Genomic DNA, 43,282 nt, shown 5'->3' with positions numbered 1-43,282 from the left:
TCGTAGACCGCCTTGCGCTCGAAAGAGGTTCCTGCGCAGTCCTCTGGGGTCATGATCTCCACCGTGTTCATCTGGCCGGTGTTGACGGCCACGGTGACCTGCTCCGGCGTCGGCTTCAGGCGCGCCAGCATGTGACGCGTCTCGTCGCTCAGCCACTCGGCGGGCGCGCCTTCTTCGACCGGTGCGAACGAGATCGAGCCGCCGACCTGGATGATCATGTCGGGCACCGCCTGCTTCAGGCGCGATAGCAGCTCGTTGAAGCGGTCGAGGTTCTTGCAGCCCGAACCATCGTCCTCGCGGGCATGGAAATGGAGCACGGTGGCGCCGGCGTTGTAGCAGTCCACCGCCTTTTGCACCTGCTCCTCGATCGTGACCGGGATGTCAGACGGAAAGTCGCCCGGCTCCCATTGCGGGCCGTACGGAGCAGCGGTGATGACAAGTTTTTCCTGGTTTTCGGGCAGCAGGGCCCCGTCGAGGAAATGCATGGTGTTCTCCTTTGTAGGTGCGGAGTCTGCGAAGGCAGATCGTGTCCGCGCTTGCAGATATGATGCGGCTCGCCGCCTCGGCAGAATTGATCCGTTGTCGCGTAGAATTGATAAGTAGTAACAGGCCAAAACTTTCGAAAATGCCCACCGACCAGAGGCCCCACCTCATCCGAAGCGCCAGCCACGAACACGGCCAGGAGCTTCGCGGGCTCGCTCTTGCTCGCATTGCGGCTCACAGGATGGCGTGAGCCAGGTTCCTCGAAGAACGCCTCCCCGACTTTGTAGATGCGTTCCGGCTCGTCGTTCACCTTGCTGGCGATGTTGCCAGCGACAACATATGCGTTAATGAACGCCGACTTGGCGTGGCTATGCGGCAATGAAGCGGCTCCTGGCGGATAGACGACTTCCACGGCAACGAGCGACTGGGAGCGTTAGAAACCTTGGGGTTCGGCTTCAGCAATTCGCCCCAGCCGCTCAGGAAACTCAGCCACTTCAGCGGGTAGCTCCTTCATACGCAGCCTGAAGGCTGTGAGTCGTTCCTTTAAGTCACAGTTGATGACGACACATCGAACCTGCGCCAGTAGGTGGGCTCCCCACGGCGACCATCGCATCTGTTGCCGTATGCACATGCGTTGGTTAAGAATCTGATTGACCGCCGACTCAGCCATAGCTGTTGAGATCGGTCGGCCGTCGCGATGCCGCTTTCCATAGAAGATCGTCGAGCCGCCGTTGGCTTCAACATAGGCAAAGAGCTCGCGCGTCCGGAAATCTAGCTGCGAAAGACTTTCGGAGAACTTTGGCGCCTCCGGCAAAACGATACGGAAAATCAGCAAGATTTCCCGCAGTCGACTCTCAGTCTTCTGGATGTTAGCGTGCCAAGAAGCACCATGGACTTCGGGCTGTGGACACGACAGATTGTGGCCACGCTCATCGATGAGAAATTTGGTGTGAATCCGCAGGCCGTCGAGCGCTGGCAGCGTGAATCGTTTCCGGGCATTGCGGCTGCGGCCAAGCAAAGCGGTGCGGACATCTACTTCTGGGACGAATCAGGATTTCGAGCCGACGCGGTGCATGGCAAGACCTGGGCGGTCAAAGGCGAGACACCGGTGATTGAGCGCCCCGGGCAGCGCCAATCGATTTCCGCCGCGTCCGCGGTGAACGCCAAAGGTGCCTTCTGGTTTGCGACCTACAAAGGGGCCTTGAGCGCGGAGCTATTCATCGAATTGCTCAAGAAGATGATGAAGGGCCGCAACCGCCCAGTGCATCTGATCGTTGACGGACTGCCAGCACACAAGAAGGCCAATGTGCGCGAGTACATCGAATCGACCAAGGGAAAGCTCACGATGCATGTGCTGCCGGGTTACGCGCCCGACCCGAATCCCGACGAGTTCGTGTGGAGTCATCTCAAGCGAACTGGTGTGGCGCGCAATCCGTTGCGAGCGGGCGAGAAACTGGAAATCCGCGTTGAGCAGCATCTGCACGACGTGAAGAAGAACCGCCGGCTTGTGCGCTCATTCTTCGACGCCCCATCTGTCGCCTATATTTCGGACCGCTGAGTAGAAGGCACCCATCAAGCGGTCGATCGCCGTCACGAGGACGCCGCTTTCAGCACGCAACGATCCGACTCGCTCGCCCATCGCTTGCTTGGGAACTGCTGCTATGAAAGGCGGACAGAACACGCAACGAATCCCCTGGAACTCGAAAGGCGGGATCAGGGGTGGTAGCCGAGGCCCCGGGATGCGAATTGGCCCTGATCAAAGGCACAACGACAGTTGTGCTCAAGCCGGCGAGAAATTCGCTCTGAACGTCAACGAGGAAAGGCGCGGGGCTGTGTCGTCCTTGTTCGCATAGACGTCGAATCGCGCCATCAGAACATCCGATGCTTAGCAAGTGGCAGCCCATGCTGCTCGACGAACTCATTTTGCGACGCGATGAAATCTGCGTTCTCCGCTGCCCAACGGTTACCTCGCTCGACGCGGATCGCTTCGCGCATTGCCATCTCGAACACACGCGAGAAGTTCAATTCGAGGGCTTTGCCTTCTTCATTTAGGTCAGCGGGCAAAGTCACGTTCGCCGCTTTGCGCGGCCTAGCTTCTGTTGTTCGGCCCATAATCGCCTCCCTGCTGGCTATTATGCGCATAATAGCGCTGGGACAAGCGCCAACGAGGCTACCGGGCCATGGGATATCGGATGGCGGGAGGTGCGGAATCAGTATGACCGCTTCCACGCCACGGCGCCACGCGACGCAACTAGCTAAGCATTCTGGTCCCACGCCACATCCTCGCCAATCTTGGCCGCATGGGCCGCTGCCTGTTCGAGCCAAGGCGCATGCGCCTTGGGAACGACCAGCATCGTCAAACCCAGTCCGTCCAATAAACGCAGGGCATTCTCGAGATTGACCCCCTTGCCGTTCTCGAGCTTGGACAGCATGCCGATGGAGACACCGGAATGCCTGGCCGCCTGGTCAATAGGCATTCCTTTCCCTGCCCGGCTTGCTCGAATCCGGTCGCCCAGTTGGTGAATGGTGCGAATCGTCGCGCGCGACGGTGGAGTCGGATCAGGTAGTGACCGTGGCATGGGGGGCGTTTGTGCAGAAGGAAAGCCAGCGAGGAGGCGGTTTTCCATGTTGTTTCATAAACGTGAAATTATACTCTCCCAATGGCGGCCGGGATGCCGGCAAAGATCCGCGCCTGCTAAAAAGCACTTCGCAGAGGCCCGTAGCGGAGGGATGGCCATGGCCAAGTCACGCGGGGCACCGAAAAGGATCGCCAAGGAGATCACCCTGCGGCAGTTTCGCTACTTCGCCGCGGCCGGCTTCGGCGTGCTGACCGATATGGTGTACCGGCCGTGGTCGCTGGAGGGCAAGCAGATCGAGGCCAGGACCATCGCCGCGGCGGTGCCGGACATGGAGGTCGGCATGCTGTGGCAGGCCGGCCCCAAGCTCGACAAGCCGGCCGACGCGCTGCGCGAGTTCCTGATCCACGCTTGCGGAAGTCGAGCACGCAGCGGCAGCCTTGTCGCGCCGCTTCTGCAGCAGGATGTCGAGTTCGGCGCCATGTCCGTCGACCGCTCGCCATAGGGCGTAGGGCTCACCGCGCAGCTTCACGAACATCTCGTCCAGATGCCAACTGCTGCCTGGCTTGCGCCGTGCGACCTTGGCGCGATGCGCGAAGCCGGCGCCGAACTTTTCGCACCAACGGCGAATGGTTTCGTAGGTCACGACGACACCGCGCTCGAACAGCAACTCTTCGATGTCGCGCAGACTCAGGTTGAAGCGAAAATACCAGCGCACCGCGCAGCTGATGATCGCCGCCGGAAACCGGTGGCCATGAAGAGCGATTTCTTCTTCATCGTCTCATCTTACCCGACCGCTTCGCCAACTTGACAACGCCATTAATCGGTCTCAGTACACAATAGACCCCTTTCCTGACGGATTTGCCCCCCCGCTTTTGGCTCACTCCCAGTACCTCACCAACACGAACGTCCACTTCAGCCTTGATGGGCAGGGTGTCGGCTTTATGGTTTTGAGTCTTTTTGCAAGAGCTTCTCATGCAACTCGACGGTCAGCGTTTCGACACGCACAGTTAATTTTTGGGTAAGTTCGGTCAGTTCCGTATTCCGCTGCAGCAACTCCAGCAGTTGTGCCGCGTTCTGCGCGGCAATTGCCTGCCGCTGCTCGTTAGCGATAGCAAGGGCCTCCCTGTGTTGCGCGTCAGCCTCGGCGTGGGCGTTGTCTCGCGCTGCCTGTCGCGTCTGAGCAAGCAAAATGAGCGGCGCGGCATAGGCCGCTTGGAGACTGAATGCCAGATTAAGGAGAATGAATGGGTAAACGTCGAACCTGGTGAAACCGAGGGCGTTCACCCCAATCCAGATGGCGACGATTACCGTCTGTGCCCCTAAAAAAATGGGCGTCCCAAAAAAACGCGCGAAGGCTTCGGCCTTGAGCGCGAACCTGTCGTTGCCGAACGCCGGGGCAAGATGCGCGTGAGGCCGGTGGAAGCGAAAGTGATCAACGTTCGGAACGTCGAACGGAGCGGCATGGAAGCCGGAGTTCGGTGTTTTCATACATTCCCCAAGTAAGTAATCGTTCGAGACCAGTCCGCAGCGACGTCTGCGGCACTATACCGAGGAAGAGACACTCAATGAACAACGGAAGCCTATCGTCAGCCCATTCCTCACCGAGGCAACGCGGCGTGGGAACGAACAGAGTGTGCGAAACAGCCCCAGACGATTTCACCAATCCGTTGCATCCACCGGTTGAATCCACGGCGGTCAGCGGTCATTCACGTACCCCAAACGGGCACTCCAACTTGAAGGCTGGCTGCAACGAGGTAGTAAAAATCGCCGCGTTGAAGTACGCAAGAGAGTGGCTCTGGCGGCGGGCCCTGCGGGCGCGCGTGCAGCCACCAGCAGGCCGCCCCTTATAGCGTTTACGCCCATCAGGGGCCAGGGGGCACGAGTTGGCAGCAGACGGTTCGACCAGGCTCAACGGCCCAGGCTTGCGCATCCATGTAGCGCTCAGCCCCGACTGGTACAGCGCAGCCGCGCTTGCAGATCATCCATTTCTTCCAACAGGTCGGCCACCATAGCAGCCAGTTCCGGTATGGCGTCAAAGTCACGCTCCAACTGACGCATGCGCCGCGCCCGTCGAAGGCTGGCGCTGGAAAACCGCCAGACGCCAGCGACGCTTACCGCATGGGGAAATAAGCCCTCATTTACATGCTGCATGAGCCACTCTGACTCTACCTTGCAGGCTGCCGCCACTTGCTCCAGAGTCAGCCAAGCTTCATCCAACAGGCAGCCGATCAGAACGTCATCATCAGACATGGGTCAGGCTCTCCTATCCGGGCGCGGATTAAAAATCATTTCCCGCGCCATGGTTTCATAGAACTCCCGCGCTTTGGGGGTGTTTGCCGGCGGCAACACCACCTGGATGTCCAGCAGCAGATCGCCCGGTGGATTAGCGGGAATGCCCTTGCCGCGCACACGTAGCTCGCTGCCGCTCTGGGCGCCAGAGGGAATGCGCACCTTCAGTTCGCCCCCAGGTAAATTGATCGGCACCACCGCCCCCAGCGCCGCCTCCCATGGCGCCACCGGCAGGGTGAGGTGTAGATTGCGCCCCTTCACTTTCAGTCGGTCGTGCGGATTGAAATGCACCTCCAGAAAAAGATCCCCCGCCGGCCCGCCGCCCATCCCCGGCGCCCCCTGCCCGGCCAGACGGATGAGCTGACCTTCGCGCACGCCTTTGGGAATTTTCACACTGAGGGTCCGGCTCCTCAACTGCACCACGCCTTGGGCGTCCATGCTTGGCAAGCGCAGCGAAAGTTGGCGGGTGGTGCCGGTAAAGGCGTCTTCCAGGTCCAGCAGCACCTTGGCGTGGTGATCCACACCGCGTGACTGGAAGCTGCCACCGTGTGCATGGGAGCCGCGGTGTCTGCCCCCCACATGGCCAAACAGCTCGGCGAAGAAGTCGCTGAAATCGGCCTCTTCCTGGGGCGAGAAACCCCGACTGGAAAACTCGAAGCCGGTGTCCCAGTCCGGCGGCGGACGGAACTCCTGGCCGGGCTGATAGCCTCGCCCCAATTGATCGTACGCGGCGCGCTTGTCCGGGTCGGAGAGCACGGCGTAGGCCTCGTTGAGCTGCCTCATGCGCAGTTCGGCATCGGACTCCTTGGAAACGTCCGGATGGAACTTGCGCGCGAGCTTGCGGAACGCTTTCTTGATGTCCTCCGCCGTGGCATCGCGCGCCACCCTCAACGTCTTGTAGTAGTCATGGAACTCCATGCGTGTTCCCCTTTTCCGATCTCGAGGGCCTGCCCTTCTTCTCCGAAGAATGATGTCGAATACCAGTCAAATCAAGACCTTGAAATCCGCAGGCGAAGCCGTACCATTGCAACCGGGGGCGTCCGAATATGGCGCCCACGCGAAAGCGAATGGAGGCAAACATGATGTATCGATCGTTGTTTCCCCGTGACATATTCTCAGAGCTGGAACGCCTACAGCGCGAGTGGCAGCAGCCATTCGAGCTGTCTCCCAGCATTCGCGGTCGGGTCAGTTTTCCGGCCATGAATGTAGGCGGCACACCCCACTCGGTGGAAATCTACGCCTTTGCCCCTGGCGTCGATCCGGCCAGCATCGACGTGCAGCTGGTGCAGAGCGTGCTGACCATTGTCGGCGAACGCAAGCCCGATCTTCCCGACAAGGACGAGCAAACCTCCGTGCATATCGATGAACGCTTCGCCGGCCGCTTCCGCCGTGTGGTGAGCCTACCAAGCGACGTGAATCCCAAGGCGGTGGAGGCCAGGTACCGCGACGGCGTGCTGCACATCAGCATCCAGCGCCTCGAGGCCGCGCAGCCGCGCCAAATCAGCATCCAGTGAGCGAGGAGGATCTGGCCATGAGCGAAAATACTGCTGTCACCAAGCAAGCCGAAACTGCCAGCCCTGAAGCAGCCCTGATGCCGCCGGTGAATGTGTACGAGGACGCCGCAGGCATTACCCTATACGCCGATCTGCCCGGTGTGCCCAAGGACAAGCTGGCCGTGCAGGTGCAAGGCGGTATCCTGACAATCAAGGGCGAAGTCGTCCTCGATCTGCCGGAGGGCATGGAAGCCAGTTACACGGAGGTTTCCCTGCCCCGTTACCGGCGCGTGTTCACGCTATCCAAGGAACTAGATGCCGAAAAGGTTGTCGCCGAGTTCAACCACGGCGTGCTCAAGCTACGCATCCCGAAAGCCGAACACACACAACCGAGCCGCATTGAGGTCAAGGTGGCGTGATGTAAGCCGAGCGGGCAGTGGGCATCACCCAATACTGCCCACACGTAGGAGGGCTGAAATGAAACTGGAATCGTTGAAAGAGAGTTCCGGTATTCGCCCCTTTGAACAGCGAGGGGCCAACGATGCGACTGATCGAACCGGATGAACAACAGGACTTTCTTGCGACCTTGCAGCGTAATGATCTGGCAGCAGATGATTTCGAACTCGTGGAGACGGATACGACTGACCCAAAAGGCGACGAGAACATCGGTTTACAGGGCTACGTCACGGTAACCAGACTATCGACACAAGTTACAAGGGAATACCCAATCGGCGATGAAACCGATTGGGTTCAGCATTTCAGGAAAGATCTCGAAGCCGGCATCTTCGATAAGTCGGGATGAGATCCTGCATGCTATTGGGGCGGCGGGTGAAAGATGACTACCTGCCCGATTGGACGCCTGGAAACAGGCATGTCCGGACGATGCGCATGTATCTGGAGTAACAGATTCTCCTGCGAGATCCCTGTGGTCGGGTTCAAACGGTTGCTGCCGGTAGTGCCATTCAGATGGCTTCTTTGTTGCGGTGAAGGACGGCGTAGCCGGGATAAGAATCCACCCTTCTGCGTCACTCTGCTGCAAAGCGGCGGACGAACCATTGTTTCATATCCGCTTCCGCTCGTGCACGGCATGACGGTGGGCGAGCTGGCGCGGCTGTTCAACGATCGGCTAGGTATCGGCGCTGACTTGGTCGTGGTGCCGATGGCGCAATATCGACGGGCGATGCGGTATGGCGACACCGGGCTCGGCTGGGTGCCAATATCGCCCAACCTGCGGGACGCTGAGGCCCTGTCGCTGTATGCGGACGTGGGGCTGGTGGAAGGGGCCGAGGTCAGTGTCGGCCGCGGCACGGCCATGCCGTTCCGCGTGGTCGGTGCGCCCTCGATTGACGCTCAGGCGTTTGCGCGCGAGCTGAACGCGTTGGACACCGGCGCCATCTTCCGGCCGACGCGCTTCGTGCCAGCCGAGGGGCAGCATCGCGGCACGCTGTGCGCCGGCGTATCGATCCAGCGGAGCGATATCGGTCATCCACGGTTAGTACGGCGGCGCGCGGCTGCAACGTATCCGGGGCGCCCGCCTGCCAGGCGAGAGCCTGGGCCAGTGGCACGATCTGGTATCAGGTCTTCTCGAAGACGCGCAGATGCGCACGTAAGGTTTCGGTGCGCACCGTCATCGCATCCACGGCCTGTGCGGCGAACCGATGGTAGACGAGGACCGGTACGCTGCGCCCGGCAGGCTGCGCCGCGGCCTGCCTCGCGCACAACAGCGCCAGCAACAGGGCCGTGACCTGGGTGAAAGACGTTCTCATAGGCGTGCGGGGGGCTTTATCCATAGGAACATAGTGGACGGCGGTCCACCCCGGGGCGCTGACGGCCCTGTGTCTGTTGGACTACTATTACAGGCACAGTGCCTGATTCGGCGCGCAGCCTGGACTGCGCCGCCGCCGGCGCGGCAGAATCTGCTGTCATCTGAGGGCATCAGCAAGAGTCGGCTCGCAGAGGGCGCGCAGTTACGCGGGGAATCGGGTCGCCATGCACATCGGGTTTCGCAATTTCGACCTCGGCTTGCTGCCAGTTGCGGCCGGCACGCTGGGAACTGGCTTGCTGCTCTTTGCCTTCGGTGCAGCGGTGGCCGCGAGGCTCGCCTGGGCGGCTGGTGCGCTGGTCGTCACCGGCGCGCTGATCGTCGCCATCGTGCAGTCGCTGCGCCGAAAGGAAGCGGGCGTCGATGTCCTGGCGCTGCTGGCGATCGGACTGGCGCTGGCGCTTGGTGAACTCCTCGCGGCTGCCGTGTTGGCCCTGATGATCGAGAGTGGCCGGGCGATTGAGAACTATGCGCAGGCCCGCTCCGAGCGGGAAATGTCCGCCCTGCTCAGCCGCGCCCCGCACTCCGCCAACCGCTTCGAGGACGGCGAATGGCGCGCGGTTTCTCTCGATGTTGTCAATCCGGGGGACCGACTGTTGGTCCGACATGGCGAAGTGGTGCCCGTGGACGGCGCACTGCTGGGCCAGGCGACGCTGGACGAATCTGCCCTCACTGGCGAGTCGCTGCCACGGCCGCGCCTCGCCGGCGAGACCGTGCGCAGCAGTGTGCTGAACGCGGGCGCCCCATTCGAGATAGTGGCAGCGACCACCGCGGCGGACAGCACCTTCGCCGGCATCGCCAGGCTGGTGCGCACCGCCCGCGCGGAGCGCCCGCCCGCGGCGCGGCTGGCCGACCGATATGCACTGTGGCTGGTGCCAGTCACCCTGCTAGTCGCCGGGCTTGCCTGGCTTGCCAGCGGTGAGCTCGCACGGGCGCTGGCGGTGCTGGTGGTCGCCACTCCCTGTCCGCTGATCCTGGCTGTGCCGGTGGCGATCGTGTCCGGGGTGTCGCGTTGCGCCGGGCGCGGCGTGCTAGTCAAGGGCGGCGGCGCGCTTGAGAGGCTGTCGCAGGCGAGCATCCTCTTCTTCGACAAGACCGGGACGCTGACGGGTGGCAGGGCCCGCCTCGCCGCCATCGAAAGCGCGCCCGGATGGCCAGCGCCCGACGTGCTGCGCGTCGCCGCCTCACTGGCGCAGGCCTCCGGCCATGTCGTCGCCGAGGCCATCACGACCGCGGCGCGCGAGCGAGGCTTGGTCCTGGACCTGCCGTCGGGCATGACCGAGACCGCCGGTGCTGGTGTTGCCGGGCGGGTCGGCGAGCACGCGGTGGCAGTGGGATCGCCCGCCTTTGCCGGCGGCAGAGATGCCGGGCCGCCCTGGTGCCAGGCCATGCTGCAACGCGCGGCCTACGAAGGCGCTTCGGTCTCGCTGGTCACGGTCGATGGCGTGCTGGTCGGGGCACTGCAGTTCGTGGACCTGATTCGCATGGACACCCCGCGCGCGTTGCGCTTGCTGCGCAAGGCGGGCATACGGCGGCTGGCCATGCTTACGGGAGACCGGCCCGATGTCGCCGAGACGATAGGCGCGATGCTTGGCGTGAACGAGGTCCATGCCAACTTCACCCCCTCGCAGAAGCTTGCCGCGATCGAGGCGGCGCGCCACGACGGCACCGTCCTAATGGTGGGCGACGGCGTGAACGATGCACCGGCGCTGGCCGCCGCGGACGTCGGCGTGGCCATGGGCGCACGCGGCGCCGCGGCATCGTCGGAAGCCGCGGATATCGTGCTGCTGGTGGACCGGCTTGACCGGCTAGTGGACGCGGTGCGCATTGCCCGCCGGTCGCGCCGGCTGGCCGTGCAAAGCGCCATGGCCGGCATGGGCCTGTCGTTCGTGGCGATGGCGGTCGCCGCGTTCGGCTACCTGCCGCCACTGGCCGGCGCCTTGCTGCAGGAGGTGATCGATGTGCTGGTCATCGCCAATGCGCTGCGCGCCCTGCGTGCCGACCCGTCGGTGCCTGCAGAGCGCCTGTCCACGGCCGACGCTGAGCGCCTGAACCAGGAGCACGCGGCGCTGGCGCCGCTGATGGAGCAGATCCGCAGCCTCGCGGACAGGTTGCCAGCCATGCCTGGTCACGCCGCTGGCATGGAACTGCGCCGCTTGTGCGCTTCCCTCAGCGGGACGCTTTTGCCCCACGAACAGCACGATGACGCGCTGCTCTATCCGCAACTCGCCCGGCTGGTCGGCGGCGATGATCCGCTGGCGGCGATGAGCGCGATGCACCGCGAACTCTTTCGCGTCATCCTGCTCCTGCAGCACATGGTAGACGATTCGCCGCCGGACGGGCCGGACGCATGCCGCATCAGGGAGTACCAGCGGCTGCTCTACGGGCTCGACGCCGTGTTGCGGCTGCACTGCGCACAAGAAGACGAGCTCTTCCATGCGCTGCGCGAAGATGCGCCGACGGAGTGACCGCCCGACGACGTGCGGCGTGCGCCATCTGCGCATCGGCTGATTCGACGCCGGCATCAGCACTGCTAGGGCGCTCGGGCAGCCGCCGATCTGCCGTATAGGTGCAGGATGACGCCATGATGTCTAGCGGCGAGCCGTTGGCCACGAGACACTCACTGACAAGGACGCTGGTGTTTGATTTCGAAGCCGAGAAAGCGTCACAAGGCGGCTGTAACCGCGACGTGGCCGCGATCCTTGCTGCAGAGCAGCCAGTCGTCCCCCAGCGTCGTCACGGGGAGGCGAAACGTCATGTCGAGTGCCTGGTCGTCCACGGCGATATCGCGGGTCTGGACCCAGCCCTGATAACCGACTGCCAGCCGATAAACCCCGTGGGAAGCTGGAGATAGAGCATCGGCCCGGTTGCGGTCGCATGCAATATCGAGCGCCCATCCTGGCTGGCCACGAGGATGGCAGCATCCGGTAGCGGGTCCGCGCCCGAGGCGGCCACCATGGTCAGACGTACGTTGAAGCGGTTCGCGATGGCGAGCATCGCGTCCATGCCTGCTTCGCTGTCCCCGCCCGACACGTATGACACGCCATAGTGGGCCATTGACTGCAAGTTTGGTTCGACTTGCCCGTAGCGGGACGCACAACCCGTAGCAGCTACGGCAATGACCAGGGACCAGAGCTCGCTAATAAAGCTCCACGTCATCTCCATGTTCGTCCCTCCAACAGCGCATTGAGATGCCAGTTGTAGCGATGGTCATCGGTTACTAAAAAGTAGCGTTCGGTCGGACATAGAGGTTGATACCTGTCAACGATTGCCGAAGTCACCACCCCGAAAGTCACCACCAGTCGGCAGAACGCCGCCTCAGCGGGGCGCATATCGCCCCCCTTTTGCAAGGATCAAGGCGGCACGCTTGTGCCAGCGCCTGCTCTCGTTGTTAGTGAGGCATCGCGAGCATGGCGCAGCAGCGGCGGCACCTCGCATTGCGTTTCGAGCGCCGCAATACGCTGGCTCAAGCAACGGTGCGCGAGACCAAGTGGGGGTGTAGGGGGCATGCTCTGCCTCGCCGCAATGGCTGGGAAATATCGGGTTATACCGCCGCGCCCTTGTCAGATTCCGCTGACAGCCCGGTGCGCACGACGGACAAGCGCCGTCGCGATGGGCGTACAAGCCGCATGGCACCAAGCCGACACGTTTTTCGGACCCGGCTGATTTCGGCATCGCCGGCCGGCAACAATACTGCAGGCATACACGGGGGCACACGGTTATCGGCATCGGCAGCAAGGCATGCAGCACGCCAGGCTGCCGGCGAGAGCAAGAAACCCGGCCCACCGAGGCAGGAGCGACCAGCGCAACAAAGGCAACAAGGGGAAAGCGATGAGCGGCGATCACCAAATCGGACACGCACAGCGCCTTGCGGCAATCGCCGCGGACATTCTCCTTGGCGCGCATCTGACGACGGACCGTCGTGGCTATGTCCACCATGGCATTTATGCCGGCAACGGCGAGGTGGTGCATTATGTCGGATTCAAAGGCTTCCTGCGTTGCGGCCCGGTCGAAAAGACCACCCTCGCCGGCTTTTCCGGCGGCTACGGCTTTCGCGTCGAGCCGGCGACGCAAGCGAGGTACGTCGAGGCGGAGATCGTACGGCGCGCGACTGCGCGGCTTGGAGAGGACGATTACCGCCTTCTTACCAACAACTGCGAACACTTCTGCACGTGGTGCCTGTCTGGCGAGAGCCGCAGCGAGCAAGTGGAGGCGCTGCTGAGCCACCCGTGGCGCGCGCTGCTGGCTATCGTGGGCGTACTTTGTAGTGCGGCAGGCATCCTGGGCCAGGATCTGGCCGCACGCGTGACGGCATAGGGCGCCGCGGGGGCGAGTTGGCAGGCAGAGTCTGCGTGCCGAGGCAACAGTTGAGGTTGGCAGTCACAACAGCGGAAGGGAGCCGTCGGCAAGGGACATGGAGAGTCAATGGGACGACGCGGCATTGACGGCCGCCTTGCAACAACCGGACGCCTACCCCCACCCGGCGCCGGCAGTACAGGTCATCGAGACGCATATCTCCCGTGTCTTCCTGGCCGGGGACTTTGCCTACAAGCTGCGCAAGGCGGTGCGGTTCGACTTTGTCGACTTCTCCACGGCGCAGGCACGCCGCGACGACTGTGAGACCGAGTTGCGCCTGAACCGCCGGTTCGCGCCTGCCCTGTACCTGGATGTGGTGCCGGTCATGGCGGGCCCCACGCCCGGCTCGGTGCGCATCGGCGGCAGCGGCATGCCGATCGAGCATGCGGTGCGCATGCAGCGCTTCGACCAGCAAGACCTGCTCAGCGCACGGACCGCTTCGGGCCGGCTGGAGCCGGGCCATATCGATGCGCTGGCGCGCAGCATTGCGGCCTTTCACCAGGCGCAGCCGCCCGCAGCGCCGGCCGATGGCTTTGGCACGCCGGCCCGCATCGATGTGACCCTTGCAGAGTGCCTGGGTGGCATCGGGCGGCTGACACAGGCCTCGCACCTGGCCAGCCGCGTAGCCCTGCGGGCGCGCAGCGAGGCCACCCGGCTAACGGGGGCGTTCTGGGCGCGCCTGCGCAATGGCCATGTGCGCGAGTGCCATGGAGACTTGCATCTGGGCAACATCGTGCTGCTGAACGGCGTGCCGACGCCATTCGACTGCCTGGAGTTCGACGCCGCGCTGCGCTGGACCGACACCATCAGCGACCTAGCCTTCCCCGTCATGGACCTGCTGCACCATGGCCGACCGGCGCTGGCCTACCGGCTGCTCAACGGCTACCTGGAGCAATCGGGAGACTACGGCGCGCTGGCCGTGTTGCCCTTCTATCTCGCAATGCGGGCCCTGGTGCGCGCGCGCGTGCTGCTGGAGCACGCCTGCCAGCAGCACGCCGCGGGCGCGTCCATGGCGCCGGCGCAGGCCGAGGCAGGCAGGCTGCTGGCGCTGGCATGGCGGTGCCTCACCCGCCGTCGCGGGCCGATGGTGGTGATGCATGGGCTGTCCGGCAGCGGCAAGTCCACGGCGGCAGCGCAGATGAGCGAGGCCGGGGCAATGGTACGTGTGCGCTCGGACGCGGTACGCAAGCGCCTGCACGGCGGCATGGCACCGGCGGGGGGCTGGTATGCCGCCAGCGAAACGGCGCGGACCTACCGACGCCTGCTCGCCGTCTGCCGGCTCGGCTGCCGCGCCGGGTTCCCGATGATTGCCGACGCCACCTTCCTGGCCCGCGCCGAGCGCGAGCGCTTTGCGGCCCAGGCCCTCCGCCTTGGCGTGCCCTTCGCCATCGTCACCTGCGAAGCCAGCCCTGAGACGCTGCGCGCCCGCATCGCCGCTCGTGCCCGAGCGGGCCGGGATCTGTCGGATGCCGACGACGGCGTGCTGGCGTGGCAGATATGCATCCAGGAGCCATTGACCGCAGCCGAGCGTGCCTGCGTCGCCTCGCCAGCCAGCTTCATGGGCCGCGCTACGCCCGGCTGCGGCTGACCCCAGAGCCCGGCCGCCATCTAAATCTAAAGCAGCGCCAGCATCGCTTGCTTTCACACCCAGGAACGCCTCATCGACGCTGCTTGACGGAGCGCAACCCATGGCCGGGGGCAGCGCCTACATTCGTCCATACCGGTTCCATGCGCAGAGCGCTGGCGCCGCTCTTTGCAACAAATGTGAGCATCCCATGGACGAACTGAAGCGCATCCCCTACCAGCCCATCAAGGACCTGCTGCCACGCCCCGCCACCGGCACGAGCGAGCGGGTCATCGCCCTGCCACAGCCGGACCGCACCAATGGCCTGCCGCTGATGGGCGCGCTGTGGCAGCGCATGAGCACCCGCGAGTTCGATGAGCAGCCGCTGCCGCTGCAGCAGCTGAGCGAGCTCCTGTGGGCCGCGGCGGGCGTCAACCGCTCCCAGGGCGGCGGCCGCACAGCCCCTTCGCCGCACGGCGAGGCGGTGATCGACGTCTACGCGGCGTTGCCCGCCGGCCTCTACCGCTACGACCCGATCCACCATTGCCTCGCGCTGAAGCGCGCGGCAGACGTGCGCAGCATGACCGGTTATCAGGACTTCGTCGGCATGGCGCCCCTGGACCTGGTCTACGTCGCCAACCATGGCCGGATGCAGGACGTGCCCCCGAAGCTGCGTGAGACCTTCGCTGCCGCCGCAGCAGGCGCCATGGTCCAGAACGTCTACCTCTACTGCGCCTCGGCCGGGCTGGGCGCGGTAGTGCGCGGCTGGCTCAACCGGCGCCTGCTAGCCGAGCATATGTCGCTAAATGAGGACGAGGAACCGATCCTGTCCCAGACCATCGGGCACCCGGCCCCGCGCGGCAGCGCGCCGGTCTAGAGATGGCCGGATCGCCACTACCAGAACAGGAGACACCGACATGATCAAGAACCTCGGCACTGCGGAACAGATCCGCAATGAAATTCTGCGGCGCCTGCAGGAAAACGCCGACCTCGGCGACACCTGCCGCGACTGCGACATCCCGTTGCCGCAGCGTGTCGACGCAGCTGCCAACGGCGGCTGCAACTGGACCATCGACGCCTTCCCCGCAGTCCCGCCCGCATGCCTAGCCACGGTCAAGGCAGTCACGACCGAGATGATGCGCGAGTACGACCTGCGCTAGCCCGTCAGCGCCAGCCTCCCGGCCGCGCTGCCGGGGGGCGACCGTCGCTTCCGCGGTGGCAGCCCGCCAGGCGCTCAGCCGCCCTCAGCGGCCTGCCCGTTATCCTCCAACGGTCACGCATAAAGCTGCTCGTGCCGGCGCTGACATGCGGTACAGCGCTTCGCGGTCGGATATGCTTGCAGGCGCGAGAACGGGATCGGCTGCTGACAATCGATGCAGATACCGTACTGACCGTGCTGCATCCGCGTCCGCGCGGCGGCGATGTCGGCCAGTTGCATGCGATAGTGGTCCAGCATCGCATCGTCCTGCCGCCGCATGATTTCTTCGTCGGCAAGGTCGCCCTCGTCCTGCGCCTCACGCTGCGCCAATGGTGTCATTGGCGTGTCGGCGGAACCAACGGCGGCATGGATGCGCGCCTCGTCCGCGTCAAGCTGCACCGCCAGCGAGACGGTTTCCTGCGCTGTGAGCTTGCTCATAATGGGTCTCCTGAACCCGCTGGCGCCTGCAGTGCCTGCCGGATGCCAGCTGCCAGGCGCCCTGCCACGGGAATGCGGTTGGATGGGTGCGCAACGGTGTCGCACGTGACAATGTCGGCCGCGACCGCTTGCAGGTCGGCGTAGGCTGCCTCCGCGAACAGCGCGTGGACGCCGACGCAGACCGGCGCCGGGTAGCCGTGTTCGCGCAGCAGCCGCGCCGACGCCAGCATGGTGCGCGCGGTGGAGACCATGTCGTCGACCAGTACCGGCGTACGGCCCGCGGGCGCAGGCAGGCCGCATGCGTCGATACTGACCTCGTGGTCGCCGAAGCGCTGCTTGGCCAGGACAATGCTGTCCGCACCGCAACGGCTCGCGATGTCGTCCACCCACTGCTGGCTCTCCTCGTCCGGGCCGACCAGCAGCGGCGCGCGCACCGCCTGGCCGATCCATGACGCAATGGCCGGAGCGGCATGCACGGCAATCGCCGGCCTGGCGAAGATCTCACCCAGGCAGCCGATTCGATGGAGGTGCGGGTCCACGGTAACGAGCCAGTCGAAGCTATCGCCGAGCAGCGCCGCAAAATGGCGTGCCGACACGATCTCGCCTGTGCGGAAGATCTTGTCCTGGCGCATGTACGCCAGGTATGGTGCCACCAGTCCGACCCGCACGGCACCGCCTTCCCTGGCGGCGGCGGCGAGCCACAGCAGTGGCACCAGCTTGGCATCCGGACGGTCCAGCGTGCACACGATCACGACCTCGCGGCCGGCCGCCGGCTGCAGCAGCCTGACGTAGGACTCGCCGTCGGGAAAGCGGCGAACCTCGGCCTCGCCTGGCAGCCCCGGCAGGCAGGCAGCGATGGCCCCCGCCTGCTGTTCATTGCCGGGCATGGCCATCAAGATCGGGAGCATGCGGGAGTCCTTGCTGGCGGCATCCAGACATGCCGCGCACCCGCTAGCGGCGGGCAACGGCCAGTGCGACCAGGGCGCCGGCCACGGCCGCAACCGCGGCGACCGAGCCCATGCTTTCCCACGGGTGCGCGTGCACGTAGCGGTCCGTGGTATCGGCCCATTGCGAGACCCGTGCCCGCGCCGCCTGGCGCTGCGCGTCAAGGCGTCCTTGCAGTACGCGCAGGCGCGCAGCCAGCTCCGTGCGCGCCTGGGTTGACTCAACGCCGGCTTCGTCGGCAACATCCCGCAACAATGCCTGCACGTCTGCCAGCAGCGTGTTGGCATCACGGGTCAGCGCCTCCTTGTGCATCGAGAGTTCGGTGCGGATATCGTTCATGTCATTCTCCTTTTCAACGCGTCTTCGCCGTGCGTCGCACGGCACCATGGAAATCCTGTCGTCGCAAACGACTGGCTAGACGACTCGCCCAGGCGGCGCGTGTTGCGCCATCGCTGCAAAATGCTGGCAGAACCACTCGCCGGCGAGCTCGCCGACCTGGTCCAGCGCGTCTGGCTCCTTGAACAGGTGCGTGGCGCCAGGAATCACCCCCAGCCGCTTCTCGCATGACATCCAAGCCATGGCGCGCGCGTTGAGTTTCAGCAGCTCTGGATCCGCTTCCCCCACGATCATCAGCGTCGGCGCCTGCAATCGGCACAGCGCCTCATGGCCGGCCAGGTCGACGCGGCCGCCGCGCGATACCACCGCGTCGATCCGCATGTGCGGGGGCGACTCCGCAGCGGCGCGGATGGCTGCGGCAGCTCCCATGCTCGCGCCGAAGTAGCCGAACCGCAGGTGGCGCTCGAGCGCCAGGTGCGCCACAGATACCGTGGCAGCCTTGAGCCGCTCACTTAGCAGGGCGATGTCGAACCGCTTCGCCATCCCGACGTCCTCGTCGGTCGTCAGCAGGTCAAACAGCAGCGTGCCCAGGCCCATCCGGTTCAGCGTCGAGGCGACCTCGCGGTTGCGCACACTGTGGCGCGAACTGCCGCTGCCATGTGCAAACAGGACCAGGCCGGATGCCGCTTCCGGCAGGGCAAGGTCTCCCGGCAGTTCGATATCGCCAATATGGATTCGCACCTGTTCGGTGGTAATGTGTTCCATGAGGCCTCCCCTTCCCGTCCGTCCCGGTGACCTCGCTACCGCCCCGTGCCAATGCACGTGCAGTTCGGTCTCGGCGTTGCCGTAATCGATCGTGAGCGTTCCCCGGTATGCATGGTGGATGGCGTTGCCGATGTCTCGTGCCAGGTGCAGCCCGGTCGCGGTGATCACCGTGCCCTGTTCTCCCGACTCAATCGCCATCACGCGCTCCATCGGATGCTGTGCCCGCAACTGGACTTCGCGGTGCTGTACCGGCCAGAATCTCGGCCCGATGCGCCGCCTCGAAGGATTCGGGCAACTCGCCAGCGCCGGGGCAGCCGCCGGCTGCTTGTAGCGGTCGGGCATGTGCTCGACGGGGAACGGGTTCCAGCGGACCGGCCGGACCTTCATTGACTGTGCGCGGACTTTCATCTTGATGCCTCTTTAGTCATTGACATGCACGCCGGTTGACGGTCGGTTGCAGCGGCGTCCCTACACCATTCAGCGCCCTGAGACCGGTAGAGCCCGAGGTAGCCCACACCTTTAACGCTATGCGCCTGGGCGGCAATCGACTTGGGCTGGATCAAACAACGGCCAGACATCTGCGGAGGTTGCCGGCTACATGGTCCGCCGCAGCAAGCTGCGCAATACCGGCAACGGGCGGGCGTTGAGCACGTCGGCGGCCTGCAGCCATCCGCGCCGCGCCTGGGCCAGGCCGAAGGACAGGGTCTGGAAGTCGCGCGCGCGATGGGCATCCGAGTTGATGCTCACCAGCACTCCGCTGGCCTTCGCGACATTGTGCGCTTTCGAGCCCGTCAGGTAGACCAGCGCGGCACCGTAGCTCACCGCCGGCACCACCCTGAGGTCCACCTGTATACCGTTCGCCAACACGGTGCTGGCACGGGTCGTGTGCCGGCCGAGATCACCCGCTGCGTCATTGGATACGCGACGAAGGTGCGGATCACATCTTTCGGTGAGGCCGAAGCCGCCACGATGTCCAGGTCGCCCACGGTGTCTTTGCCGCGCCGATAACTGCCCGCAACGTCCAGCGACTGAGTCGTGGTCTCGCGGCGCAGGTAAGCCAGGAGCTGCTCGGCCGCATGCGTCGCCACTTCCAGATTAAAGCGGCGGTTCCGATCCAGGTGTGCCTGGATCGCCTCCAGCAAGCGCTGCTCGCTGCGCGCCCCGAATCCCGACAGCACGCTGATCCGGTGCTCGCGCGCAGCTCTGGCCAAGTCGTCCAGCGTGGCAACATGCAGCTCACGCTGCAGCACCTGCACGCGGCGCGGCCCCAAGCCGGGCAGCCTCAGCAAGGCCGCCGCCTGGCCGGGCACGGCCTCGCGCAGTTGTGTCAGCACGGTGCAATTGCCGCTTTCCACGATCTCGCGAATCTTCCCGGCCAGGTCGTCGCCAATGCCCGGCAGCGCGGTCAGGTCGACGCCCCGCGCCAGCATGGCGCCTGCGTCTTCGGACAATCCGCTGACAGTGCGGGCCGCATTGCGGTAGGCGCGAATCCGGAATGGGTTGGCGCCCGAGATATCCAGCAGATCGGCGATTTCATTGAAGATCGCGACGATGGCGTCGTTGGTACCCGTCGTCTTGCCGGCCGGCCCCGGCGTAGCGCGGCCAAGCCGGCGGGCACCCTTTCCGGCCGCCGCGGCGATGTGTTGAAAACGGGCCGTCACGTCGTCCCTCCTGCGCGGGTTGGCATCCCCTGAATTCTGGACGACCGTGCGGCGAGAGGGTTGCGGCACATCAAGGCGCCGTTCGCCGCCGACGGCAGGCTTCTGCAAGGCCGACATCGCGTTGTGACGGTGTCCGTTGATACCGATCAAAGGCCAGCCCCGACCCGCCACTATCGTGGAACCGAGCACAACCCTCACAAGGATCCAAACGATGGCATGGGACACCGGTGTCTACGAAGCTGATGTGAAGCGTTTCTTGCGCAAGTCGGCCGTGTATCTGTTTCACCTGCGGCGCCTACCCGCCATCGCACACCGCCGTTTCCCGCGGCCGGCCTGGCTGGAGGCTCACAGAGCCGCCAGGGTGGAGCGCTCGCACGGCCGGCGGCCACCGGCCGTGCTCTGACTACGACCATGGAACTCCGTAAGCGGAACTTCTCGCTCTGGTACCTGCTCGCGGCGGTTCTGACGACGCTGGCGCTCCAGTTCTACGTCGCCACGGAAACCGTCACCACCCTGGCCTACAGCGACTTCAAGGCTTTGCTCAAGGCCGGCAAGGTGCGCGGCGCCACTGTTGGCGAGACGGCGATCAGCGGCACGCTGGCGACAGCCGGTGTTGAGACCATCCTGCCAGCCGACCAGGCGGCCGCGCTACAGCGCGGCGGCAGCCCCGAGCGCGCCTTCGCCACGGCCCGCATCAGCAATACGGGGCTGCTGGCCGACCTGGACGCGGCTCATGTGCGCTATGCCGGGCAAGCCGATGCCAGATGGCTGGGCACGCTACTGTCCTGGATCGTGCCGGCCCTCGTCTCCTTCGCGATCTGGAGCCTGCTGTACCGGCGCATAGGGAATGCCGCGGGGGGGCTGATGGAGATCGGCAAGAGTAAGGCCCGGGGCTATCTTCAGCGGGAGACTGGGGTGACCTTCGCCGACGTCGCCGGCATCGACGAAGCCAAGGTGGAGTTGATGGAGGTGGTGGTGGACTTTCTCAAGAACCCGGAGCGCTACCGGCGCTTGGGCGGCAAGATTCCCAAGGGGGTGCTGCTGCTGGGCGCCCCGGGCACCGGCAAGACGCTGCTGGCACGCGCCGTCACCGGCGAGGCCGGGGTGCCGTTCTTCAGCATGAGCGGTGCCGAGTTCGTGGAAATGTTCGTCGGCGTGGGCGCGGCGCGCGTGCGCGACCTGTTCGCACAGGCCGAACAGAAGGCGCGTGCATCATCTTCATCGACGAACTGGACGCGCTGGGCAAGACCCGTACCCTCAACATGGCCGGCGGCCAGGATGAGCGCGAACAGACGCTCAACCAGTTGCTGGTGCAGATGGGCGGCTTCGACACCAACAAGGGCGTGATCATCATGGCCGCCACCAACCGCCCGGAAATCCTCGACGCCGCGCTGCTGCGGCCCGGCCGCTTTGACCGCCATATCGTGCTGGACCGCCCCGACCTGAAAGGGCGCGAGCAGATCCTTGGTGTGCACGTGCGTCATGTCAAGCTGGCCCCGGAAGTCAATCTCCGAGAACTGGCCGCGCGCACGCCGGGCTTTGCCGGCGCCGACCTCGCCAACCTGGTCAACGAGGCCGCCCTGCTGGCCGCCCGCCACAACAAGCCGGCGGTCGACAACGCAGACTTCAACCTGGCCCTCGACCGCATCGTTGGCGGGCTGGAAAAACGCAACCGGATCATGGTCCCGCTGGAAAAGCAGACAATTGCCCACCACGAAGCCGGGAAGCCGGACATGCGCTGGTCGCCGAATGCCGTCGGCTCGCGGACCGGGACTCGCGCATCTCCATCATTCCGCGCGGCGTTGCGGCGCTCGGCTTTACGCAGCAGACCCCGACCGAAGACCGCTACCTGCTACGCCGCAGCGAGCTGCTGGACCGGCTGGATGTGCTACTGGGCGGGCGCGCGGCGGGACAGATTGTCTTCGGCGACGTCTCCACCGGCGCGCAAAACGACCTGGAACGGGCCACCGACATGGCGCGACAGATGATCACCCAGTTCGGCATGAGCGAATCGCTCGTGCCGTGCTACGAGCGCGCACGCAGCACCCTGCTGCCCTCCGCGGCCGCCCTGTCGCGGCCGGAACGCGAGTACAGCGAGCGCACCGCGCAGGCCATCGACGAGGAGATCCGGCTCACGCTGGACCAGTCCGCCGAGCGGGCACGCCAGACCTTGCTCGGGCAGCGCGCCCGCCTCTACCGGCTGGCGCAACTGCTGCTTGAGAAAGAAGTGGTCGACCGGGCCGCGCTCGACGCCCTGATGCAGGCGGGCGCGACAGCGCCGCAAGACGAACCCGTCATGCAGTAGCCACCCGAGGAGTACCCCATGGCATCTCCGCTTACCCCCTTCCTGGCAGTCCGAGAGGCTGCACAGCGCCTGCAAGGCAATGCCTCCGACTACGATCCGCTGCTCGACATGGCCCACGGCAAGGACTTTGTTTTGCTTGGCGAAGCCACGCACGGCACGGCCGAGTTCTACCGGATGCGGGCGCAGATCACGCAGGCGCTGGTCCGTGGCCAGGGCTTCGATGCCGTCGCCATCGAAGGGGACTGGCCCGACGCCTGGCGTGTCAACCGCTACGTGCAGGGCGAGGGCGACGACAGCGCCGAGCAGGCCCTAAGCGATTTCGAACGCTTCCCGTCCTGGATGTGGCGCAACCGGGAATTCCTGGCGTTCATCGAATGGCTGCGCGGCCACAATGCCGGCCTGCCGCCGGAACGGCGGGTCGGTGTCTATGGGCTCGACCTCTACAGCCTGTACCGCTCGGCCGAGGCCGTGATCCGCTACCTTCAGCGCGCCGACCCGGTGCAGGCCGAGACTGCCCGGCAGCACTATGCCGCGCTCGACCATGTGCGTGACCCGGCTGCCTACGGCTACCAGGCCGCCACCGGGCTGCGTGCGCCGGCGCGCGACGGCGCCATCCGCCAGCTGCTGCAGCTGCGCAACGACGAGGCCGCCTATATTTCCCGCAACGGCCTGGCGGCCATGGATTCGCACTACTTTGCCGAGCGCAACGCGACGGTGGTCGTCAATGCGGAAGCCTACTATCGTGAGATGTTCGGCCGCCGCGTCAGCACCTGGAATCTACGCGACGCGCACATGGCGCAAACGCTGTGTTCGCTGGCCACCTACCGGTTGCGTCGCGGCGGCAGCGGGCGCATCGTGGTCTGGGCCCACAACTCCCACCTGGGCGATGCGCGTGCCACGGAATCACAGCTGCGCGGCGAGTGGAACCTGGGGCAGCTGGTGCGCCAGCAGGCCGGCGCGCAGGCGCTGCTGGTCGGCTTTACCACCTACACCGGCCATGTCTGCGCGGCCTCCGAATGGGACGGCGACCCCGAACATAAAGCTGTGGTGCCGGCACTGCACGACAGCTGGGAGGCACTGTTCCACAGCACCGGGCTCGACCGCTTCTTCCTGCCGCTTGGACCGCAGGCCAGCCACCCGCTCTTCGAGGTCATGCTGGAACGCGCCATCGGCGTGCTCTACCTGCCCCGCACGGAGCGTGCCAGCCACTATTTCGATGCCTCGATCGCCGGCCAGTTCGACGCCCTCTTTCACCTGGACGAAACCACCGCGCTGGAGCCGCTGCAGCCCGGGCATCCCGTGCCCGCGCTGGGCAGCGGCCGGCCGGACTGAAGCGCGCCTGCCACAGGCGCCGGGCGCCACCGCGGGGCTTGCGTTGCGTCAACGCGCAGGCCGGGATGGCAACTACCGTAAAGCGTGCGAGCCCCACTAATGCGGAGATCATCATGCCTGCCAGAACACTTATCTTCCACCAGGGCGCGCGCCGCATGATGCTGAGCGGCGTGGAACAACTGGCCCACGCGGTCAAGGTGACGCTGGGCCCGGGCGGCCGCAACGTGATCGTGGAGCGGCCCGACATGGTGCCGCTGGTCGCCAATTCCGGCGTGGTCGTGGCGAAGTCGGTGACGCTGGCCAATCCCTTCGCCGACATGGGCGCCCGCCTGCTCTGCGAGGCCGCGGTGCGCACCAGCGAGATCGCCGGCGACGGCACCACGACCGCGACTACGCTGGCCCACGCGATCGTGGCTGAAGGCGTGAAATACGTCGAAGCCGGCCACGACCCCATGCAACTCAAGCGCGGCATCGAGGCCGCCGGCAAGCTGGTCGCTAGCGCCTTGCTGGAATGCGCCCGGCCCTGCGGTAGTACCGACGAGATGCGCCAGATCGCCACGATCTCGGCCAGCGGCGACCAGTCCGTCGGCACGCTGGTGGCTCAGGCTGTCGAGCGGGTCGGCAAGGATGGCGCGATCAGCGTGGAGGATGGCTCCAAGCTGGACGACGCACTCGACATCGCCGACGGCGCGCTGATCGATCGCGGCTACCTCTCGCCCTTGTTCGCGACCAACGAGAGCCGTGCCGTCGTGCTGGAATCGCCTCTGGTGCTGCTGTGCGACGCGAACATTGCCGCCATCGCGCAGCTGCTGCCGGTCCTGGAGGCCGTGAGCCACGCTGGCCGGCCCTTGCTGGTCATCGCCAACGATGTGGAGGGCGAGGCGCTGGCCACGCTCGTGGTGAACAACCTGCGCGGCGCGCTGAAGAGCTGCGCGGTCAAGTCGCCGGGTTTCGGCGACTTGCGTACCGAGCAGCTGGGCGACCTGGCCGCGCTGACCGGCGCCACCGTGGTCTCACCGCAGGCCGGCATCTCGCTCGAGCACGTGACGCTGGAACAGCTTGGCGAAGCCCGCCGCGTGGAGGTCAACAAGGACACCACCACCCTGATCGGCTCCGGTGACGAACGCCCGCGTGTGGCCGAGCGCATTGCCGCCCTGCGCCTGCGCCTGGACGAGGTGCGCTCGGACTATGAGCGTGAGGCGCTGCAGCGGCGCCTGGCCCGGCTGGCCGGCGGCGTAGCCGTGATCAAGGTGGGTGCGGCCACGGAGAGCGCGCTGCACGAGCGCAAGAACCGCTTCCAGGATGCTTTGCACGCCACCCGTGCCGCGGTGGACGAAGGCATCGTAGCCGGCGGCGGCGTGGCGCTGCTGCGCGCCCGCGCCGCCCTCGAAGCCTGGCAGGCGCCGAACGCCGAGCAGGCCGCCGGCGGCCACATCGTCCACGCGGCACTGGCTGCGCCGATGCGGCAGATCGCCGCCAACGCCGGTGCAGATGCCGACGCGGTGGTGCACCAAGTGAGCGCCGGTTCGGGCACGCTCGGCTACGACGCCGGCACCGAGCGCTATGGCGACATGATCGAACTCGGCGTGATCGACCCCGTCAAGGTGGTGCGCACCGCCCTGCAAAATGCCGTGTCGATCGCCTCCCTGCTGCTGACGACGGACTGCATGATCGCGATTCAGCGCAGCCCCGCCGGCCAGGGCGATGCCGGCACGCGCCCGGGGTCGTCGATGTTCGGCGAAGACTACTGAGCAACGCTGCCTGCGTGACCCGCCATGACTACCCTCGATTGCGAAAGCCCGCTGCTGACCGACCTGTACGAGTTCACCATGATGCAGGCGTACTTCGACAGCGGCATGAACGATATCGCCAGCTTCGAGTTCTTCGTCCGAAAACTGCCGCCAGGCAGGAACTTCCTGCTGGCGGCAGGGCTGGAACAGGTGCTCGCCTACCTGGAACGGCTGCGCTTCAGCGAGGACGACGTTGACCAGCTGGCGTCGACCGGGCATTTCAGCCCGGCATTCCTGCAATCGCTCATGCCCTTCCGCTTCAGCGGGGATGTCCAGGCCATGCCGGAGGGCACGGTGTTCTTCCCAGACGAGCCCATCCTGCGCATCACCGCGCCAATCCAGCAGGCCCAGCTGGTCGAAAGCCGGGTCATGAACCTGCTGCACTACGAGACCATCGTGGCCAGCAAGGCGGCGCGCGTGGTGCTGGCGGGGGCGGGGCGCATGCTGGTCGACTTTGGCCTGCGCCGCGCGCACGGCGCCGAAGCCGGCTTGCTGTCGGCCCGCGCCAGCTATCTGGCGGGGTTCACTGGCACCGCGACACTGCTGGCCGGCGTGCGCTTCGCCATCCCGTCCTACGGCACCATGGCGCATTCCTATGTGCAGGCGCACTTGGACGAGGGCGAGGCCTTCGCGTCGTTCGCGCGCTCACAGCCGGAAAACGCCACGCTGCTGATCGACACCTACGACACCGAGACCGCCGCGCAGAAGGTGGCAGTACTGGCCGCGATGCTGCGCGCCAGCGGGATCGCCGTTAAGGCGGTGCGCATCGACAGCGGCGACCTCGGCAAGCATGCGCGCCAGGTGCGCGCCATCCTCGACGGCGCCGGCCTGCAGTCGATCGGCATCTTTGCCAGCGGCAACCTGGATGAGTATCGCGTCCGCGACCTGGTCGCAGCGGGCGCGCCCATCGACGGTTTCGGGGTCGGCACGCGCATGAACACCTCGGCCGACGCCCCGTATCTAGACTGCGCGTACAAGCTGACCGAGTATGCAGGCCTGCCGCGGCGCAAGCGCTCGGAAGGCAAGGCCACCTGGCCTGGCCGCAAGCAGTCCTACCGTCGTTACGGCGCCGACGGCACCATGCTCGACGATACGCTGACAATCGAGGGGGATGCCTGTGACGGGCTGCCGCTGATGCAGCCTAGCATGGCGCGTGGCCGGCGTGTGGCGCCAGAGGTGCCGCTGCTCACCAGCCGGGCCTATGCCGCACAGCAACTCGCCGCGCTGCCCGCCGCCCTGCAAGCGCTGGAGCCGTCGGCACCCTATCCGGTCACCGTCAGCACTACCCTGCAGGACCTGGCGCGCGCTGCCGATGCGCTGACCGCGCAGGCCAGCCCGACAGCGGCGCCCCGGTAGTGCGGCAAGGGCGAATGCCTGAGCTAGCCGGGCCTGACTTCGATCTGGTTGACGACCGCGCTGACACCCGGTGCAGACCAGGCCGCTTCGAATGCCGCCTCGCGCTCGGCCAGCGTGCGCAGAGTGCCGGTCAGCGTCACCGCGCTATCCCTCACCGTCACGGTTACCTGGTCGGCGTCGCTGGCAGCCTGGCGCGCGATGGCCGCCTGGATCCGTGCCGCCACGTCCTGCTTGTCGGCACGAGGCCGGATGGCGAGCGCATTGGTGACCCCGACCACGCCGAACAGTCCGGCCACGGCGTGCTCGGCGCCGGTGCGCTGGTAGTACCAGTCGACATCGCCGCTAAGGGTCACCACGCCGTGTTCGACCAGGATCCGGATACGGTCGGCCGGCACCATCGAATTCCAGGACAGCACGTTGGCCGCGGCCCGGGCAATGTCGGCATCGGTGCGGCGCGCATCGTCGGGCAGGTGGACGTCCAGTTCCACGGCCAGCGCCCGCACCCCGGGAATGCGCCTGACCGCCGCTTCTGCCGAGTACTTCTCGGCAAAGGTTCCAAGGTGCCCGGTCAGCGTGACGACGCCGTCCTGGACCTGGACCCCGATCTCGTTGCCATGGACCGCCGGATCCCAGATCAGCGCCTCGGTCACGTCTTGCTGCAGCTGCCTGTCGCCCTTCATGGGTGCCTCCTCGCGTGTGCGTGTCTTTACCGCCCTTTCAAGCAAGCCACGACCTCCGCATCCTCGACCTGCGAGAAATCGCGGTAGAACTCCCCCACTGCCCGGAAGTCGGCCGGCGTCTCCAGGCACACCACCTCGTCGGCATAGGGCTGCAACAGTTCCAGCGTCCGCGGCGGCGCCACCGGCACCGCGCAGACGAGCCGCGCGGGCTTCTGCTCGCGGATGGCGTGCAGCGCGGCGATCATCGAGGCCCCGGTCGCCAGGCCGTCGTCCACAATGATGACCTGTCGACCGGTGGCGCGGACCGGTTCCCGGCCCGGCGTGTAGGCGGCGCGGCGCCGCCGCAGCGTCGCAAGCTGGACCGCACGCTCGCGGTCGATGTATTCGCTGTCGGCGCCTGCCGCGGCGGCATAGGGTGTGAGATAGGTCCAGCCGCTCTCGTCTACGGCGCCGATGGCGAACTCCGGGTTGCCCGGTGCGCCGAGTTTGCGCACGAGCACGACGTCAAGGTCCGCGCCGAGCGCATCGGCAATGATGGCGCCCATCGGCACTGCACCGCGGGGAACGGCCAGCACCAGCGGCCGTTCTCCTGCGTGGCCGGAAAGCGCACGCGCCAGTTGTGCGGCCGCATCGGCCCTGTCAATGAATGGCATGGTCCCCTCCTTTGGCTGCCTGGGTGGCGGCTTACGCCGGATAGCCCACGCTCTGGGCCAGGATCACGCGCTGGTCGGGCTCCAGCCGCATGGCGGCGGCCAGCGCGCGGCGGTCCAGCAGGCCACGCGCCACCGTGGCCAGGCCGGACGCGGCGCAGAAGAGGTAGACGTTCTGGCTGATATATCCCGTATCCAGCGCGGTATAGAACTGGCGCAGCGGCTTGTCGGTCTCGTCGAGCCTGGAGAGCCGGCTCACGTAGACGAGGTTCAATGGCGCCTCGGCAACATAGTCCTGCAGGCCGGTCGCCGCGCGCAGGTCTTCGCCGATGACCAGCCGAAGGCGCCAGTCCGCCGGTTCAAGCACGTACAGTCCGTCGCGCAGCGCCGCGTACAGGTCGATTTCCTGCCAGTTGCGGGTCGAGGGCGCGGTGCGCAGGCCGGTGCTCGGGCGGTTGACGCCGAAAGCCGCCCACAGCAGGGACGACAGCAGCGTGTCATCCAGGTTCCGCGGGGCAAAGTGTCGGGTCGAGCGGCGCTGCAGCAGCGCCGTCATCAGCGGCATGCCACCTTCGGTCTGCGGTGGCGGCAGCTTCAGGTATTCCACGCCGGCTTCGGATAAAACGATGGGATGTGTCACGTCGTGCTCCAGATCGATGGGGTCGGCAACGCCCCCCTGGGATTACCGTAGGCGGCAAGCCGGCCCTGCCATTTGGGATGGATCAAAGGAAAGCCCGTTTGCTCGCGGCGTGTAGCAGGACAGCTCGGTCCCGGCTCCTGATCGGCCTTGCCTCTCCGGGTGTCCGGCCACAATGCGCAGGCCGCCGGCCATGCGACCCCTGCGCTCTGACGAACGCAGGCGCGGCTTGGCGATGCCGCGCCGCCCGACGCATTGCGCACTTCTTGCGATACGTCAAGCCCCGCCAAGGTTGCCCTCCTAGACTTATCCAGACCTGCGCGCCCCGGGGCAGGCCAGCCGCTTGACTATAGGAGTTCCTCCATGCCAGACCAGACCGATCCCGCCTTCGAACTCGCGCGCTGCGCCGAGCAGTCCGCCCTGCGCATATGGCTGCGCTGGGAAGAATCACGCCAGATGCTGCTCAGGCTCCGCCTCAAGGCCCTGGACGAGGACATCAAAGGCACCCGGCAGGCGCTCGCCCGCGTCAACGATGCGCCCGACTGGAACGCCTTCCATGGCCTGCCCGCTCAGATTCTGGCCGCGCAAGTCGAGCGCAACGCCGCGCATGCACGCGACTTTGGCAGCCTTTACATAGAAATGGCCTCGGCCTTCATGGAGCACCTGCGCGAGTCGACCGAAGCCTGGCACGACTATCAGCAGAAGGTCATGGTGGAGGGAGGCGGCTACTCGCCCTTTGCGGAATCGGCGCGCGAGATGTTCGACAACGTCGGCCGCCTGATGGCCGTCCCTACCCCAGGCGCGAAGGCCCCGGCGCGCCCCGCCGGCGCGTCACGGAGCTGACGATATGGCCGGACAACGCATTGCCCTGGTAACGGGAGGCATGGGCGGCCTCGGCGAAGCAATTGCCGTGCGGCTGCTGGCTGACGGCGTGCGCGTCGTGGTGACGCACTCCGTACACAATGACCACGTGACCCAGTGGCTTGGCGCACAACGCTCCGCCGGCCGCGAATTCACGGCGTTCCCGGTCGACGTGACGGACTTCGCGTCCTGCCAGCACTGCGTGTCGCAAGTGCGCAGCGAGCTCGGCGACGTCGATATTCTGATCAACAATGCCGGGGTCACGCGCGACCGGACCCTGCGCAAGATGGATAAGGCTGACTGGGACTTCGTGCTGCGCACGGACCTCGACTCGCTCTTTCATATGACGCGGCCGCTGGTTGAGCCGATGGTGGCGCGTGGTTGGGGCCGCATCGTCAATATCTCGTCGGTCAATGCCTCGCGGGGCGCCTTTGGCCAGACCAACTATGCCGCCGCCAAGGCGGGGGTACATGGCTTCACCAAGGCGCTGGCGCTGGAACTCGCGCGCAAAGGCATCACCGTCAACACCGTTTCGCCGGGCTACCTGGATACGCACATGGTGACGGACATGCCCGCCGAGATCCTCGAGCGCGACGTGTTGCCGACCATCCCGGTCGGCCGGCTAGGCAAGCCGGCCGAGGTCGCGGCGCTGATCTCTTACCTGTGCAGCGACGACGGGGCCTTCGTCACTGGCGCGAATTTTGCCATCAACGGCGGGCAACACCTGCAATGAGGATCGACGACAGGACGTCACCGCCCAGCCTGTCGGCCATGCCGGAATGCGCGCCGCAGCCCGCCATACCGGCGCAAGTCTGGTTGGACAAGCAGATCCGCGCCGGCCTGGCCCGCGCCACCGGGGGCCTGTCGGTGATCTCGGCAAGCCTGGCCGGGCTCGACTGGGCGCTGCAGCTCGGCATCTCCCCGGCAAAGATCGTGCAGGCCTGGCAAGTGTGGCTGCAACACAGCATCGAAGATTCGCCACGGCTGTCGCCGACCGCGGCCGAGCCCCCGTCCGTTGACGTCAGCGATCAGCGCTTTGCCGATGCCGGCTGGCAGGACTGGCCTTATCGTTGCTGGCGCGATGCGTTCATGCGCAACGAGGCCTTCTGGGAGTCGCTGACGCAGGATATCGACGGCCTGTCGCGCCATCACCAGCACATCGTCGCCTTCTGTGCCCGGCAATGGCTTGACCTGCTCGCACCCGGTAATGTTTGGTGGATGAGTCCGACGATTGCCAGGACCGCCTCGAGCACCTTCGGCGCCAACTTCCTGCAAGGCGCCCATCACTGGCTGCAGGACGCCAGTGAGCTGCTGTCAAAGGTGCCTGGACTGCCTGCGGGGCGCCCCGCGCTGGAATTTCTACCCGGGCGCGACGTGGCGTGCACGCCTGGCAAGGTGGTGTTCCGCAACGCGTTGATCGAACTGATCGAGTATGCGCCCGCACCCGGCACCGATACGGTCTGGCGCGAGCCGGTCCTGATCGTGCCGTCCTGGATCATGCGGTATTACATCCTCGACCTGAAGCCCGAGAATTCGCTGGTGCGCTACCTGGTCGAGAGCGGCCATACCGTGTTCATGATCTCATGGAAGGACCCGGACGCCTCGGCCCGCGACTTCGGGCTTGACACCTACCTGGAGGCCGGGCTTCTGACTGCGCTCGACACCGTGCACGCGCGCTGCGACGGCGCGCACATCCACGCCGCCGGGTATTGCCTGGGCGGCACCCTGCTTGCCACGGGTGCCGCCATGCTGGCCCGCGACGCGGCCGGCGGGCCACTGGCCAGCATGACGCTCTTTGCGGCCGAAACCGATTTCCATGATCCGGGCGAACTGGGCCTGTTCATCGACAAGAGCTCGCTCGCCACGCTCGACGCCCTCATGTGGAGTCAGGGATATCTGGACGGGCCGCAGATGAAGTCTGCCTTTCAGATGCTGAACGCCCAGGACCTGATCTGGTCGCGCGTAATGAGCGAGTACCTGCTCGGCCAACGTTTGCGCGCCAACGATCTGGTCTCTTGGAACCGCGACACCACGCGACTGCCTTACCGCCTGCATTCGGAATGCCTGCACAAGCTGTTCCTGGGCAACGAGCTGGCCACCGGCAAGCTATGCGTTGGCGGACAGCCTGTCGCCCTGTCGGACCTCGACCTCCCGCTCTTCGTGGTAGGCACCGAACACGACCACGTCTCGCCCTGGCGATCCGTGTACAAGCTCCACTTGCTGACCCGGGCCGAACTGACCTTCTTGCTGACTTCGGGCGGCCACAACGCAGGTATCGTGTCGGAGCCGGGCCACCCGGGCCGGCGCTACCATGTGCATACGCGAATGCGCGCCGCGCCCTACCTGAGCCCGGAGCAGTTCCTCAGCGTGGCTGTGTACCGCGACGGTTCCTGGTGGCCGGCGTGGCATGACTGGCTAGTGGCCCACTCGACCGGATCCTGCACGCGACAGGCGCCGGCCCAGGGGCTCGCGGACGCTCCTGGTGCCTACGTTCTGGAACCCTAGAAAGGGGCTTGTTCGCAGCGCTGTGCCTTACACATTGGGAAAAGGCAAACTACCGGTGAAAGACATGCCGGCGGACAGATTCTAGTCAACTCTCAATGGGCCGAAAGGTATGTCGGGAAGACGGAACCTGAACGCCTAGGGCACGAGAACTGCGCACCCACCAGCGCGGGCGGCAATCAGTGCATCGCCGCCCGTACGCAAATGCTCGCGTGGAAAAAATCCTCGGCAGAAAAGCCAGCCCTAATCGCGCGAGCCCGCCAGACAGCATAAGTTCTACCTTGGACCTCGATGTACCGCTTACGGATAGCCGGCTCGAACGGAAACATGCCGTCTGACACGGGAAATACCGGTCGACGCCTAAGGAACTCGTTCCAGAAACCCTGCGCAAGCTGGCGGAGTGTTCGGCTGCCATTATTCATCGTATCTCATCAAGCGACCCCGCTATCAGTGTTGATAGGTAATCGGCCGACCTCCCTCGGCATCCCGCTCTGTCGCAGCCGCCGCACCGCACCTCCTTTCATCGCATCGCCGAGGCACTATGGCAAAATCAGTGCGACATCAGTACCGGCACTGTCATCGACTCGAGCAGCGTGCGGGTAACACCGCCAAGGACCAGCTCGTGCACCCGACTGTGGCCGTAGGCCCCCATGACAATCAGGTCAGCATTTCGGTCCGCGGCGTGTGAGAGCAACATCTGGCCGGTGTCATCGCCGCCCCCCGCCGCAAAAGTGCACAGCTGCACTGCCACGCCATGCCGAGCCAGCCAGTCCACCGCATACTGAGGCGGCGACACCCATGGCCCTTTCAGAACGCCTGAGGGCGTCCACGAGACCACTTCCACGGTGTCTGCGCGCTGCAGAAGCGGGAGCGCATCGCGGATGGCCCGCGCCGACTCGCGGCTGCCGTTCCACGCCACCATGATGTTCTTTCCAACGTGCGGGAACCGGCCTGCATACGGCACCACCAGCACCGGCCGCCCGCATTGCAGCACGATGGATTCAACAAAGCCACGCTCGGCGTAGGCGGCATCATCAGTGGGATCGTGCTGTCCAAGGATGACAAGATCCGCCCGATGTGCCTCTGCCTGGACCGTCGCCGCCGTGGCCCAGTCCGGCGCACGCCATTCCGTAGTGACGGCGACCTCGTCCGTCGCGCCCATCAGGGCATGGCGGGCCCGCTCGCCGACCTGATGCTGCCATTCGTCGTAAGAGGCGAGATAGCGGTCACCGTCCACCAGGTAGCGCACGGCGGTGGGATCGGGCTTGCCGACTGCAAGCAGGCCGACCAGCGTGGATTGGAACTCCAGCGCCAACTGGGTGGCGAGGTTCAGCCGGTCGTACACACGGCGGCTGGAATCGAGATGAACCAGGATCGTTGCGTATTCCATGGATTGTCTCCATCAGGCAGCCCCGAACGGGGCTTGCTTAAGCCTATGTCGCCACTTGGCCCAGGATTTGTCGTGCATCAAGCCGCCTTCCTGTCCGCGCCACAGTCGGTACCGGTGGCACCACTACCGCTCTGGTTCGCGCCACTATGATTCCCATAGAGCGAGCGCCGGTGCGTTTGGAATGCGCCCCGGTGGCAAACCTCGCAGGAGACTCACATGCATGAAACGAAGCGGTCGTACAAGGGATTCCATATCGTGCTGTTCGTCCCCGACGCCACCGCGCCAGGCAAGCCCAGCGGCGGCGTCCTTTTCACAGCCCCGGACAGAAGCATCGGCGTTCGCTTTACGCCAGATTGGCCCCTGCGGGGTAGCGTGCAACAGGCTGAAGAGTGGTTCTTCGCCTACGCAGCGGGAGTCGTCGATTGCGAACTGGTCGGCGGCTTCGGCATTGACTTGCGCTACGACTGAGCGGCGCGGCCAACCGAGCATGAGAGGCCATTGCCCGGAACACCAGGTACGGGTTGCCCCAGGTCGCCTGACGCCAGCGCGATCGTGCGTGGCTTCGGGGGCCGCAGCGGGTCCGGTACGGCGGTACACGCTGCGCATAGCGGCACCAACGCGCAGGCGGCAAGCCTGCGCCATCCTGGCGGTATTGTCGGGGTGCATGACTGCAAGCGATTCTTCATGGGTAGCTCCCTGTGGGGCGCGCACCGCCCCAGGGCGGCTGCCGCCGGCCACGACGTGCGCTTCACACCGCGAAGCGAAAATGGCCGCTGTGCAGCACGATGTGCCGCGCACCCGTCATCTCGAACAGGGCTCCCGCGACGCGTTCAATGTCCTGGCGGTTGCTGATGAATGCCGGCAGCAAATCTTCACTGCGGTACGAGCGTGCGCCGAAATGATCCTCAAGCGCCTCGGCAGTGATTTCATAGGTCGCGGGCGACCCGTCCACCTTCGCGGTGCACTGGAGGCTGGGACCTGTCGGGCAATAATCCGGCATCTCGCCGGCAAAGTCGATCTTATGCATAGCTGTCTGGCGTAACGCCCTCCAAAGTCTGTTCGCCTGCCTACGCCTCCTCGGCGCGGACCAGCAGGACGGGCGCGACGGCTAGGGTAATCACGCTCCGCGCGACGCTGCCCATGACGAGTCGCCGCACTCCCCGTCGGCCGTGCGTACCCATCACAACCAGATCGGCGCCCCAGCCATTGGCTTCGGCCGCGATCGTGGTAGCAACGTCGTCCTCCGCCATCGGCTTGCCGAGCAGCCGCGTTACGTGGCGAATGCCCGCCGCGGCAAGCCTGCTGGCGGCGGCGGCGAGGACGCTTTCGCCCGCCGTCGTGAGGTCCTCTATCAATCTCACCGGATCCAGATTGCTGACGTCCAGGAATGGGCTGCGGTCATCGACCACATGGACCACCTCCACTTCCGCGCTGGCGGCGAGCGCAATGATCATGGCCTGTTCCAGGGCAAGTTCCGAAGCGGCGCCGCCGTCCATGGCGACAAGGATGCGCTGGTACATAGCGGATTCTCCGGCGATGGGAGCCTGTGGTGGCTCGGGTCTGGACTAGCTTAATCCAGCGTAGGGCAACCGGCGCAACTGCTGTTGATATGTGTCAAAGCCGCGGCACGGCGCTCCAACCGCCGTGGCGGGAGGCCGTATGTCCCAGTTGATGCGCATCAATGGCGGCCGCCACGCAAGGCCTACGCTGCAGAAACAGCGACGTCCGCTGCCATCTGACCGGAGCCCGTGATGACCCAAGCCGTGATTGTTTATTACTCCCGGACCGGCACCGTACGCCAGGTCGCCGAGGCCGTTGCCGCGCGGTCGGGATGGCCACTGGCCGAGGTCGCCGACGTCAAAAGCCGCGCCGGGATCCTTGGCGACCTCCGGTGCGTTATCGATATCCTCTTTCACCGCCAAGTCGAGTACCGCTACGCCGGCCCGGCCCTCGATCGCTGCGAGCACGTCGTGGTCCTGGCACCGGTATGGATGGGCAGGCTGGCGGCCCCGATGCGCAGATTCCTCGCCGCCAGTGTCGCCAAGCCGCCGCTGGCCGCGCGCGTGTCTGCAATCTGTGTCATGGCAGCGCGCGGGGGCTTCCAGGCAGAGGCGGAGATAGCCAAGCTCACGGGCAAAACACCCGCGCCGGCACTCGTGCTGCTCGAGCGTGACGTGCTGAGCGGCGATGCCGCCGCCGAGATCGATGACTTCGTGCAGGCGTTGCGCTTCGCGGATTCCAGGCCTGCCCACGCCGGGCGGCCCGCCTGGTTGTCCCCGAACGAGACCTGAGCGCTTCTTCCGGCTCCGTCGCCCTTTCGCGGTCCGCTCTGACCCGCCGCGAACCCGCGCGGTGTCCTGCCCGCGGCGACCCGGTCCAGGCGTCGGGTTCAGCGACGCGGACAGGGTGTCGTGCCGCAGAGCAGCCAGTCGTCCTCGAGCGTATTGACCGGCAGCCGGAACGTCATGTCGAGCGGCTCGCCAGCGACGACGATGTCGCGCATCTGGTCCCGTCCCTGGTAGCCCACCGCGAGCCGATAGGCACCCGGCTTGAGTCGCATGTAGAACAGAGGTCCGCTGGCGGTAGTGTGCAGCACGGGGCGGCCAGCCTGGCTGGCCACGACCACCGTGGCACCGCCCAGCGGTTTGCCGCGCCCGGCATCCACCATCGTCAGCCGTACATTGAAACGCGCGGCGACGGTCAACATGCTTTGCAGGCCCGCCTCATCGTCCCCACCCGATACGTAGGAGACGCCGTGCTGCTCCATAATCTGCACGCCAGCGCCAGCCGGCGCGGCGCGAGTGGCGCAACCGGCCGCCGCAACGGCAATCGCCAGCGACGACAGCCCGAGGCCAAGCCTTCTTGAAACCTGCATTTGCGTCACTCCGAGAGGATTATTGGGGTATCCGCGGACCGGGACGGAACGGTCAGGGGCTATCGCTGCCTGACTGCTGCCGAACGAGCAGTATGGGGCGAACCGTCTTGCTGACCACGTGCTCCGAGACCGAGCCCAGCACCATGTGCCGCACGCCGCGATGGCCGTGTGTGCCCATGACGATCAGGTCCGCGCTCCAGTGGTCCGCTTCCGCGACGATCGCCTCGGCAATCCTCGCAGGGGTGCCGGGCGTCTCGGCCAACCTGCTGCTCCAGCGCACGCCGGAGGCACTCAGGCGCTCGCCGGCGCGAGCCAGCACCTGCTTGCCATAAGCAATGATGTCGGCCATTAGCCCGGGCCGGTCACGCGCGCTGATCTCGAAGAACAGGTCGCTGTCGTCGACGACGAACATGGCCCTGACCTCGGCGTGGGTGGCCAGCGCCATGGACACTGCCTGCTCCAGGGCACTTAAGGATGAACGGCTGCCATCGATGGCTAGGAGAATTCGGCGGAACATGGCGACCTCGGCTTCGGCTATGGTTCTTTCCAAAGTAGCGGTCGCAAGGGCATGCGGGTTGATGCCAGTCAACGAAGCCCTAAAGTCCCCCTGACCGACCGGTTGCGAATTCGCGACCTGATCAGCGACATGCGCAGGCCCACCGGTCTTCGTGCCGCGCAATCGCGGTGAGCATGTGGCACACAGCGCTTCGCCGCCATTCAATGCGACAGCAGCAGTGGCATCCCGGCATGGTGCATCAGCGTCCGCGTGGTGCCGCCCAGCATCACCTCGCGCATGCGGGAATGTCCGTAGCCACCGGCCACCAGTAGGTCCGCGTTCAGGCTCCGTGAAGCCTCAAGCAGCACCCGGCCAACCGCCTCGCTCGTCGGTTCGTTGTACACCCCCGCGACGATGCCATGCCGCTCGAGGTATTGACGCAGGCCCGCGACTGGTTCCGACTTTGGAGTAGGCCGGTCGTCCCGGTTCCATACTGCCACGATAGTGACCCGCTCTGCGCACAGCAATAGCGGCATCGCGTCCGCCACGGCGCGAGCGGCCTCTCGCCAGCCATCCCAAGCGATCACGATATGTTCCATCTCCGCCTGCTGGTAAGTATCCGGCACCAGCAACACGGGCCTGCCGGCATTTAGCAGTACATATTCGGCGGTCTCGGCTGCAAGGCTGCCTACCGAATACGGGTCGGGCGGTGGTGCCAGCACGACGATGTCTGATACTCGGCCTTCCTGCGCCAACGCCCATCCCGGGTCTTCCTCGACCACGCGGTGGGTATGTGCCACCCCAGGCGCTGCCTGCTCCATCAGGCGCCGGAACGCGACGCCCATCTCTTCCGCCTGCGCCGCCAGGCCGATCCTGGCCACATCCACGTAGCGCTCTGCATCGCTGCCGGCGTCCGGAATCCGCTCGAACGGCACGCCGGTCGCGGTCAATCCCACCACATGACCGCCGGAGCGCTTGGCGAGGTCCGCTGCAACGCCTACACGAGCGGCGCAGCCTGTGTCACGCCCGAGTTCGACCAATACGGTTTTGAAGACCATGATGCTCTCCTGTGCAGGGACTTCGAAAGCGCCGGGCGACCGGGTTGGTGTGCCGTAGCTCGAAAAGCGAATGTTGTCGCCTGAGTCTCCATTTCTCATTATCGGAGCTCGCCTGGCGGCCAAGCATGATGCACGTCAACATCGAGATGATCGCCCCGCGCCTACACGGCGTACTCTGCATCGCGTTGCGTCGACTTATCCCGCCGTGTTTCGCACCAGTGCCGCCTTCAGTGCACAGAGTTGCCGCCGGTGAAGCTTGCCTTGTGGGTGCCTTGTGGGGGCTTGCGTTGTATCAAGCCACAATGCCATTTCACCACTAGTGTGAATCAGTCAGTCGCTCGCTAGCGCTGTTCACCCCCCTTGGCAGATTCCCAGACGTTACGCGTTGAAAGGGAATCCTGGATTTGCTTAGGCGTCTGTATAAGTCCACCGAGAAGGAGCAGCACATGTCCAACGAACATACGCAGGTTGTCTGGTTCGAAGATCTAAGACGGGCCGATGTTCCTCGCGTCGGTGGCAAGAACGCGTCGCTGGGGGAGATGGTGGCCAACCTCGCGCCCGCAGGCGTCAAGATTCCCCCGGGGTTCGCAGTGACGGCGGATGCATACTGGCGCTTCATCGACACGAATGGCCTGCAGGAAACCGTGTCCAGGGTTCTCAGCGAACTTGCTGACGGCAAGGTTTCCCTCTCCGAGGCCGGGGCCGCCATTCGTCAGCTCATCCTCCGCGGCGAATGGCCCAGAGAAACGGCTGAGGCGATCCGTCTGGCTTATGAAGAGCTGAACCGCCGGACCGGACGGGTCAACATGGACGTCGCCGTGCGCTCGAGCGCGACCGCCGAGGACTTGCCGGATGCCAGCTTCGCCGGACAACAGGAAACCTTCCTCAATATCCGGGGTGATCGTGCACTCCTTGACGCTTGCCGGCGCTGCTACGCCTCGCTTTTCACCGACCGCGCGATCAGCTACAGGCAGGCGAAGGGCTTCGACCATCTGAAGGTTGCGTTGTCGGTCGGCGTCCAACGCATGGTGCGATCCGACCTGAGCGGCGCCGGTGTGATGTTCTCGATAGACACCGAAACTGGCTTCGACAAGGTGGCCCTGATCAATGCCGCCTGGGGTCTGGGCGAGAGCGTCGTGCAGGGCACCGTCGAACCGGACGAATACGAGGTGTTCAAGCCGCTTCTGTCCGACCCGTCACTCACGCCGATCATCGGGAAGAAGCTCGGCGACAAGAGCCGCAAGATGATCTACACGAGCGATAGCCGCGGTCCGACCAAGTATGTCCCGACATCGAAGGCAGAACGCGCGTCCTTCGTGTTGGGAGATGAGGAGATTCTTACCTTGTCGCGCTGGGCCCGCACGATCGAAGACCACTATGGCCAGCCCATGGACATCGAATGGGCGAAGGACGGCGAGAGCGCAGAGATGTTTATCGTCCAGGCCAGACCGGAAACCGTCCAGTCGCGACGCGAGGCGAGCGCGGTGAAGACCTACCGCATCAAGAAGGCCGGCCGCAAGCTGGCATCGGGCGTGAGCATCGGGGATGCCGTCGCGGCGGGCGTGGTTTGCGTGATCGAGAGCCCACGCGAGATGGGACGCTTCGTCGACGGTGCTATCCTCGTGACCCAATCCACGGACCCCGACTGGGTGCCCGTCATGCGGCGTGCAGCTGCCATCGTCACCGACCACGGCGGCCGCACCTCGCACGCAGCCATCGTAAGCCGTGAGCTTGGGCTTCCGGCGATCGTCGGCACGGGCAATGCGACCCATCTTCTGCACGACGAGCAAGAGGTCACCGTTTCCTGCGCGGAAGGTCGCGAGGGCTTTGTCTACGAAGGCACCGCCGACTATGAAGTCGAGGAAATCGACTTTGGCAGTATCCCGGCAACCCATACCAAGGTCATGCTGAACCTTGCCAACCCCGCAGCAGCGTTCCGCTGGTGGCGGATTCCGGCCGATGGCGTCGGGCTGGCGCGGATGGAGTTCGTGATCAACAATCACATCAAGATCCATCCAATGGCGCTGGTCCGCTACGACACGCTAAAGGACGATGAGGCGAAGCAGACAATTGCCGGCTTGACCGCTGGATACGAAAGCAAGACGGAGTACTTTGTCGACCGGCTCGCGCGCGGACTGGGGAGAATTGCCGCTGTCCAGTATCCACATCCGGTAGTGGTCCGCATGAGCGACTTCAAGACCAACGAGTACGCCCATCTGATCGGCGGCGCGGAATTCGAGCCCCGGGAGGAGAACCCGATGCTTGGATTCCGCGGGGCGTCGCGATACTACTCTCCCCGCTATCGGGAGGGCTTCGCGCTGGAATGCCAGGCGATTTGCCGCCTGCGCAGGGAGATGGGATTCACCAATGTGATCGTCATGATCCCATTCTGCCGCTCCGCAAAAGAGGCGGACCGCGTACTTGAGGTCATGGCGGAGAACGGCCTCGTGCGCGGCGAAGCCGGCCTGAACGTATATGTCATGTGCGAGATTCCGTCGAACGTGATCCTGGCAGGCGAGTTCGCCAGGCGCTTCGATGGGTTTTCAATCGGCAGCAATGACCTGACTCAGCTCACGCTTGGCGTAGACCGCGATTCGGCAGAACTCGCGGAGTTGTTCGACGAGCAGGACGACGCTGTCAAATGGATGATCCACAGCGTCATCGCAGAGGCGCACAAGGCCGGGGCCGATGTCGGCTTGTGCGGCCAGGCGCCTAGCGATCACCCGGAGTTCGCTGGGTACCTCGTCGAAAGCGGCATCGATTCGATGTCGGTGAGTCCCGATAGCTTTATCGCGGTCAAGCATCATGTTGCTGCCGCCGAGCAAGCAAGGACAAGGATCTCGTCTGTATGAGCATCAGACAGGCGAAAGATGGAAGAGACATGCCGGAAGTACCGAGAACGCTCCCTACGGCAGCCTGACCCTGACCGTTAGCCCCGATGCCTTCCCTAAAGCGGTCCGGGCGCGCCCTTGCCCGCGTGGGTAGAGGACGGCCGGGCAGCGCTGGCCGCACCGCTTTTCGCTGCCTGCCCCTGCTCCTATAGTGGTCCCAAGGAGACCAAGCGCCAGAATGGATCTGTCAACAATCATCCACAAGACGGCAGCGGACCTGCGTGTTGCGCCAAATTTTGCCGACTATGAGGCGGAGCGTCGTGGCTTTTCCTGGGACCCCATCCGCGGGACCCTCGGCATCCAGCCCGATGGCGGACTCAATATCGCCTGGCAGGCGGTGGACCGCCATGTGGAAAGTGGTGCGGGTGACAAGGTCGCATTCCGCTTTCCTTCCCGCGGCGGACCGGCAGCGCACGCCGTTACCTACGCAGAGCTGGCCGGTCTCACTAATCGCTTCTGTAACGTCCTGCGCGAACTCGGCGTGGGCAAGGGAGACCGGCTCTTCATTCTCGCTGGGCGCATCCCGGAGCTATATACGGCCCTGCTCGGCGCCCTGAAGAACGGCTGCGTGGTCTCGCCGCTGTTCTCGGCATTCGGCCCCGAGCCGATCGCCACGCGACTGAACCTTGGCAAGGGCTCGGTGCTGGTCACCACCGATGAACTCTTCATGCGCAAGGTCGCCGCATGGCGCGACCGCATACCTAGCCTCAAGCACGTTCTGCTGGTCGCCGAAGACGGCGGCCCCACCGCAATACCGGGCACGCTTGACCTGGCTGCAATGATGCGCGGCGCGACGGACGCGCGCGAGATCACGCCCACCACATCCGAAGACATGGCGCTGTTGCATTTCACCAGTGGCACGACCGGCACGCCAAAGGGGGCGGTGCACGTCCATGGCGCGGCGCTCACCCATTGGGCAACCGGCAGGTATGCGCTCGATCTTCATCCGGACGACATCTTTTGGTGCACGGCCGATCCGGGCTGGGTGACCGGCACATCCTACGGTGCCATCGCCCCATTGCTGCATGGCATAACGTCTATTGTGGACCCCGAAGAATTCGACGCGGCGCGCTGGTATGGAATCCTTCGCGACGAAGGCGTTACGGTCTGGTATACGGCGCCGACCGCGATCCGCATGCTAATGAAGGCAGGGGCCGATGCGGCCAGAGCGCATGCTTTCCCGAAACTGCGGTTTATCGCCAGTGTCGGCGAGCCCCTGAACCCCGAGGCTGTCTGGTGGGGCAAGAACGTGCTGGGCCTGCCGATTCACGACAACTGGTGGCAGACGGAAACAGGCGGCATCATGATCGCCAACACGCCAGCCTTTGATATCAAGCCTGGGTCGATGGGCAGGCCGCTTCCCGGGGTGGACGCGGCCATCGTGCTGCGCAAGGAAGACGGACGCGCCGAGCTGATCGATACCCCCGGAACCGAGGGAGAGCTTGCACTCAGAAGCGGCTGGCCGTCGATGTTCCGCGCCTATCTGAACGACGAAGCGCGCTACCGCAAGTGCTTCGCCGGCGAATGGTACCTGACCGGCGACCTCGCACGGCGCGATGCCGACGGCTACTACTGGTTCGTCGGCCGCACTGATGACGTCATCAAGTCTTCGGGACACCTGATCGGCCCCTTCGAGGTCGAGAGTGCGCTGATGGAACACCCGGCCGTCGCCGAAGCCGGCGTCATCGGCAAGCCGGATCCGGTGGCAGGGGAAGTGGTGAAGGCATTCGTATCGCTCAACAAAGGCTTTGAACCTTCTGAAGCGCTGCGCCTGGAGCTTCTTGGCCATGGCAGGAGCCGCCTCGGCGCGGCGGTGGCCCCCAAGCACATCGCCTTCCTCGCGGAATTGCCACGAACACGCAGTGGCAAGATCATGCGCCGATTGCTGAAGGCCCGGGAACTTGGCCTGCCGGAGGGCGACACCTCCACGCTTGAGACCGGATCATGATGGACATCGAGCATCCCGCCCCCCCGCCACCTGCCGGACCGGTTCCCTATGACAAGGCTTTCTCGCTTTTGCTGCTGCGCGACATGGTGCGTATTCGCCGTCTTGAGGAGGCATGCGCGCAGCGCTACGGCGAGGGCAAGATACGCGGCTTCCTGCACCTGTACATCGGCGAGGAAGCCGTATGCGTTGGTGTCCTCCACGCGCTCGCCCCTGACGACAATGTGGTCGCCACCTATCGCGAACACGGGCATGCGCTGGTTCGCGGCATGGACATGGGCGTGCTGATGGCCGAAATGTACGGCAAGCAGGAAGGCTGTGCGCGAGGCCGCGGCGGCTCCATGCACCTGTTTAGCCGCGCTACCCGCCTCTTTGGGGGCAACGCCATCGTGGGCGCAGGCCTGCCGCTGGCGGTGGGCCTTGCGCTCGCCGAGAAAATGCAGGGCCGCCAGCGCGTTACCGCCTGCTTCTTCGGCGACGGGGCGGTCGCCGAAGGCGCGTTCCATGAATCGATGAACCTGGCCGCATTGTGGAAGCTGCCGCTTTTGTTCTGCTGCGAAAACAATCTCTACGCGATGGGGACGG

At 65.3% G+C, this 43,282-nt stretch carries 43 protein-coding genes and 7 pseudogenes (1 of these 50 running past the window's edge); 23 read left to right on the top strand and 27 right to left on the bottom strand.

All coding sequences use genetic code 11. The annotated features are described in order from the left end of the window. From AC1Q7H_RS20030 to AC1Q7H_RS20020, 3 genes and pseudogenes are all read right to left on the bottom strand, one after another. Nucleotides 1–485, bottom strand: a 485-nt coding sequence (locus AC1Q7H_RS20030; protein ID WP_492381617.1) for a 3-keto-5-aminohexanoate cleavage protein, incomplete at its 3' end; no start/stop codon positions are given. A gap of 164 nt (nt 486–649) precedes the next feature. Continuing rightward, nucleotides 650–910, bottom strand: a pseudogene (locus AC1Q7H_RS20025) (cupin domain-containing protein); the annotation flags it as partial. Then, nucleotides 910–1,373 (bottom strand): annotated as a pseudogene (locus AC1Q7H_RS20020) (ISKra4-like element ISBte2 family transposase); the annotation flags it as partial. The pseudogenes AC1Q7H_RS20020 and AC1Q7H_RS20025, both read right to left, overlap by 1 nt. Before the next feature lie 2 nt (nt 1,374–1,375). Between AC1Q7H_RS20020 and AC1Q7H_RS20015 the strand changes: the two are divergent. Continuing rightward, nucleotides 1,376–2,041, top strand: a pseudogene (locus AC1Q7H_RS20015) (IS630 family transposase); the annotation flags it as partial. A gap of 49 nt (nt 2,042–2,090) precedes the next feature. Here AC1Q7H_RS20015 and AC1Q7H_RS20010 read toward each other — a convergent pair. The 3 genes from AC1Q7H_RS20010 to AC1Q7H_RS20000 all read right to left on the bottom strand — a co-directional run bounded on the left by AC1Q7H_RS20010 (nt 2,091) and on the right by AC1Q7H_RS20000 (nt 3,110). Continuing rightward, the gene (locus AC1Q7H_RS20010) at nt 2,091–2,387 is read right to left on the bottom strand and encodes a CcdB family protein (protein ID WP_371827441.1); all 297 of its coding nucleotides are present in this window, start codon (nt 2,385–2,387) and stop codon (nt 2,091–2,093) included. Next, entirely contained in the window at nt 2,353–2,595 is a 243-nt protein-coding gene (locus AC1Q7H_RS20005; protein WP_492381616.1) for a type II toxin-antitoxin system CcdA family antitoxin, read from the bottom strand. Before AC1Q7H_RS20005 ends, AC1Q7H_RS20010 begins: the two co-directional genes overlap by 35 nt. Before the next feature lie 143 nt (nt 2,596–2,738). Then, nucleotides 2,739–3,110 carry a helix-turn-helix domain-containing protein gene (locus AC1Q7H_RS20000; RefSeq protein WP_492381615.1) on the bottom strand — a complete coding sequence of 124 codons (372 nt, stop codon included), beginning with the start codon at nt 3,108–3,110 and terminating at the stop codon, nt 2,739–2,741. Nucleotides 3,111–3,288: 178 nt separating this feature from the next. On the opposite strand from AC1Q7H_RS20000, the pseudogene AC1Q7H_RS19995 reads away from it, so the two are divergent. Further along, a pseudogene (locus AC1Q7H_RS19995) lies at nt 3,289–3,480 on the top strand (hypothetical protein); the annotation flags it as partial. A 9-nt stretch (nt 3,481–3,489) separates the two neighbouring features. Here the strand turns inward: AC1Q7H_RS19995 and AC1Q7H_RS19990 are convergent. From AC1Q7H_RS19990 to AC1Q7H_RS19975, 4 genes and pseudogenes are all read right to left on the bottom strand, one after another. Further along, nucleotides 3,490–3,836 (bottom strand): annotated as a pseudogene (locus AC1Q7H_RS19990) (IS6 family transposase); the annotation flags it as partial. Between the two features lie 165 nt (nt 3,837–4,001). Continuing rightward, nucleotides 4,002–4,550, bottom strand: a complete 549-nt coding sequence (locus tag AC1Q7H_RS19985; protein WP_492381614.1) for a DUF1003 domain-containing protein — start codon at nt 4,548–4,550, stop codon at nt 4,002–4,004. A gap of 453 nt (nt 4,551–5,003) precedes the next feature. Next, nucleotides 5,004–5,312: a chaperone modulator CbpM gene (locus AC1Q7H_RS19980; RefSeq protein ID WP_492381613.1), complete on the bottom strand. Its 309-nt coding sequence runs from the start codon at nt 5,310–5,312 to the stop codon at nt 5,004–5,006. A gap of 3 nt (nt 5,313–5,315) precedes the next feature. After that, the gene (locus tag AC1Q7H_RS19975; protein WP_492381612.1) at nt 5,316–6,269 is read right to left on the bottom strand and encodes a DnaJ C-terminal domain-containing protein; all 954 of its coding nucleotides are present in this window, start codon (nt 6,267–6,269) and stop codon (nt 5,316–5,318) included. Between the two features lie 161 nt (nt 6,270–6,430). Here AC1Q7H_RS19975 and AC1Q7H_RS19970 point away from each other — a divergent pair, with 161 nt between their 5' ends. The 4 genes and pseudogenes from AC1Q7H_RS19970 to AC1Q7H_RS19955 form a co-directional block, all read left to right on the top strand. Next, nucleotides 6,431–6,865, top strand: coding sequence for an Hsp20/alpha crystallin family protein (locus AC1Q7H_RS19970; protein ID WP_013958692.1), 435 nt, complete (start codon nt 6,431–6,433; stop codon nt 6,863–6,865). Nucleotides 6,866–6,882: 17 nt separating this feature from the next. Further along, the gene (locus AC1Q7H_RS19965) at nt 6,883–7,263 is read left to right on the top strand and encodes an Hsp20/alpha crystallin family protein (RefSeq protein ID WP_153954515.1); all 381 of its coding nucleotides are present in this window, start codon (nt 6,883–6,885) and stop codon (nt 7,261–7,263) included. Nucleotides 7,264–7,385: 122 nt separating this feature from the next. Continuing rightward, the gene (locus AC1Q7H_RS19960; protein ID WP_153954514.1) at nt 7,386–7,646 is read left to right on the top strand and encodes a transcriptional regulator; all 261 of its coding nucleotides are present in this window, start codon (nt 7,386–7,388) and stop codon (nt 7,644–7,646) included. 261 nt (nt 7,647–7,907) lie between these two features. Beyond that, a pseudogene (locus AC1Q7H_RS19955) lies at nt 7,908–8,315 on the top strand (exo-beta-N-acetylmuramidase NamZ domain-containing protein); the annotation flags it as partial. Between the two features lie 103 nt (nt 8,316–8,418). On the opposite strand, the gene AC1Q7H_RS19950 reads toward AC1Q7H_RS19955, so the two are convergent. Continuing rightward, entirely contained in the window at nt 8,419–8,577 is a 159-nt protein-coding gene (locus AC1Q7H_RS19950; protein WP_211984617.1) for a hypothetical protein, read from the bottom strand. 256 nt (nt 8,578–8,833) lie between these two features. Here AC1Q7H_RS19950 and AC1Q7H_RS19945 point away from each other — a divergent pair, with 256 nt between their 5' ends. After that, a complete protein-coding gene (locus AC1Q7H_RS19945; protein WP_211983019.1) occupies nt 8,834–11,134 on the top strand; it encodes a heavy metal translocating P-type ATPase in 2,301 nt (766 codons plus the stop codon). Between the two features lie 286 nt (nt 11,135–11,420). On the opposite strand, the gene AC1Q7H_RS19940 is transcribed toward AC1Q7H_RS19945, so the two are convergent. Next, a complete protein-coding gene (locus AC1Q7H_RS19940; RefSeq protein ID WP_492381611.1) occupies nt 11,421–11,672 on the bottom strand; it encodes a hypothetical protein in 252 nt (83 codons plus the stop codon). Between the two features lie 825 nt (nt 11,673–12,497). Here AC1Q7H_RS19940 and AC1Q7H_RS19935 point away from each other — a divergent pair. From AC1Q7H_RS19935 to AC1Q7H_RS19920, 4 genes are all read left to right on the top strand, one after another. After that, nucleotides 12,498–12,983 (top strand): lecithin retinol acyltransferase family protein, encoded by a 486-nt coding sequence (locus AC1Q7H_RS19935; protein WP_492381610.1) that lies wholly within the window; start codon nt 12,498–12,500, stop codon nt 12,981–12,983. A gap of 97 nt (nt 12,984–13,080) precedes the next feature. Next, nucleotides 13,081–14,610: a bifunctional aminoglycoside phosphotransferase/ATP-binding protein gene (locus AC1Q7H_RS19930; RefSeq protein WP_492381609.1), complete on the top strand. Its 1,530-nt coding sequence runs from the start codon at nt 13,081–13,083 to the stop codon at nt 14,608–14,610. Between the two features lie 187 nt (nt 14,611–14,797). Continuing rightward, nucleotides 14,798–15,463, top strand: a complete 666-nt coding sequence (locus AC1Q7H_RS19925) for a SagB/ThcOx family dehydrogenase (RefSeq protein ID WP_153954510.1) — start codon at nt 14,798–14,800, stop codon at nt 15,461–15,463. 40 nt (nt 15,464–15,503) lie between these two features. Further along, the gene (locus AC1Q7H_RS19920) at nt 15,504–15,746 is read left to right on the top strand and encodes a hypothetical protein (protein ID WP_153954509.1); all 243 of its coding nucleotides are present in this window, start codon (nt 15,504–15,506) and stop codon (nt 15,744–15,746) included. A gap of 113 nt (nt 15,747–15,859) precedes the next feature. On the opposite strand, the gene AC1Q7H_RS19915 is transcribed toward AC1Q7H_RS19920, so the two are convergent. The 6 genes from AC1Q7H_RS19915 to AC1Q7H_RS19890 all read right to left on the bottom strand — a co-directional run bounded on the left by AC1Q7H_RS19915 (nt 15,860) and on the right by AC1Q7H_RS19890 (nt 20,079). Further along, nucleotides 15,860–16,222 carry a TraR/DksA family transcriptional regulator gene (locus AC1Q7H_RS19915; protein ID WP_492381608.1) on the bottom strand — a complete coding sequence of 121 codons (363 nt, stop codon included), beginning with the start codon at nt 16,220–16,222 and terminating at the stop codon, nt 15,860–15,862. After that, nucleotides 16,219–17,130, bottom strand: a complete 912-nt coding sequence (locus AC1Q7H_RS19910) for a ribose-phosphate pyrophosphokinase (RefSeq protein ID WP_492381607.1) — start codon at nt 17,128–17,130, stop codon at nt 16,219–16,221. The genes AC1Q7H_RS19915 and AC1Q7H_RS19910 overlap by 4 nt, the downstream gene beginning before the upstream one ends. 43 nt (nt 17,131–17,173) lie before the next feature. Then, complete coding sequence (locus tag AC1Q7H_RS19905; protein WP_153954506.1) at nt 17,174–17,506, bottom strand: ElaB/YgaM/YqjD family protein; 333 nt, start codon at nt 17,504–17,506, stop codon at nt 17,174–17,176. Nucleotides 17,507–17,581: 75 nt separating this feature from the next. Further along, nucleotides 17,582–18,268, bottom strand: a complete 687-nt coding sequence (locus AC1Q7H_RS19900) for a dienelactone hydrolase family protein (protein WP_153954542.1) — start codon at nt 18,266–18,268, stop codon at nt 17,582–17,584. Nucleotides 18,269–18,862: 594 nt separating this feature from the next. Then, nucleotides 18,863–19,090 (bottom strand): hypothetical protein, encoded by a 228-nt coding sequence (locus AC1Q7H_RS19895; protein WP_492381606.1) that lies wholly within the window; start codon nt 19,088–19,090, stop codon nt 18,863–18,865. Continuing rightward, a complete protein-coding gene (locus tag AC1Q7H_RS19890) occupies nt 19,087–20,079 on the bottom strand; it encodes a helix-hairpin-helix domain-containing protein (RefSeq protein ID WP_492381605.1) in 993 nt (330 codons plus the stop codon). The genes AC1Q7H_RS19895 and AC1Q7H_RS19890 overlap by 4 nt, the downstream gene beginning before the upstream one ends. 261 nt (nt 20,080–20,340) lie before the next feature. Here AC1Q7H_RS19890 and ftsH point away from each other — a divergent pair. From ftsH to AC1Q7H_RS19870, 4 genes and pseudogenes are all read left to right on the top strand, one after another. Further along, nucleotides 20,341–22,234: pseudogene (gene ftsH, locus AC1Q7H_RS19885) on the top strand (ATP-dependent zinc metalloprotease FtsH). Between the two features lie 18 nt (nt 22,235–22,252). After that, a complete protein-coding gene (locus AC1Q7H_RS19880; protein ID WP_492381604.1) occupies nt 22,253–23,566 on the top strand; it encodes an erythromycin esterase family protein in 1,314 nt (437 codons plus the stop codon). Nucleotides 23,567–23,679: 113 nt separating this feature from the next. Next, on the top strand, nt 23,680–25,317 hold the full coding sequence (groL, locus tag AC1Q7H_RS19875; protein ID WP_492381603.1) for a chaperonin GroEL: 1,638 nt from the start codon (nt 23,680–23,682) through the stop codon (nt 25,315–25,317). Between the two features lie 24 nt (nt 25,318–25,341). Further along, nucleotides 25,342–26,712: a nicotinate phosphoribosyltransferase gene (locus tag AC1Q7H_RS19870; protein ID WP_492381602.1), complete on the top strand. Its 1,371-nt coding sequence runs from the start codon at nt 25,342–25,344 to the stop codon at nt 26,710–26,712. A gap of 23 nt (nt 26,713–26,735) precedes the next feature. On the opposite strand, the gene AC1Q7H_RS19865 is transcribed toward AC1Q7H_RS19870, so the two are convergent. From AC1Q7H_RS19865 to AC1Q7H_RS19855, 3 genes are read right to left on the bottom strand one after another with little or no spacing between them, the layout of a single operon-like run. Continuing rightward, nucleotides 26,736–27,392 carry a BON domain-containing protein gene (locus tag AC1Q7H_RS19865; RefSeq protein WP_153954501.1) on the bottom strand — a complete coding sequence of 219 codons (657 nt, stop codon included), beginning with the start codon at nt 27,390–27,392 and terminating at the stop codon, nt 26,736–26,738. A 26-nt stretch (nt 27,393–27,418) separates the two neighbouring features. Continuing rightward, the gene (locus AC1Q7H_RS19860; RefSeq protein ID WP_492381601.1) at nt 27,419–28,045 is read right to left on the bottom strand and encodes a phosphoribosyltransferase; all 627 of its coding nucleotides are present in this window, start codon (nt 28,043–28,045) and stop codon (nt 27,419–27,421) included. A gap of 31 nt (nt 28,046–28,076) precedes the next feature. After that, nucleotides 28,077–28,682: a nitroreductase family protein gene (locus AC1Q7H_RS19855; RefSeq protein ID WP_492381600.1), complete on the bottom strand. Its 606-nt coding sequence runs from the start codon at nt 28,680–28,682 to the stop codon at nt 28,077–28,079. A gap of 360 nt (nt 28,683–29,042) precedes the next feature. Here AC1Q7H_RS19855 and AC1Q7H_RS19850 point away from each other — a divergent pair, with 360 nt between their 5' ends. The 3 genes from AC1Q7H_RS19850 to AC1Q7H_RS19840 are packed head-to-tail and all read left to right on the top strand — an operon-like array spanning nt 29,043 to nt 32,045. Then, entirely contained in the window at nt 29,043–29,522 is a 480-nt protein-coding gene (locus AC1Q7H_RS19850) for a hypothetical protein (protein WP_492381599.1), read from the top strand. Nucleotides 29,523–29,526: 4 nt separating this feature from the next. Beyond that, complete coding sequence (gene phbB, locus AC1Q7H_RS19845) at nt 29,527–30,273, top strand: acetoacetyl-CoA reductase (RefSeq protein ID WP_211982999.1); 747 nt, start codon at nt 29,527–29,529, stop codon at nt 30,271–30,273. After that, nucleotides 30,270–32,045, top strand: coding sequence for a PHA/PHB synthase family protein (locus AC1Q7H_RS19840; protein ID WP_492381598.1), 1,776 nt, complete (start codon nt 30,270–30,272; stop codon nt 32,043–32,045). The genes phbB and AC1Q7H_RS19840 overlap by 4 nt, the downstream gene beginning before the upstream one ends. Before the next feature lie 547 nt (nt 32,046–32,592). Here AC1Q7H_RS19840 and AC1Q7H_RS19835 read toward each other — a convergent pair. Beyond that, the gene (locus AC1Q7H_RS19835; protein ID WP_153954495.1) at nt 32,593–33,432 is read right to left on the bottom strand and encodes a universal stress protein; all 840 of its coding nucleotides are present in this window, start codon (nt 33,430–33,432) and stop codon (nt 32,593–32,595) included. A 216-nt stretch (nt 33,433–33,648) separates the two neighbouring features. Between AC1Q7H_RS19835 and AC1Q7H_RS19830 the strand changes: the two genes are divergently transcribed. Further along, the gene (locus AC1Q7H_RS19830; protein WP_492381597.1) at nt 33,649–33,900 is read left to right on the top strand and encodes a hypothetical protein; all 252 of its coding nucleotides are present in this window, start codon (nt 33,649–33,651) and stop codon (nt 33,898–33,900) included. 280 nt (nt 33,901–34,180) lie between these two features. Here the strand turns inward: AC1Q7H_RS19830 and AC1Q7H_RS19825 are convergent, their stop codons facing one another. After that, nucleotides 34,181–34,459, bottom strand: a complete 279-nt coding sequence (locus AC1Q7H_RS19825; protein WP_153954493.1) for a DUF1488 family protein — start codon at nt 34,457–34,459, stop codon at nt 34,181–34,183. 40 nt (nt 34,460–34,499) lie between these two features. Beyond that, nucleotides 34,500–34,952: a universal stress protein gene (locus tag AC1Q7H_RS19820; protein WP_153954492.1), complete on the bottom strand. Its 453-nt coding sequence runs from the start codon at nt 34,950–34,952 to the stop codon at nt 34,500–34,502. 231 nt (nt 34,953–35,183) lie between these two features. Between AC1Q7H_RS19820 and AC1Q7H_RS19815 the strand changes: the two genes are divergently transcribed. After that, nucleotides 35,184–35,723: a flavodoxin family protein gene (locus tag AC1Q7H_RS19815; RefSeq protein ID WP_492381596.1), complete on the top strand. Its 540-nt coding sequence runs from the start codon at nt 35,184–35,186 to the stop codon at nt 35,721–35,723. Between the two features lie 98 nt (nt 35,724–35,821). On the opposite strand, the gene AC1Q7H_RS19810 is transcribed toward AC1Q7H_RS19815, so the two are convergent. From AC1Q7H_RS19810 to AC1Q7H_RS19800, 3 genes are all read right to left on the bottom strand, one after another. Beyond that, the gene (locus tag AC1Q7H_RS19810; protein WP_153954490.1) at nt 35,822–36,307 is read right to left on the bottom strand and encodes a carboxypeptidase-like regulatory domain-containing protein; all 486 of its coding nucleotides are present in this window, start codon (nt 36,305–36,307) and stop codon (nt 35,822–35,824) included. Nucleotides 36,308–36,359: 52 nt separating this feature from the next. Beyond that, on the bottom strand, nt 36,360–36,824 hold the full coding sequence (locus tag AC1Q7H_RS19805; protein ID WP_153954489.1) for a universal stress protein: 465 nt from the start codon (nt 36,822–36,824) through the stop codon (nt 36,360–36,362). 200 nt (nt 36,825–37,024) lie between these two features. Then, entirely contained in the window at nt 37,025–37,861 is an 837-nt protein-coding gene (locus tag AC1Q7H_RS19800; RefSeq protein ID WP_492381595.1) for a universal stress protein, read from the bottom strand. A 446-nt stretch (nt 37,862–38,307) separates the two neighbouring features. Here AC1Q7H_RS19800 and ppsA point away from each other — a divergent pair, with 446 nt between their 5' ends. The 3 genes from ppsA to pdhA all read left to right on the top strand — a co-directional run. Beyond that, complete coding sequence (gene ppsA, locus AC1Q7H_RS19795) at nt 38,308–40,713, top strand: phosphoenolpyruvate synthase (RefSeq protein WP_211982988.1); 2,406 nt, start codon at nt 38,308–38,310, stop codon at nt 40,711–40,713. Between the two features lie 217 nt (nt 40,714–40,930). Continuing rightward, the gene (acsA, locus tag AC1Q7H_RS19790; protein ID WP_492381594.1) at nt 40,931–42,700 is read left to right on the top strand and encodes an acetate--CoA ligase; all 1,770 of its coding nucleotides are present in this window, start codon (nt 40,931–40,933) and stop codon (nt 42,698–42,700) included. Next, nucleotides 42,697–43,282: the 5' portion of a pyruvate dehydrogenase (acetyl-transferring) E1 component subunit alpha gene (pdhA, locus tag AC1Q7H_RS19785; protein ID WP_492381593.1), read on the top strand. Its footprint extends 437 nt past the window's final position; the window shows 586 of its 1,023 coding nt (coding positions 1–586); it begins with the start codon at nt 42,697–42,699; the stop codon falls past the right edge of the window. Before acsA ends, pdhA begins: the two co-directional genes overlap by 4 nt.

The sequence above is a fragment of the Cupriavidus sp. GW823-FHT06D04 genome (genome assembly GCF_058795055.1).
The sequence above is the reverse complement of the archived record's forward strand: the minus strand, read 5'-3'. Positions and strand labels throughout refer to the sequence as shown.

Excerpts from the sequence above, each read along its gene's own strand:
- AC1Q7H_RS20010 (WP_371827441.1), bottom strand. The coding sequence starts at position 2,387 with ATGGGCTGCCACTTGCTAAGCATCGGATGTTCTGATGGCGCGATTCGA.
- AC1Q7H_RS20005 (WP_492381616.1), bottom strand. The coding sequence starts at position 2,595 with ATGGGCCGAACAACAGAAGCTAGGCCGCGCAAAGCGGCGAACGTGACT.
- AC1Q7H_RS20000 (WP_492381615.1), bottom strand. The coding sequence starts at position 3,110 with ATGGAAAACCGCCTCCTCGCTGGCTTTCCTTCTGCACAAACGCCCCCC.
- AC1Q7H_RS19985 (WP_492381614.1), bottom strand. The coding sequence starts at position 4,550 with ATGAAAACACCGAACTCCGGCTTCCATGCCGCTCCGTTCGACGTTCCG.
- AC1Q7H_RS19980 (WP_492381613.1), bottom strand. The coding sequence starts at position 5,312 with ATGTCTGATGATGACGTTCTGATCGGCTGCCTGTTGGATGAAGCTTGG.
- AC1Q7H_RS19975 (WP_492381612.1), bottom strand. The coding sequence starts at position 6,269 with ATGGAGTTCCATGACTACTACAAGACGTTGAGGGTGGCGCGCGATGCC.
- AC1Q7H_RS19970 (WP_013958692.1), top strand. The coding sequence starts at position 6,431 with ATGATGTATCGATCGTTGTTTCCCCGTGACATATTCTCAGAGCTGGAA.
- AC1Q7H_RS19965 (WP_153954515.1), top strand. The coding sequence starts at position 6,883 with ATGAGCGAAAATACTGCTGTCACCAAGCAAGCCGAAACTGCCAGCCCT.
- AC1Q7H_RS19960 (WP_153954514.1), top strand. The coding sequence starts at position 7,386 with ATGCGACTGATCGAACCGGATGAACAACAGGACTTTCTTGCGACCTTG.
- AC1Q7H_RS19945 (WP_211983019.1), top strand. The coding sequence starts at position 8,834 with ATGCACATCGGGTTTCGCAATTTCGACCTCGGCTTGCTGCCAGTTGCG.
- AC1Q7H_RS19940 (WP_492381611.1), bottom strand. The coding sequence starts at position 11,672 with ATGGACGCGATGCTCGCCATCGCGAACCGCTTCAACGTACGTCTGACC.
- AC1Q7H_RS19935 (WP_492381610.1), top strand. The coding sequence starts at position 12,498 with ATGAGCGGCGATCACCAAATCGGACACGCACAGCGCCTTGCGGCAATC.
- AC1Q7H_RS19930 (WP_492381609.1), top strand. The coding sequence starts at position 13,081 with ATGGAGAGTCAATGGGACGACGCGGCATTGACGGCCGCCTTGCAACAA.
- AC1Q7H_RS19925 (WP_153954510.1), top strand. The coding sequence starts at position 14,798 with ATGGACGAACTGAAGCGCATCCCCTACCAGCCCATCAAGGACCTGCTG.
- AC1Q7H_RS19920 (WP_153954509.1), top strand. The coding sequence starts at position 15,504 with ATGATCAAGAACCTCGGCACTGCGGAACAGATCCGCAATGAAATTCTG.
- AC1Q7H_RS19915 (WP_492381608.1), bottom strand. The coding sequence starts at position 16,222 with ATGAGCAAGCTCACAGCGCAGGAAACCGTCTCGCTGGCGGTGCAGCTT.
- AC1Q7H_RS19910 (WP_492381607.1), bottom strand. The coding sequence starts at position 17,130 with ATGCTCCCGATCTTGATGGCCATGCCCGGCAATGAACAGCAGGCGGGG.
- AC1Q7H_RS19905 (WP_153954506.1), bottom strand. The coding sequence starts at position 17,506 with ATGAACGATATCCGCACCGAACTCTCGATGCACAAGGAGGCGCTGACC.
- AC1Q7H_RS19900 (WP_153954542.1), bottom strand. The coding sequence starts at position 18,268 with ATGGAACACATTACCACCGAACAGGTGCGAATCCATATTGGCGATATC.
- AC1Q7H_RS19880 (WP_492381604.1), top strand. The coding sequence starts at position 22,253 with ATGGCATCTCCGCTTACCCCCTTCCTGGCAGTCCGAGAGGCTGCACAG.
- groL (WP_492381603.1), top strand. The coding sequence starts at position 23,680 with ATGCCTGCCAGAACACTTATCTTCCACCAGGGCGCGCGCCGCATGATG.
- AC1Q7H_RS19870 (WP_492381602.1), top strand. The coding sequence starts at position 25,342 with ATGACTACCCTCGATTGCGAAAGCCCGCTGCTGACCGACCTGTACGAG.
- AC1Q7H_RS19865 (WP_153954501.1), bottom strand. The coding sequence starts at position 27,392 with ATGAAGGGCGACAGGCAGCTGCAGCAAGACGTGACCGAGGCGCTGATC.
- AC1Q7H_RS19860 (WP_492381601.1), bottom strand. The coding sequence starts at position 28,045 with ATGCCATTCATTGACAGGGCCGATGCGGCCGCACAACTGGCGCGTGCG.
- AC1Q7H_RS19850 (WP_492381599.1), top strand. The coding sequence starts at position 29,043 with ATGCCAGACCAGACCGATCCCGCCTTCGAACTCGCGCGCTGCGCCGAG.
- phbB (WP_211982999.1), top strand. The coding sequence starts at position 29,527 with ATGGCCGGACAACGCATTGCCCTGGTAACGGGAGGCATGGGCGGCCTC.
- AC1Q7H_RS19840 (WP_492381598.1), top strand. The coding sequence starts at position 30,270 with ATGAGGATCGACGACAGGACGTCACCGCCCAGCCTGTCGGCCATGCCG.
- AC1Q7H_RS19835 (WP_153954495.1), bottom strand. The coding sequence starts at position 33,432 with ATGGAATACGCAACGATCCTGGTTCATCTCGATTCCAGCCGCCGTGTG.
- AC1Q7H_RS19830 (WP_492381597.1), top strand. The coding sequence starts at position 33,649 with ATGCATGAAACGAAGCGGTCGTACAAGGGATTCCATATCGTGCTGTTC.
- AC1Q7H_RS19825 (WP_153954493.1), bottom strand. The coding sequence starts at position 34,459 with ATGCATAAGATCGACTTTGCCGGCGAGATGCCGGATTATTGCCCGACA.
- AC1Q7H_RS19820 (WP_153954492.1), bottom strand. The coding sequence starts at position 34,952 with ATGTACCAGCGCATCCTTGTCGCCATGGACGGCGGCGCCGCTTCGGAA.
- AC1Q7H_RS19815 (WP_492381596.1), top strand. The coding sequence starts at position 35,184 with ATGACCCAAGCCGTGATTGTTTATTACTCCCGGACCGGCACCGTACGC.
- AC1Q7H_RS19810 (WP_153954490.1), bottom strand. The coding sequence starts at position 36,307 with ATGCAGGTTTCAAGAAGGCTTGGCCTCGGGCTGTCGTCGCTGGCGATT.
- AC1Q7H_RS19805 (WP_153954489.1), bottom strand. The coding sequence starts at position 36,824 with ATGTTCCGCCGAATTCTCCTAGCCATCGATGGCAGCCGTTCATCCTTA.
- AC1Q7H_RS19800 (WP_492381595.1), bottom strand. The coding sequence starts at position 37,861 with ATGGTCTTCAAAACCGTATTGGTCGAACTCGGGCGTGACACAGGCTGC.
- ppsA (WP_211982988.1), top strand. The coding sequence starts at position 38,308 with ATGTCCAACGAACATACGCAGGTTGTCTGGTTCGAAGATCTAAGACGG.
- acsA (WP_492381594.1), top strand. The coding sequence starts at position 40,931 with ATGGATCTGTCAACAATCATCCACAAGACGGCAGCGGACCTGCGTGTT.